The 57,671-nt window shown below is 34.2% G+C and carries 54 protein-coding genes and 3 tRNA genes (1 of these 57 running past the window's edge); 36 read left to right on the top strand and 21 right to left on the bottom strand.

The window, feature by feature from the left end; all coding sequences use genetic code 11:
- Window positions 1-993 precede the first annotated feature (993 nt).
- Entirely contained in the window at window positions 994-2,499 is a 1,506-nt protein-coding gene (gene glpD, locus M4Z11_RS05435) for a glycerol-3-phosphate dehydrogenase (RefSeq protein WP_249677320.1), read from the bottom strand.
- A 269-nt stretch (window positions 2,500-2,768) separates the two neighbouring features.
- Here glpD and M4Z11_RS05440 point away from each other — a divergent pair, with 269 nt between their 5' ends.
- From M4Z11_RS05440 to cobT, 6 genes are all read left to right on the top strand, one after another.
- Window positions 2,769-3,638 carry a DsbA family protein gene (locus M4Z11_RS05440; protein ID WP_249677322.1) on the top strand — a complete coding sequence of 290 codons (870 nt, stop codon included), beginning with the start codon at window positions 2,769-2,771 and terminating at the stop codon, window positions 3,636-3,638.
- A gap of 218 nt (window positions 3,639-3,856) precedes the next feature.
- Window positions 3,857-4,339, top strand: coding sequence for an acetyl-CoA carboxylase biotin carboxyl carrier protein (gene accB, locus M4Z11_RS05445; RefSeq protein ID WP_249677324.1), 483 nt, complete (start codon window positions 3,857-3,859; stop codon window positions 4,337-4,339).
- Window positions 4,340-4,354: 15 nt separating this feature from the next.
- A complete protein-coding gene (gene accC / locus M4Z11_RS05450) occupies window positions 4,355-5,713 on the top strand; it encodes an acetyl-CoA carboxylase biotin carboxylase subunit (protein WP_249677326.1) in 1,359 nt (452 codons plus the stop codon).
- A 163-nt stretch (window positions 5,714-5,876) separates the two neighbouring features.
- Window positions 5,877-5,949, top strand: a tRNA-Thr gene (locus tag M4Z11_RS05455).
- Between the two features lie 1,559 nt (window positions 5,950-7,508).
- Window positions 7,509-8,489: a tRNA dihydrouridine(20/20a) synthase DusA gene (dusA, locus tag M4Z11_RS05460; RefSeq protein ID WP_249677446.1), complete on the top strand. Its 981-nt coding sequence runs from the start codon at window positions 7,509-7,511 to the stop codon at window positions 8,487-8,489.
- A gap of 352 nt (window positions 8,490-8,841) precedes the next feature.
- Window positions 8,842-9,831, top strand: a complete 990-nt coding sequence (gene cobT, locus M4Z11_RS05465; RefSeq protein WP_249677328.1) for a nicotinate-nucleotide--dimethylbenzimidazole phosphoribosyltransferase — start codon at window positions 8,842-8,844, stop codon at window positions 9,829-9,831.
- A gap of 651 nt (window positions 9,832-10,482) precedes the next feature.
- Here the strand turns inward: cobT and M4Z11_RS05470 are convergent.
- The 4 genes from M4Z11_RS05470 to M4Z11_RS07455 form a co-directional block, all read right to left on the bottom strand.
- Window positions 10,483-11,118 (bottom strand): uracil-DNA glycosylase family protein, encoded by a 636-nt coding sequence (locus tag M4Z11_RS05470; RefSeq protein ID WP_249677329.1) that lies wholly within the window; start codon window positions 11,116-11,118, stop codon window positions 10,483-10,485.
- A 48-nt stretch (window positions 11,119-11,166) separates the two neighbouring features.
- A complete protein-coding gene (locus tag M4Z11_RS05475; RefSeq protein ID WP_249677332.1) occupies window positions 11,167-11,733 on the bottom strand; it encodes a thermonuclease family protein in 567 nt (188 codons plus the stop codon).
- Window positions 11,734-12,093: 360 nt separating this feature from the next.
- Window positions 12,094-12,186, bottom strand: a complete 93-nt coding sequence (locus tag M4Z11_RS07450; RefSeq protein ID WP_409337885.1) for a fumarate hydratase C-terminal domain-containing protein — start codon at window positions 12,184-12,186, stop codon at window positions 12,094-12,096.
- Window positions 12,187-12,278: 92 nt separating this feature from the next.
- Complete coding sequence (locus M4Z11_RS07455) at window positions 12,279-12,383, bottom strand: fumarate hydratase C-terminal domain-containing protein (RefSeq protein ID WP_409337884.1); 105 nt, start codon at window positions 12,381-12,383, stop codon at window positions 12,279-12,281.
- Window positions 12,384-13,309: 926 nt separating this feature from the next.
- Here M4Z11_RS07455 and M4Z11_RS05480 point away from each other — a divergent pair.
- Window positions 13,310-13,453 carry a hypothetical protein gene (locus M4Z11_RS05480; protein WP_249677333.1) on the top strand — a complete coding sequence of 48 codons (144 nt, stop codon included), beginning with the start codon at window positions 13,310-13,312 and terminating at the stop codon, window positions 13,451-13,453.
- A gap of 254 nt (window positions 13,454-13,707) precedes the next feature.
- On the opposite strand, the gene rpmG is transcribed toward M4Z11_RS05480, so the two are convergent.
- From rpmG to topA, 4 genes are all read right to left on the bottom strand, one after another.
- Entirely contained in the window at window positions 13,708-13,875 is a 168-nt protein-coding gene (gene rpmG / locus M4Z11_RS05485; RefSeq protein ID WP_004864083.1) for a 50S ribosomal protein L33, read from the bottom strand.
- 102 nt (window positions 13,876-13,977) lie between these two features.
- Complete coding sequence (locus tag M4Z11_RS05490; RefSeq protein WP_249677336.1) at window positions 13,978-15,150, bottom strand: MFS transporter; 1,173 nt, start codon at window positions 15,148-15,150, stop codon at window positions 13,978-13,980.
- A gap of 544 nt (window positions 15,151-15,694) precedes the next feature.
- On the bottom strand, window positions 15,695-17,965 hold the full coding sequence (rnr, locus tag M4Z11_RS05495; protein WP_249677337.1) for a ribonuclease R: 2,271 nt from the start codon (window positions 17,963-17,965) through the stop codon (window positions 15,695-15,697).
- A 3-nt stretch (window positions 17,966-17,968) separates the two neighbouring features.
- Window positions 17,969-20,524 (bottom strand): type I DNA topoisomerase, encoded by a 2,556-nt coding sequence (gene topA / locus M4Z11_RS05500; RefSeq protein ID WP_249677339.1) that lies wholly within the window; start codon window positions 20,522-20,524, stop codon window positions 17,969-17,971.
- A gap of 245 nt (window positions 20,525-20,769) precedes the next feature.
- On the opposite strand from topA, the gene M4Z11_RS05505 reads away from it, so the two are divergent.
- The gene (locus M4Z11_RS05505; RefSeq protein WP_249677341.1) at window positions 20,770-20,976 is read left to right on the top strand and encodes a hypothetical protein; all 207 of its coding nucleotides are present in this window, start codon (window positions 20,770-20,772) and stop codon (window positions 20,974-20,976) included.
- On the opposite strand, the gene dprA is transcribed toward M4Z11_RS05505, so the two are convergent.
- Genes dprA through M4Z11_RS05525 form a run of 4 tightly spaced genes read right to left on the bottom strand, consistent with a single transcriptional unit; the run spans window position 20,936 to window position 24,996 of the window.
- Window positions 20,936-22,120, bottom strand: coding sequence for a DNA-processing protein DprA (gene dprA, locus M4Z11_RS05510; RefSeq protein ID WP_249677343.1), 1,185 nt, complete (start codon window positions 22,118-22,120; stop codon window positions 20,936-20,938). The two genes, M4Z11_RS05505 and dprA, sit on opposite strands and share 41 nt — an antisense overlap.
- Window positions 22,095-22,721 (bottom strand): glycerol-3-phosphate 1-O-acyltransferase PlsY, encoded by a 627-nt coding sequence (gene plsY / locus M4Z11_RS05515; RefSeq protein WP_249677345.1) that lies wholly within the window; start codon window positions 22,719-22,721, stop codon window positions 22,095-22,097. The genes dprA and plsY overlap by 26 nt, the downstream gene beginning before the upstream one ends.
- Complete coding sequence (locus M4Z11_RS05520) at window positions 22,721-24,034, bottom strand: dihydroorotase (RefSeq protein ID WP_249677347.1); 1,314 nt, start codon at window positions 24,032-24,034, stop codon at window positions 22,721-22,723. Before M4Z11_RS05520 ends, plsY begins: the two co-directional genes overlap by 1 nt.
- Complete coding sequence (locus tag M4Z11_RS05525) at window positions 24,031-24,996, bottom strand: aspartate carbamoyltransferase catalytic subunit (RefSeq protein WP_249677349.1); 966 nt, start codon at window positions 24,994-24,996, stop codon at window positions 24,031-24,033. The genes M4Z11_RS05520 and M4Z11_RS05525 overlap by 4 nt, the downstream gene beginning before the upstream one ends.
- Window positions 24,997-25,122: 126 nt before the next feature.
- Between M4Z11_RS05525 and M4Z11_RS05530 the strand changes: the two genes are divergently transcribed.
- Complete coding sequence (locus M4Z11_RS05530; protein WP_249677351.1) at window positions 25,123-26,751, top strand: acyl-CoA dehydrogenase family protein; 1,629 nt, start codon at window positions 25,123-25,125, stop codon at window positions 26,749-26,751.
- Here M4Z11_RS05530 and ruvX read toward each other — a convergent pair.
- Window positions 26,725-27,216 carry a Holliday junction resolvase RuvX gene (gene ruvX, locus M4Z11_RS05535; RefSeq protein ID WP_249677354.1) on the bottom strand — a complete coding sequence of 164 codons (492 nt, stop codon included), beginning with the start codon at window positions 27,214-27,216 and terminating at the stop codon, window positions 26,725-26,727. The two genes, M4Z11_RS05530 and ruvX, sit on opposite strands and share 27 nt — an antisense overlap.
- Window positions 27,217-27,368: 152 nt before the next feature.
- On the opposite strand from ruvX, the gene gatC reads away from it, so the two are divergent.
- Both gatC and gatA read left to right on the top strand, forming a co-directional pair.
- Window positions 27,369-27,656, top strand: coding sequence for an Asp-tRNA(Asn)/Glu-tRNA(Gln) amidotransferase subunit GatC (gene gatC, locus M4Z11_RS05540; protein ID WP_249677357.1), 288 nt, complete (start codon window positions 27,369-27,371; stop codon window positions 27,654-27,656).
- 30 nt (window positions 27,657-27,686) lie between these two features.
- Entirely contained in the window at window positions 27,687-29,171 is a 1,485-nt protein-coding gene (gene gatA / locus M4Z11_RS05545) for an Asp-tRNA(Asn)/Glu-tRNA(Gln) amidotransferase subunit GatA (RefSeq protein ID WP_249677360.1), read from the top strand.
- Window positions 29,172-29,303: 132 nt separating this feature from the next.
- On the opposite strand, the gene M4Z11_RS05550 is transcribed toward gatA, so the two are convergent.
- The 5 genes from M4Z11_RS05550 to M4Z11_RS05570 all read right to left on the bottom strand — a co-directional run bounded on the left by M4Z11_RS05550 (window position 29,304) and on the right by M4Z11_RS05570 (window position 34,145).
- A complete protein-coding gene (locus tag M4Z11_RS05550) occupies window positions 29,304-30,014 on the bottom strand; it encodes an ABC transporter ATP-binding protein (protein WP_249677362.1) in 711 nt (236 codons plus the stop codon).
- Window positions 30,001-30,783 carry an ABC transporter ATP-binding protein gene (locus M4Z11_RS05555; RefSeq protein WP_249677364.1) on the bottom strand — a complete coding sequence of 261 codons (783 nt, stop codon included), beginning with the start codon at window positions 30,781-30,783 and terminating at the stop codon, window positions 30,001-30,003. The genes M4Z11_RS05550 and M4Z11_RS05555 overlap by 14 nt, the downstream gene beginning before the upstream one ends.
- Complete coding sequence (locus M4Z11_RS05560) at window positions 30,776-31,816, bottom strand: branched-chain amino acid ABC transporter permease (protein WP_249677366.1); 1,041 nt, start codon at window positions 31,814-31,816, stop codon at window positions 30,776-30,778. Before M4Z11_RS05560 ends, M4Z11_RS05555 begins: the two co-directional genes overlap by 8 nt.
- On the bottom strand, window positions 31,816-32,892 hold the full coding sequence (locus tag M4Z11_RS05565; protein WP_249677369.1) for a branched-chain amino acid ABC transporter permease: 1,077 nt from the start codon (window positions 32,890-32,892) through the stop codon (window positions 31,816-31,818). The genes M4Z11_RS05560 and M4Z11_RS05565 overlap by 1 nt, the downstream gene beginning before the upstream one ends.
- Window positions 32,893-32,975: 83 nt before the next feature.
- Entirely contained in the window at window positions 32,976-34,145 is a 1,170-nt protein-coding gene (locus M4Z11_RS05570) for an ABC transporter substrate-binding protein (RefSeq protein ID WP_249677371.1), read from the bottom strand.
- 328 nt (window positions 34,146-34,473) lie between these two features.
- On the opposite strand from M4Z11_RS05570, the gene M4Z11_RS05575 reads away from it, so the two are divergent.
- The 3 genes from M4Z11_RS05575 to M4Z11_RS05585 all read left to right on the top strand — a co-directional run bounded on the left by M4Z11_RS05575 (window position 34,474) and on the right by M4Z11_RS05585 (window position 36,430).
- Window positions 34,474-35,049 (top strand): cold-shock protein, encoded by a 576-nt coding sequence (locus M4Z11_RS05575; protein WP_249677372.1) that lies wholly within the window; start codon window positions 34,474-34,476, stop codon window positions 35,047-35,049.
- Between the two features lie 89 nt (window positions 35,050-35,138).
- Window positions 35,139-35,660: a DUF192 domain-containing protein gene (locus M4Z11_RS05580; protein ID WP_249677448.1), complete on the top strand. Its 522-nt coding sequence runs from the start codon at window positions 35,139-35,141 to the stop codon at window positions 35,658-35,660.
- Window positions 35,657-36,430, top strand: a complete 774-nt coding sequence (locus M4Z11_RS05585) for an alpha/beta fold hydrolase (protein ID WP_249677375.1) — start codon at window positions 35,657-35,659, stop codon at window positions 36,428-36,430. Before M4Z11_RS05580 ends, M4Z11_RS05585 begins: the two co-directional genes overlap by 4 nt.
- A gap of 204 nt (window positions 36,431-36,634) precedes the next feature.
- Here the strand turns inward: M4Z11_RS05585 and M4Z11_RS05590 are convergent, their stop codons facing one another.
- Window positions 36,635-37,321 carry an alpha/beta hydrolase gene (locus M4Z11_RS05590; protein ID WP_249677377.1) on the bottom strand — a complete coding sequence of 229 codons (687 nt, stop codon included), beginning with the start codon at window positions 37,319-37,321 and terminating at the stop codon, window positions 36,635-36,637.
- 168 nt (window positions 37,322-37,489) lie between these two features.
- Here M4Z11_RS05590 and M4Z11_RS05595 point away from each other — a divergent pair, with 168 nt between their 5' ends.
- The 8 genes from M4Z11_RS05595 (at window position 37,490) to M4Z11_RS05635 (ending at window position 45,026) form a co-directional block, all read left to right on the top strand.
- Entirely contained in the window at window positions 37,490-38,644 is a 1,155-nt protein-coding gene (locus M4Z11_RS05595) for a cysteine desulfurase family protein (protein ID WP_249677379.1), read from the top strand.
- A 149-nt stretch (window positions 38,645-38,793) separates the two neighbouring features.
- Window positions 38,794-40,305, top strand: coding sequence for a Fe-S cluster assembly protein SufB (gene sufB, locus M4Z11_RS05600; protein ID WP_249677380.1), 1,512 nt, complete (start codon window positions 38,794-38,796; stop codon window positions 40,303-40,305).
- Between the two features lie 40 nt (window positions 40,306-40,345).
- A complete protein-coding gene (sufC, locus tag M4Z11_RS05605; RefSeq protein ID WP_249677382.1) occupies window positions 40,346-41,101 on the top strand; it encodes a Fe-S cluster assembly ATPase SufC in 756 nt (251 codons plus the stop codon).
- An 11-nt stretch (window positions 41,102-41,112) separates the two neighbouring features.
- Window positions 41,113-42,381, top strand: coding sequence for a Fe-S cluster assembly protein SufD (gene sufD / locus M4Z11_RS05610; protein WP_249677385.1), 1,269 nt, complete (start codon window positions 41,113-41,115; stop codon window positions 42,379-42,381).
- A 9-nt stretch (window positions 42,382-42,390) separates the two neighbouring features.
- On the top strand, window positions 42,391-43,635 hold the full coding sequence (locus M4Z11_RS05615) for a cysteine desulfurase (RefSeq protein ID WP_249677387.1): 1,245 nt from the start codon (window positions 42,391-42,393) through the stop codon (window positions 43,633-43,635).
- Complete coding sequence (locus M4Z11_RS05620) at window positions 43,628-44,029, top strand: SUF system Fe-S cluster assembly protein (RefSeq protein WP_249677388.1); 402 nt, start codon at window positions 43,628-43,630, stop codon at window positions 44,027-44,029. The genes M4Z11_RS05615 and M4Z11_RS05620 overlap by 8 nt, the downstream gene beginning before the upstream one ends.
- A gap of 355 nt (window positions 44,030-44,384) precedes the next feature.
- A complete protein-coding gene (locus tag M4Z11_RS05630; RefSeq protein ID WP_249677390.1) occupies window positions 44,385-44,747 on the top strand; it encodes a hypothetical protein in 363 nt (120 codons plus the stop codon).
- A gap of 75 nt (window positions 44,748-44,822) precedes the next feature.
- On the top strand, window positions 44,823-45,026 hold the full coding sequence (locus tag M4Z11_RS05635; protein WP_249677392.1) for a glycoside hydrolase family protein: 204 nt from the start codon (window positions 44,823-44,825) through the stop codon (window positions 45,024-45,026).
- 100 nt (window positions 45,027-45,126) lie between these two features.
- Here the strand turns inward: M4Z11_RS05635 and M4Z11_RS05640 are convergent.
- Window positions 45,127-45,202 (bottom strand) — tRNA-Val (locus M4Z11_RS05640).
- Window positions 45,203-45,417: 215 nt separating this feature from the next.
- Here M4Z11_RS05640 and M4Z11_RS05645 point away from each other — a divergent pair.
- The 14 genes from M4Z11_RS05645 to M4Z11_RS05710 all read left to right on the top strand — a co-directional run.
- Window positions 45,418-45,494: transfer RNA gene (locus M4Z11_RS05645), tRNA-Asp, on the top strand.
- Between the two features lie 294 nt (window positions 45,495-45,788).
- Window positions 45,789-46,154, top strand: a complete 366-nt coding sequence (locus M4Z11_RS05650; protein ID WP_249677393.1) for an NADH-quinone oxidoreductase subunit A — start codon at window positions 45,789-45,791, stop codon at window positions 46,152-46,154.
- Window positions 46,145-46,726: a NuoB/complex I 20 kDa subunit family protein gene (locus tag M4Z11_RS05655; RefSeq protein WP_249677395.1), complete on the top strand. Its 582-nt coding sequence runs from the start codon at window positions 46,145-46,147 to the stop codon at window positions 46,724-46,726. Before M4Z11_RS05650 ends, M4Z11_RS05655 begins: the two co-directional genes overlap by 10 nt.
- A 13-nt stretch (window positions 46,727-46,739) precedes the next feature.
- A complete protein-coding gene (locus M4Z11_RS05660; protein ID WP_249677397.1) occupies window positions 46,740-47,348 on the top strand; it encodes an NADH-quinone oxidoreductase subunit C in 609 nt (202 codons plus the stop codon).
- 164 nt (window positions 47,349-47,512) lie between these two features.
- A complete protein-coding gene (locus tag M4Z11_RS05665; RefSeq protein WP_249677399.1) occupies window positions 47,513-48,703 on the top strand; it encodes an NADH-quinone oxidoreductase subunit D in 1,191 nt (396 codons plus the stop codon).
- On the top strand, window positions 48,703-49,380 hold the full coding sequence (gene nuoE / locus M4Z11_RS05670) for an NADH-quinone oxidoreductase subunit NuoE (protein WP_249677400.1): 678 nt from the start codon (window positions 48,703-48,705) through the stop codon (window positions 49,378-49,380). The genes M4Z11_RS05665 and nuoE overlap by 1 nt, the downstream gene beginning before the upstream one ends.
- A gap of 119 nt (window positions 49,381-49,499) precedes the next feature.
- On the top strand, window positions 49,500-50,807 hold the full coding sequence (nuoF, locus tag M4Z11_RS05675) for an NADH-quinone oxidoreductase subunit NuoF (RefSeq protein ID WP_249677403.1): 1,308 nt from the start codon (window positions 49,500-49,502) through the stop codon (window positions 50,805-50,807).
- 64 nt (window positions 50,808-50,871) lie between these two features.
- The gene (gene nuoG / locus M4Z11_RS05680; protein WP_249677405.1) at window positions 50,872-52,941 is read left to right on the top strand and encodes an NADH-quinone oxidoreductase subunit NuoG; all 2,070 of its coding nucleotides are present in this window, start codon (window positions 50,872-50,874) and stop codon (window positions 52,939-52,941) included.
- A gap of 25 nt (window positions 52,942-52,966) precedes the next feature.
- Complete coding sequence (gene nuoH / locus M4Z11_RS05685) at window positions 52,967-54,013, top strand: NADH-quinone oxidoreductase subunit NuoH (protein ID WP_249677409.1); 1,047 nt, start codon at window positions 52,967-52,969, stop codon at window positions 54,011-54,013.
- A 13-nt stretch (window positions 54,014-54,026) separates the two neighbouring features.
- Window positions 54,027-54,518, top strand: coding sequence for an NADH-quinone oxidoreductase subunit NuoI (gene nuoI, locus M4Z11_RS05690; RefSeq protein ID WP_249677412.1), 492 nt, complete (start codon window positions 54,027-54,029; stop codon window positions 54,516-54,518).
- 97 nt (window positions 54,519-54,615) lie between these two features.
- Window positions 54,616-55,236, top strand: a complete 621-nt coding sequence (locus M4Z11_RS05695) for an NADH-quinone oxidoreductase subunit J (protein WP_249677416.1) — start codon at window positions 54,616-54,618, stop codon at window positions 55,234-55,236.
- Window positions 55,237-55,249: 13 nt separating this feature from the next.
- Entirely contained in the window at window positions 55,250-55,558 is a 309-nt protein-coding gene (nuoK, locus tag M4Z11_RS05700; protein ID WP_249677419.1) for an NADH-quinone oxidoreductase subunit NuoK, read from the top strand.
- Window positions 55,559-55,564: 6 nt separating this feature from the next.
- Window positions 55,565-57,529: an NADH-quinone oxidoreductase subunit L gene (nuoL, locus tag M4Z11_RS05705; RefSeq protein WP_249677422.1), complete on the top strand. Its 1,965-nt coding sequence runs from the start codon at window positions 55,565-55,567 to the stop codon at window positions 57,527-57,529.
- Window positions 57,529-57,671, top strand: partial view of an NADH-quinone oxidoreductase subunit M gene (locus tag M4Z11_RS05710; RefSeq protein ID WP_249677450.1) — the 5' portion only. The gene runs 1,327 nt beyond the window's last position; only the first 143 of its 1,470 coding nucleotides appear in the window; the start codon lies at window positions 57,529-57,531; its stop codon lies beyond the right edge, outside the window. The genes nuoL and M4Z11_RS05710 overlap by 1 nt, the downstream gene beginning before the upstream one ends.

Here is a 57,671-nt window from a genome sequence, read left to right on the forward strand (position 1 = left end):
CTAAGAAATATTCTATAATTAATAGAAAAAAGCAATTTAATAATTATATTTAAAATTCTGTTTAGAATTATCATTATTCAGTATAGCTTTATGAAGATAAATCTATTTTTATTACTTTCTGGCTATTATATACATTAAAAATTCATATGATGATGTAGTTTATATTCATGTTAAGATTTAGCAATTTTAGTTATTCTCTTGAGATTATATATTTTTAATTAGAAAGAAATCAAAAATTGAAGATAATTATGGCACTGATATAATTTATATTTGATTTGAGAATTATTCTGTAAAACTCAATAGGTTGCCCATTTTTAAGATGTTTACTGATTAGAGATATTTGATGTAACAGTAGAAATAGACTTAGGCGCTCAGACCTATTTGTTAACTAATATAAGACTTTATAGTGATTAATATATAAGTATAAGCTGACTTATTTAGATTAAATATTTTTTATAAATTGCTTTATAATATCTAATTTATATAAAGTAATTAAAAATATAAAAGTATTTTTTGGCATATATTCATTTATCTGTAATAATTTTTATTAAAAATCCTTTTTTTTCTAAGGTTTTTTATATTGCAGATAAATTACATAAGGTGATTTTTGCTATTTTATTAAGAAAAATATATTGTTTATTATCAATTATAATTTATATTGATTGATAAAATAAGATTTTATATCATATTTAATTGAATATAAAGTCAAATGATACAATAATCACTTCTTTTACTAACTTAGTTATAAATATTCTTATCATAAAATTACAAGGTATATATAACATTTTATTTTTTAATTTATCAGCAGTTATCTTTATACATGAGCGTTTATAATTATCGTAATGAGTATTACTATCGACATGATCAATGAGAGTTGAAATTAGGATAAATTGAATGATACAAGTTACTATAGAGATGGTTAATATAAAAGTTTTTTATAAGCTAATCAAAATTCAGGTATCAAATTTTGTATAATTTAAAGGGAGATATTCTTTATCCATTTTCTTTTTCGTTTTTTATATAGTTAGCAAGAGCATCAGTTTCTTGTTTAGTAAAAAAAAGGCCAAGTTTTGAACGGCGCCATAATATATCTTCACATGTTTTTGCCCATTCTTTTTCCATTAACCATTTTACTTCTATTTCATAAAGCCCATGTCCAAAATATTTTCCTTTATCCATATTCCCATTCGCAAATATTATAAATGTCTCTAAGCCATAGGAACGAGCGAGTCTACGGCAAGTAAAAGCATCTAAATCTGGAAGTAAAACAGAAATTCTCTTTTCAATCAGATCTAATCTATTATATGGAAAATCACCTCCAGGGAGCACAGAATTCATTGTCCATGGTCCTTTCTTAGGACCAAGCGCTTTTTCAATAAATTTCATTACATCTTCAGCCAATATGCGATAAGTTGTTATTTTTCCACCATACAGATTAAGAATTTTGGGTGTATTTTCTATACCTATTTCTTTTAGGACATAATCACGGGTTATTTCTTGAGCTATTGAAGTACCATCATCATAAAGAGGACGAACACCCGAATAAGTCCATATAATGCTATCACGCAATATCGGTTGTGTGAAATATTCATTTGCTACTGCGCAAATATAATCGATTTCTTCATCACTAATAGATACATCAGTAGGATTACCTTGATAATCACAATCTGTTGTTCCGATTAATGTAAATTCTTCCTGATATGGAATAGCGAAAATAATACGATTATCATTATTTTGTAAAATATAAGCGCGGTTATGTATATCAAGTTTTGGAACCAAAATATGTGATCCTTTAACAAGCCGTGTAGATGGAAGTTCTGTAGAATTTAAAACATTTTCTAAAACATGATTAATCCAAGGACCAACCATATTTGCAATATAAGAAGCTGTAACGCAATATTTTTTATCACTTAATTTATCATGAAGAGTAATAAGCCATTTGTTCTCTTTTATTGTTAAGGATAGAACTTCTGTTCGTACTTTTATATCAGCTCCCCATTTTTCTGCATCTCGTGCATTAGCAATGACCAAGCGAGCATCATCTACTATTGCATCAGAATATTCAAAACCCTTATGATATTTTGTTTTAAGAGGAGTACAAAAATTTTTTGAAAAATCAATCATTTTGGTACGCTGAAATATTTGATTCCAACCACCAAGATAATCATAAATAAAAAGTCCTAAACGTAATATCCAAGAAGACCGTAATTTTTTATGATAAGGTAGGATAAAGCGTAAAGGATGTACAATGTGCGGAGCCATACGCCAAATAATTTCGCGTTCTTTCAATGCTTTACGAACTAATCTGAATTCATAGTGTTCAAGATAACGAAGACCACCATGAATAAGCTTTGTTGATGCACTCGATGTACCCGATGCGAGATCATTCATTTCAGCTAATCCAACACTAAACCCACGACCAGCTGCATCTCTGGCTACTCCGCATCCATTTATTCCACCGCCAATAATAAATAGATCATAATGCGTAGTGGCTTTCATTGTTTTTTCTTTCATATTTTAAGTTGGCTTTACAGGAGTTAATGGTGTCAATATTTGAGCGGTTAAGATAAGTGTTTTATATCAAATATTGGCATATTTCTTTTAATAAAAAAATATGCATGAAAATATTCTATATATTAGATAATAGAAAACAGGCTATCTTCATAATTTGCTAAATTATAATATATAATTTAAATGGTTTGTTGCATAAATATGATACTTGATCATATAAGTTTATAAACACTTAAGCTAAATACAAAGACAGATAAATGATCGATCGAGCTCAATATTTTAAATTACCATTCATGAAATTTTTTTTAATAGCCATCATATTGAGTGTTTTTACGTATTCATTTTTATCATATGCGCAAACAAAAAAACAAATGTCAAATCATCTGACTATAGAAAATCTTAAAATACAACTTCTGGAAGATCCTGCTTTTTTATCGAAGCTTAGCGAGAAAAACACAAAAAACATCAATGATGATTATATTCGACAGATTATAAGAGACTATCTACTTAATAATCCGGAGATTATGATTGAAATGCAACTTATCCTTCAAGAAAAATTTGAGCAGCATCGTCAACAGGAAGCGCAAAAACAAGCTAAAATTATTAAGTTATTAGAAAAGGAAATTTTTCAATCTCCTTATGATGCCGTTTTAGGAAATCCAAATGGCAAAATAGTGCTTGTTGAATTTTTTGATTACAATTGTAGGCATTGTAAACGTTCTTATTCAGATTTAATAAGCCTAACACAAGAATACTCAGATCTACGAATAGTTATCAAAGATTTACCAATTTTAGGGCCTGATTCCATAGAGACACATATTATTGCTTATGTTTTTAGAAAGCTCTTTCCAGAGAAGTATTTTCAGTTTCATAAACAACTCTTAATGAGTCAAGGTCGTGCAAATGAAGCTAAGGCTATAAAAATAGCAGTTTCTTTAGGAGCAAATGAAAAAGAATTACGTAATGCAATGCAAAACTTAAACTTACGGAAATTCTTTCAAGAGAATATTCAAATTGCTTCTGACTTGAATATCACTGGTGCTCCCGCTTATATTATTGGAGATAAAATATTTATTGGAGCTGTGGAAAAAAATATTTTGCAAGCAGCGATAGAAAATGCACAATAAACTTTTCTTTACTCGATTAGATTGTTGAAAAATACATCAATGTATTGATTCTTTGATTTTTTTGTTAACAGATTTATAAATGTGGATTTGTATCACAGATTAATTTAATTACAATGTGCACATAATAATTAGGGGAAGTTTCATTAAAATTTAAAAAATATTTAGTCATAAGGATAGTAAGTACTAGCAATTTTATCGGTCAAGGAGTTAGGAATAAAATGGCAACAAAAAAAACAGATATTAACCAATATACTGGGATTGATACAGCAATTATCCGCGACCTTGCTGAAATTTTGAATGATACAAATTTGACCAATATTGAAATTGAACAAGGTGGGTTTCGAATTTGTGTAGCGCGCCAAAAGACTTCTTCTTCTGAGCAAACAGTTTATGTACCTATTTCTGACTCTACAGTAGTTCCTTCTTCACTTGCAACAACTGAAGATTCTACAAAAAAAGAGAAATCAAAAAATGAGATAGTATCTCCAATGGTTGGTACAGCATATCTTGCTCCTGCACCAGGTACGCAACCTTTTGTAAAAGTAGGGCAAAATGTTTCTAAAGGTCAAACCTTACTGATTATTGAAGCGATGAAAACTATGAATCAAATTTCATCACCGCGTGCAGGTACTGTGACTGCTATTTTAGTTAAAGATGGTCAACCAGTTGAATTTGATGAACCACTTATTATAGTTGAATAAAGCGGAGGGATAGCTATGATTCAAAAAATCCTCATTGCTAATCGAGGAGAAATTGCTCTTCGCATTCTGCGAGCGTGTAAAGAACTTGGAATTAAAACCGTAGCTATTCATTCCACTGCTGATGCTGATGCTATGCATGTTCGACTTGCTGATGAAAGTGTATGTATTGGTCCTCCACAATCTCGCGATTCTTATTTAAATATTTATCAAATTATTTCGGCCTGTGAAATTACAGGAGCGGATGCTGTTCATCCAGGTTATGGATTTCTCTCTGAAAATGCAAAGTTTGCAGATGTATTGGAAGCTCATAATATTACATTTATCGGTCCAACAGCAGCGCATATTCGTATTATGGGTGATAAAATAGAAGCTAAAAAAACTGCTAAGAACCTTGGTATCCCAGTCGTACCAGGCTCTAATGAGGCTATAGTTGAAGAAAAAGAGGCTTTACGCATTGCTAATGAAATTGGCTATCCAGTTATTATTAAAGCTTCTGCAGGTGGTGGTGGACGCGGTATGAAAGTTGTTCATTCTGAACAAAAACTTTTAACAGCTCTCAAAACAGCACGTTCAGAAGCTAATGCTGCTTTTAATGATGATTCAGTTTATATTGAAAAATATCTAGAAAAACCACGTCATATTGAAATTCAGGTCATAGGTGATGGAGCTGGTAATGCTATACACTTAGGAGAGCGTGATTGTTCACTTCAACGGCGCCACCAAAAAGTATGGGAAGAAGCGAATTCACCTGTACTTAATGAAATTGAGCGGAAAAAAATTGGTAATATTGTTGCAAATGCCTGTGCGAAACTTCGATATCGTGGGGCGGGTACCATTGAATTTCTTTACGAAAATGGTGAATTCTATTTTATTGAGATGAATACTCGTTTACAAGTTGAACATCCTGTAACTGAAGCAATTACAGGTATAGATTTGGTTCATGAACAAATTCATATTGCATCTGGTTTAGGGCTTTCAGTTACCCAAAAAGATATCCATTTTTCTGGTCATGCCATTGAATGCCGTATTAATGCTGAAGACCCAATTAATTTTATACCATCTCCAGGACTTATTACCCATTTTCATACACCTGGGGGATTAGGAGTTCGTGTTGATTCAGGTGCTTATTCAGGTTACCGTATTCCTCCCTATTACGATAGCTTAATCGGAAAACTGATTGTTCATGGTCGTACACGTTTGGAATGTATGATGCGTTTACGGCGTGCTTTAAGTGAGTTTGTGGTTGATGGTATCAAAACTACATTACCTTTATTTTGTGATCTTATTGACAATCAAGATATTGCTAATGGTAACTATGATATACATTGGTTAGAAAAATATCTTTCAAATAAGTTAGTTTCTTCCGATTTATAAATAGTAAGTTTATATGTAATACTTGTTTATCAATACAAATATATTAATCAATAAAACATCCAACTAATTTGACTGAGGTATATATATATCTTATAATATATAAATGACGTGCATCATTTTTTATTTGCCTTTTTGTGAGTTTATGCTATTTCCAATATAGTATGCCCTTATAGCTCAGTTGGTAGAGCACCTGATTTGTAATCAGGGGGTCGGGAGTTCGAGTCTCTCTGGGGGCACCGTTTTGTGCATTTAATATGTTAAAATATATAGATTTTCTTTAAATTTCTGTTTTTAAGACCATCTTTTAGGCTATCTTTTGCGATTTATACGGTTTTACTTAGTTTGTTCTTATTTGTTCTATATTTTTCTTTGGGTTGAATGCTAGGGTTTCTTTTTTCATTTCATTATTCTATTTAACCTATATGGTTCTGGAAATACCCTTTGAAGCACCTAATTATGAAGTATTGTTTTGAATACATTAAAAGGTCGTGCGTACTCATGTGTCGTTATATATCTACCATTTATCGTCAAATATTATTTCATTACTCGTTCTATTTATAGATTATGTAAATGGAGCGAGGCTTAGGAAACATCTGCATAATGTGAAGAGAATTTGATTAAATTTTTTTCATATTTTGTCTATTTTTTCTAAAAATACTTCGATATTTTTATTTATATGTTCAATTTATTTATCATAATGTTAAATGAGATAAATTTTGATACCTAAAGCGATAATTAATAAGTGAAGTGTAAGCTTAAAGATCAAAAATTATATTATTTTCATACTGTAAGTATCATTTAAAGAGTGAATTTGAAAAGTATATTTAGATTTAGTTTTGCTATTTATAAAGGAGTATAGATGAACTATTAGCTTTGGTATTTGATTTCTATTAATTTATGACTTTTAATAAGATTACCTGGAGATGTTGTGAAATGAAGAAGGATATCAAAAAAATAAAATGTGTGAATTGATTGTTCAAGAGATTTTTCAAATGGCTGAAAATTGATATTCCATGGAAAAGTATTTAAGCTTTAGAATTCCTGGTTTTCTTGTTCAAAAGGTGTATGGTAAGGTTGCATTGAATTAATTTTGCAGCTTTAGCAGTAATTTTAATATCCCTGTAAGCTTTAATTTTTTATGTCAGTATTAACAGTAGTTTACTTTGGTAGCTAATTAGCCTGAATTCTTATTCAGAGTAATTTTCCTGTTACATTATTAGAGATATTTAAAGTATTTCAGCCTTTTAATCATCATAATGACGGTTTTAATTTTTGTATTTTAGGGTTTTTCCTATCGTGTTAGTAAAGCACATGCACAAGTGATATTGGTATGGTCGTGTTCTTTATACAAAGACAATTATATCATGTTATTAGATATATCAATTTATAGATGTTTTTAAAAAAGTTAGATTAATTATATTAAAATAGTATTCTCAATTTTTACTTACAAAATCTTATAAATTAAGAAGTATTTTTAAATATTAAATATTTTATAAAATAATATTGAATTTTACTATTTAAGATATATTAGTTGATTAATTAGAAAAACTAGAAATGCTAATGTATACAGATTCAAAAATTATTTTAGAAAGAAAGGCAGATAATCAAATAAGCAGTTGTATCTCTTTGTTAATTATTAGAAAGAATTTAAACAATTAAAAGGTTTATAAATATAGAATGCATTTTTATTTTCTTAAAAATGAGAGAGAATAAAATATCTATATGAGGAGATAGAACGAGGAGGTTATTTGTTTACTTAATAGGATAATAATAGAGATATATGAATAGTACTCCTATAACATTTTATCATTCTCCACCATTGGTAAAATTTGCTGTAGCGCCAATGTTGGGTTGGACAGATCGGCATTGCAGATTTTTTTATCGTCTTTTGACGAAAAAGGCATTACTTTATACTGAAATGTTCGTAGCTGATACTGTGATTCATGGCATCCGTAAAAAATTATTGGCTTTCAGTGATGAAGAACATCCAATTGCATTACAATTAGGAGGATCAGATCCAAAAAAATTAGCAGAAGCTGCACGTATTGCCGAAGACTTTGGTTATGACGAAATTAACTTAAATGTTGGTTGTCCATCAGATCGTGTTCAGGCAGGTGTATTTGGTGCTTGTTTAATGTTACATCCTGATGTTGTAGCGCAGGCTGTAGAAGCGATGAAACGAACTGTTACTATAGCTGTGACTGTTAAATGTCGTATTGGTGTAGATGATCAGGATGAAGAATTGGCTTTAGACTTTTTAGCTGATCGTGTGTGGAATGCAGGCTGTGATGCGCTATGGGTACATGCGCGTAAAGCGTGGTTAAAAGGATTAAGTCCAAAAGAAAACCGTGATATTCCACCACTTAATTATAAAAGGGTTTATAATTTAAAACGTAAATATGAAAATAATTTTATTGGATTAAATGGTGGGATAAAATCAATTAGTGAAATAAAAGAGCACTTAAGATTATGTGATGCTGCTATGGTTGGACGACAAGTTTATCATAATCCCATTTGGCTGTGCCTTATTGATTCTGAAATATATGGTGAACCGCAGAATAATCTTAGTGATCATGATCTTATTAATGCTATGTGTGAGTATACTGCCAAACATATAGCTTCAGGAGGGCGTCTTTCTCACATTACACGTCATATGCTTGGTTTATTTCAAGGGCGTGATGGTGCACGACGATGGCGACAAATATTATCACATAATGCAACAAAGATAGATGCCAATGTACATATTTTAAAAGAAGCTTTTGCCGCTATCAGTTAAGATAATTTGATAAAAATTTTAATATTATATAATAAATTGTAATTTATGGGTAATTATTAAAAAATTGTGGTGTTTCGAGGAAGAGATAAATAAAGATCTTAATTGATTAGAGTTACGCTCTGTTAAAAGTTTAAAAAGATATGAAAGTTTACTGCAATAATTATATACAGCAAGATATTAGTTTAATATGTTACCTTTAAAGAGATTTTCAATATTTTCTCTCTTATTATTCTAAATACTTATTAAGTAGTGCATCTTATATTTGTAGCATGAAAAAAAACAATAAATTATTTATATCCTATCTATAAAAGAAAGTTCTAATTATATATTGTAGATTCGAAAAGGTATTTTTATGATTGCTAGGCCATTTGATGACTTTCGTGCTTTATTAATAAATTTACCTGTTGCTGATGAATTTACAATGACTTTAGCAAAAAAACGGCATGCACAATTAGTGAAAACAAAAGGTGCATTAGGAAAATTAGAAGATATTGCAGTTTGGTATGCGGGATGGAGGAGCGAAGAAAAACCAATTATAATGAAACCTCTAGTTGCTGTTTTTTCTGGTAATCATGGGGTTACTGATGAGGGTGTTACGCCATTTCCACGATCTATGACACAACAGATGGTACAAAATTTTACAACAGGTTGTGCTGCTATCAATCAGATTTGTGTAGCTTATGATCTTGGATTGAAAATATATGATTTAGCATTAGAATATCCAACAATGAATATTACAAAAGACGCTGCAATGGATGAGCGTAGTGCAGCTGCAACAATGGCATTTGGAATGGAAGCAATTGCCGGAGGAACAGATCTCTTGTGTATTGGGGAAATGGGAATTGGCAATACGACTATAGCTTCAGCTTTATGTCTTGCTTTATTTGGTGGAGAAGCTGAGGAATGGGTAGGATCTGGCATGGGAGCTGTAGGAGAATTTTATCAGCGCAAGGTCATGGCTGTAAAAACAGCAATCTCTTTACATAAGAATTATTTTAATGATCCTTTTGAAATTATGCGCCGCTTAGGAGGGCGTGAGATTGCTGCTATGGTAGGGGCTATTTTAGCTGCAAGAATGGAAAAAATTCCAGTTATTTTAGATGGATTTGTAGCAACAGCGGCAGCAGCAGTGCTGTATAAAATGAATCCAACTTCTCTTGATCATACACTCGTTGGCCATGTTTCTTCTGAAGCAGCTCATCGTAAACTTTTAGAAAAAATTGGGAAAAAACCACTTTTGGATTTAGAGATGTGTCTTGGTGAAGGAACAGGTGCAGCTATAGCAGCTGGTGTTGTTAAGGCAGCCGTCTTAGTTCATGCGCAAATGGGAATGTCTGAGTAGAAAAATTTAATATTAAAAAGTGAAAATATAATCATAAATATTTAAAAACTTTAAAAATATAATTTTCTAGAAAATAAAAAACTTTATCAAATTATAAAATTTAAGCTTCCTAAAATCATTCATTTTTTCGCATAAAGAGGTATTTGGGTTTTGTAATTTTAAAAAATCGGTATCCTATATTATTTTTCAGTTGAAAAAAAGCATATCATGAATGAATTACAAATTTTCATAATATCTAAATTTAGAACGCGTAAGTTGGAGTCTTTAGTGATTACTAATCATTTCAATATATTCTAGATATATTGGCTTTACTAGTGGCTTCTAATGTAACCAGATATTATCTTATAGGTTGTAAATTTAAAATCTTCTTTTAGTGAATTCATATTTAAAATTAGATGTTATTTCAATTAATTATAATAATAGCATTTTAACTAAGTAGAGTTTTTATTAACAATTTCAGTGAGATATTGAGTGCTACAACATATCAGATAAAGAATCCTGCTGTTTATGCATAGTGGTTCGATCTTATAGTAAAAGCTATCGTGATTAATCCATTATATTTGACATTGATAATCTCTTATATTGTTCACGTGGAGCTATAAACTTTATTAAAGTTAGCTAGTTTGATAAAAAATTGATATAATATCAAATTCATAAGAATTTACGTACTAAATAGCGGAGATATACAATAAGCTCATCATTAAACCATGGGTGTTTTTTTAACCAAAAAGTATTTCGCCATGATGGATGGGGTAAAGGCATAACATTATATCCCCGGGGTTGACGTATGGATAAGATATTTTTCCAATCACTGACGGTTTCCGAGACAGTTTTATGTTGTAGGTTTGTGATATGCCATTTGTGTGCATAACTTCCGATAGCAAGAACAAGTTTTATTTGTGGCATAGCTTGAAATACTTTTTCATGCCATATTTCTTTACATTCACTTCTTGGTGGCAAATCGGATTTATTTTGGTCATAGCCAGGAAAACAAAATCCCATAGGAACAATAGCAAATAGGGATCTATTGTAAAATTCATCACTGGTTACGCCCAACCAATTACGTAATCTTACGCCAGAACGATCATTAAAAGGGATAAAACTTTCATGCACACGCAATCCTGGTGCTTGGCCTGCAATTGCAATAGAAGCAATATTCGATAAATAGACAACAGGTCTTGGTTCATGCGGAAGAGGAGGAAGATAATGTGGATGTTTGATACAAACACGACAAGAATGAATATCTTTTTCTAATTTGATAATATGATCACATTGTTGTTTGTTCATGATAAATAAGAAATTAGAAAGATATTTTTATGGAGTAAAGAAATTACTTTATTTTTTTATACGAGGATGAGCTTTACGCCATTCTTGCGGTTTTTGAAAACTTGACTGCCATATTCCTTTTTTTTGTTTTTTGGCTTTTTGTTCTTCTTTACGGTAGTTATAAAAACTGATAGCCCAACCATTACGCACCATCGCTGCATTAATATTATTAATTTTTTGGGTTCTACATATAGCAATAATACGATGATATTTGTCTTTTTTAGACCAATAACATATAACAGATTGATGAGCTATAAGTTCTTCTAATTCTTTTTTGGCTTGGAAGCCACATGCATAGCGTTTTTTTTGTATGCCGCAAAATTGATTAAGCTCAGGAGCATCGATTCCTGCAAGTCGAATTATGACATCAGAAATTTTAATTGAATCACCATCAATGACCAATGCGTTACCTTTTATAGATTTTGGTGAAATAGAAATTATGTTAGGGGGAGATGCCGCAGTATATTTCGAATAAATTGTTCCGTTGATAAGAATAATGATTATTATAATGATACTGAAGATAATAAGTTTTTTGCTAAAACTATTCGAATTAGAAGAAGAATTATTTATTTTCATGAGCTAGAAATTATAATAATACGTTTTATCAGCTTAAATTATATTGAGAGCATTTGGAAGTACGTGACATTTTATAGAATTTTTTATTAAAAATAATTCATTGTTTTTAATAAAAAATATTATAATTAAAATGTCTTTAATTTTAATAAATTAATAGTAAATATATACATCATTTATAGTAATATATGATATTTTTATGTTAACAATATAAATATATTATAAAAAATTTTTCTCTAGATATACAAAGGACTTATTTTCTTATTCAAGAAAATATTAAAAGAACATCAAGTTTAAAATTATAAAAATTTTACTTCTTTTTTAAAAAGCTAGCAATGAATATATTACTGACTTTTAACTAGCTTAAATTGAATTCTTGAAAAAATCTTTGCCTTTATTATCAATAACAATAAAAGCAGGAAAGTTTTTAATTTTAATGCGCCATATGGCTTTTATGCTTGTGTCTGGGCTATTTTACAATATCAACTTTAAATGCAGTGTTGTGCTAAATTAGTTGCTGAGATACCAATTGAACTAAGATAAAACTACTATTGTTTTGAGCAAGAATCGCGAATTATTGGTGAACGGTTACCTTTTGCTAACATTATCATGGATCCTTTCGGTAATTGAAACTGCTCAACAAAAGAATCCATTCTTCAAGCTATTGTAGAGGCAAATGAGCCAGATGCATAGCCTCTGGCATTTTTATAGGACCGGCCTAATAAATAGGGATGATTTTTTTTAAATAATCCAGTACAGATTTATCTCACTCTAAATGCTCACGAATTTTGACGTTTGCCATATCGCGAGTAACAATAATTGGATCAATAAGAGAAATTCTTGTTTTAATAAGGTAGGTATTTTGCTAATTCCTTTAAAAATTCGTCTATAGGTTGGTTTAAGTCAATTTTAATATAACGTGCTCTGTCAATTTTTTTGATCAATATCAGACATATATTGCACTGGATCTCTTTCAAGTTTTTCAAAAAGATACTGTCTTTAGTGATTTTCCGGAATGCTTGGCGATCTGAGAAACAAGATACTCTTAAACCAATTGAGAGCGAAGCACTATGGAGTGGAAGACGAATAACATGATCATCATGAAAAAATATTTTTCACAAAATTGTGCTCCTATTCCCTTTTTTTATTAGTTTATGAATTATTTTTTCTATCTCAAGATCATGGAAAGCATGCCCTTTTTGTGATCATTTATTAGGAAGTCCATCAAGATAATGCGCAGAAGAAAGCTAATTGTTTTTTAACTCATTTCGGCAGAGGTTTCACCTATGACAATAGCATAAAAGATGGTAGGGGCAGGCCGTTGTTCATAGTGTATGAATTTTATTCTTGTAGGAAATTAATTAAACGATCATGATAGTAAAAATGAAGTACCTTGATAGAGAAAAGTTTTATTTGCAGATCCTTACTTCTTTTAGCCATAAATAAAAACTTATATAAGTCTTTTCCTTGGGCATAAATATCAATTTGAGCAGGTAGATTGTTTTGTGTATTTTTTCATCGAGCATAGAAAATAGAAAGAGGAACAATTTGCGAGTAATGCAAATTTTTGCGTGTATAGGTGCTTAAAGCTTCCCCTGATAAAGGATCACAATATCACTTCCATCGGGCTCATATACCACGTCCTTTTTTACCTATGATGATTGCTGTTCCAGTATCTTGGTATATGGGAAAAAAGCCACTTGAGGATATATTTGTATTTTAAAAAAGGTCATAAGCAATAAATTTATCAGTATGAGCAATAAAGTTACTTTGCAAAAAATAAATGTCAAAATTTCAGCTAGAAAAACTAGATATTCATCTTAAAAGCATAGAACTACACTTCCTCTCCCTTTTTACTAAGGGTTAACAATAAAAGAGCTTTTGTGAAAAAACTTTAAGTTATAAAAATATTACAACATACTCTGTGTTTCTATTTATAGAGCATTCTCAATCTAAATAATTTAAACACAAGACTAACTATTTAATTTTTGTTTCTTTAAACTCAACATGCTTTTTAACAACTGGATCATATTTACGTTTACTCATTTTATCTGTCATTGTGCGGCTATTTTTCTTTGTTACATAGAAAAAGCCAGTATCTGCAGTTGATAAAAGCTTAATCTTAATGGTTGCTGCCTTAGCCATAACAAGAGTCCTATTATAGTAAAATAACACTATTCCGCTATCAAAATTTATTTTTGATGCAATTACATTTTACATATGACACTACGGATGTTCTACAAAAAGTCAAGAGTTGTTTGATTTTCTCATTAATTGGATAAGCACTAAAATAATATATAAGCTAAAAAAACAGGCAATTGCCAAAGAAAAACCAAATGGTTTTAAAATATCCATTGTTTGACCAATAATAGCTGGTCCAATCAATATACCAATTCCGTAGCAAAAAATAAAAGCAGAATTAGCTGCAGCAAGCTCTTGTCCTTTAAGGCATTCACCAAGTTGTGCAAGTCCAATTGTATAAAGACCTGCAGGTATACCACCAAGAAAGAAAAGATCAATCATCAAAATCAGTTTATGTTCTGCTATCTGTGGTATAATAAGAGTTCCAATCAATCCTAAAATAGCACAGCCCATAAGGGAATAGCGTTTATCTTTTAGATAATCACTTATAAGGCTGATAGGAATTAAAAGTAGGATATTACCAAGAGCAAGAATTTCCATAAAATGTATGGTTTCATTTTTATTATATCCAATTGATAAGCTAAAAGGCGTTATAAGTGTTAGTGTTCCCATTTGTATAGCGCCATAAATAAGTGCTGCCATTGTTGAGGTGGGGACACGTAAAATATGTGAAAAAAATGCTATATTTTCCTTACTTTGAAATTTGGGGCTTAATTTCCAGGCAGAAAGAAGGGGTATGATAGCAATTATAATAAGAAGGCAGCCGGTACCAAAGGGTGTAAAATCTTGTGTTCCTATTTTTTCCAGCAGCATTGGGCCTAAAATAAATCCCAGACCTAAAGTAATAGCATAGATAGAAATTACTAAGCTGCGTCTATGAGGTGGAGACGCATTATTAATCCAAAACTCTGATAGAATAAATATAATTGTCATGGCAAAATGCAGTGTAAATCGCAAAATAAACCACATCCATATCGATTCAAAGAAATAGAATCCTAAAAAACTTAGAGAACCAATAACCATCATAAGTAGTATTGATTCGACAACACCGAAATATAAGGCGATTCGAGCAGTTAGAGCAGCTGCAATAATTGTCGCAATTCCACCGACTCCTCCACTATAACCAATGATACTATTTGAAAATCCTTTTTCAGTCATTAGCAACGAAATAAGTTGTGTTCCCATTCCTAATGCTACACCGACAGCACCAATGGTGGTAATCGAGGCGATAATTGCACGCAAAGAGCTATTTGGAAAGTTGAAAGTTTTGTTTATCATGAAGGAAGTTTAATTATAAATTATATTTAAATCATATGATTAGTAATAAATTTAGTTGAAAATAGAAAAAGAAAATTGCAATTAAAAAATAGCATTTACAGCATAGCACATAGTTTGTGCGATAATTGTGTAGATTTTTAGATGACAAAAGGTAGATAAATCTATATGTTACATATTCTTTAATATATTCGATATAGAAATCTTTTTGACCTTTTCTCAATTAAAAAAGAATCACAGCAAGCTATTATACATAACTAAAAAACAGTATGCATCAAATAATAATACAATGACAAGAGGTTTTTAAATAATCTCTTACTCTTAAAATATTAGCTATATAGCATTTCTTACATTTTAAAAAAGATGTTGAAATAAAGATTTTTCTTAAATCACTGTTCGTGTAGTAATGAGCTTAAAATGCCTTTATACTGATGTTGTCAACAATCAATTAGGTTGTTAAAATTAAATATTGTTATGGGTTTATTATAGCTTTCAATCTTTGCATATAGAGATATAATTTTAATTTTTGAATTCTTTATTTTGATTGTTATTTTCTTTTATCAAAAATATAATTGCGCTTTTTCGCTATAGATTTCTTTTTGTGGTAAGAGATAGGTGAGAAAGTTATCAGGCGAGGTTTTGTTAACATTTCAAAACATAAAGCACCAGTAAAAGGTTGTACTTCTAGAATCTTTACTTCGACTGCATCCCCGAGCTGATAACATTTATGGCTACGTTTTCCTATAAGGGCATGCTGTACTTCGTCAAAATAGTAATAATCACTTTTAAGTGTAGAAAGAGGCACAAAACCATCTGCGTTTAATTTATCAAGTGCGATAAAAAGACCTGCTTTTGTAACTCCTGAAATACGGGCTGCAAATGAATTTCCTATTTTATTAGCTAAATAATGGGCAACAAGTCGATCAACAGTTTCTCGTTCTGCTATCATTGCACGACGTTCGTATAAAGAAATCTGATTGGCGATTTTTGCAAGATTTTGCTCTTGTTCATCTGTGAGTGCATCATTACCTAATTGCAGGGCTTTTATAAGTGCTCGATGAATAATTAAATCAGCGTAACGGCGAATTGGTGAGGTAAAATGTGTATAGTTAGGCAAATTTAAACCAAAGTGGCCTATATTTTCAGGATTATATTCGGCTTGAGATTGCGAGCGTAAAATAACCTGATTTACTAATTCCTGTTGTTGCGTATTCATAACTTTTATAAGGATATTATTAAGCTGTGCTGATGTAAATTCAGCTCCCCGAGCAAGTGATATTCCGAGACTTTGAAGAAAGTTCTGGAGCATTTCCTGTTTTGCAAGAGATGGCTTATCATGAATACGATATATGAGAGGTTGGTGATATTCTTTTAATGTTTCAGCAGCTGAAACATTAGCTTGTATCATGAATTCTTCAATTAAGTGATGTGTCTCTAGGTGAGATAAAACCACAACATCTTTAATATATCCATTTTGATCAAGAATAATCTTTTTTTCTGGTATTTCTAATTCTAATGGTTGTCGACGATTGCGTGCAATTTTAAGGCAGGAATACGCATCCCATAATGGTTGTAAAATGTTTTCAAGCAAGGGAGCTGTTTTTTTATTTGTATTTCCTTCAATTGCACATTGTACTTCTTGATAGGATAATTTGGCTGCTGTGCGCATTACAATACGATGGAAACTGTGTTTACGTTTGTTTCCATTCGCATCAAAAATCATACGAACAGCTAGTGCAGGTCTATCTTTTCCTTCACGTAATGAACACCGATCATTAGAAATACGTTCTGGGAGCATTGGTACAACACGATCAGGAAAATAAACAGAGTTTCCTCGTTTTAAAGCTTCTTGATCTAGAATACTTCCTGCTTTTATGTAGCAAGAAACATCTGCAATTGCGACAATAATAATCCAGCCTCCGCTATTGGTAGGGCTTTCATCTTTTATTGCATAAACTGCGTCATCATGGTCTTTTGCATCTGGAGGATCAATTGTAATAAATGATAATTGTCGCCAATCTTCGCGATTAATTGTATTGTCAGGTTCTACATTTTCGGCTTGCTCAAGGACATCTGAAGGAAAAATATAAGGAATTTCTTTCGATATAAGGGCAATCATTGAAAGATCTTTTTCGTTATCAATGTGTCCTAAAATATTTCTTACTTTTGCTTGTTTGAAGCTGTAGTTAGTACTGTCTTTAATTTCAACTTCGATCAGATCACCAGCTTTTATATCTATGTTCGTAGCCATATCAATAATAAGTTCGTTATTTTTACGTTCTATGGGATCAAGCCACCATTCGCCATTTTCTAATTTTCTTACTATACCAAGCATGTTTCTTTTTTTCTTATCAACTTTGCGGATGATTCGTCCTGTATAGGGGGAGTTTTGCAAAACTGTTTTTCGAAAAATTTTTATAAGAACGTGATCTCCAATACCAATGCTTACTTTTTTTATGCGATGAGAAGAAGAGAGTCGAATATTAGGCTTTGGATCATTGGACCATTCAAGAGGCTCTGCAATAAAATTACCGTCTTTATCAAGAGCACTAACTTTGACCAAAGTAATCGATGGTAATGCCTTTTTAATGATTAAGTTTTTACGTTTTTGTGGTATTGAATAATTATCTTTTAAATCACGCAATATATCTTTTAACCATATATGAGAAGCACTGCTCAAGTTAAAAGCTTTAGCAACTTTTTGTTTACTCGATTGGCTAGGATTATTAGTGATAAAGGTTAGAATTTCTGATTTACTAGGTAGCTGCTTAATATTAGATGATTGAAAATATTTTATTTTTTTCTCACTTTTAGCCAAAATTTATGCCTTCTTTTTTGAAGTAGTTTTTTGTGCTGTTTTTTTAATTGATGTTTTAGTTGATATAAGTTCTAATGCTTCTGCAAGTGTGATTGTAGCTGGATCTTTATCTTTTGGTAAGGTAGCATTAATTTTATTCCAGTTAATATATGGACCGTAACGCCCATCACGTATAGTAATTGTTCCACCGTTTGGATGATCTCCTAGTGTTGCTAGCGCAGCAGGCGTTATTCTACGTTGATTGGTTGTACTGTCTTTTTTTTCAGCAAGTATTGTAACGGCACGATTAATGCCAATATCAAAGACTTCATCTGTACTAAAAAGATTTGTGTATTGTCCATCATGAGCAAGATAAGGACCATATCGTCCAATTGCGGCTGTAATTATTTTTCCTGTTTCAGGATGAGTTCCAACTTCACGAGGTAGAGATAGTAAAGCTAAGGCTTTATCAAAATCAATATTTTCTATTTCCCATCCTTTAGGCAAACTTGCACGCTTAATTTCTTTACCTTCGCCAAGTTGAATATACGGACCAAAGCGGCCATTACGAAGAGAAATATCTTTCCCTGTTTCAGGATCAATACCAAGCATAACAGGTTTATCATTGTGCATGGTTTTACTTTGTTCTTCTGTATCTGAACCCAATTGGCATGTATATTTACACTCAGGATAATTAGAACAACCAACAAATGCACCATAACGCCCTAATTTTAATGACAATTGACCATTTGTACAAAGGGGGCAAGAGCGGCAATCGCTTCCATCTTCACGTGCAGGGAAAACAAGAGGGGCTAACGCTATGTTTAAAACATCAAGAACATTCATTATACGCAGTTCTTGGATACTCGTAATAGATGCATTAAATTCATCCCAAAAATCGCGTAAAACATCTTTCCAGGAAAGTTTTCCATCCGATATAAGGTCTAATTTTTCTTCAAGAGCTGCTGTAAAACCACATTCTACATAGCGATTAAAAAAATTTTCAAGAAAGGCTGTAACTATACGTCCTTTAACATCAGGAATAAGTTTGCGTTTATCAGTTATGATATACCCACGATCGCAAAGTGTGCTTAATATAGATGCATAAGTTGAAGGTCTGCCAATTCCTAATTCTTCAAGCTTTTTAATTAATGCCGATTCGGAATAACGAGGAGGCGGTTCTGTTGTATGTTGTATCGATTCAACTTTTTCTTTTCTAAGTGATTCTCCAATATTAATCTGCGGAAGACGTCCTGATTCATCCTCTTCACTATTTTCTTCGTCTTTTGGATCTGTATAAGCAGAAATGAAGCCATCAAAACGAATAACAGAACCTGTCGCACGTAAATGAGCATGATTTTCTTCTTGAAATGCTTCAATTTCGACAGTTGTACGTTCAATTTCAGCAGAACACATTTGGCTGGCAATAGCGCGTTTCCATATTAATTCATAGAGCTTTGCTTGATCACTATCGAGAACATTGCACACTTGATTAGGATGACGTGTAAAATCTGTAGGACGAATAGCTTCATGTGCTTCTTGTGCATTCTTAGCTTTTGTTGAATAAAAACGCGTTTTTTCAGGAAGATAGTGCTTTCCAAAAGAATCAATAATCGCTTTTCTTGCTGCATCAATAGCTTCTGGAACCATTTGTACTCCATCAGTACGCATATAAGTGATAAGTCCTGCTGTTTCGCCATTGATTTCAACACCTTCATAAAGCTTTTGAGCAACTTGCATTGTGCGAGAAGCTGAAAAACCTAATTTTGAAGAAGCAGCTTGTTGTAATGTAGATGTTGTAAATGGTGGAGAAGGATTCCTTTTTATAGGCTTGGCTTCAATACTTAATGTGCGATAATTTGCTTTTTCTAACATAGAGAGGATTTGATCAGCTTGTTCTTGCGATTGAATATCAAGCTTACCAAGTTTTTTATGATTAAATTCTGTTAACCGTGCATGAAAAATGTTATTTTGGAGTGTTTTCAAGTACGTTGTAATTGACCAGTAGTCTTCTTTAATGAATTGCTCTATCTCTGATTCGCGATTGCAAATGATACGTAGTGCAACTGATTGAACACGACCAGCAGAACGAGCGCCAGGTAATTTGCGCCATAAAACAGGAGAGAGAGTAAACCCAACCAAGTAATCGAGAGCTCGACGTGCAAGGTAGGCGTCTACAAGTGATATATCAATATCACGTGGATTCTTCATGGCATCAAGAACGGATTTTTTTGTAATTGCATTAAAAACAACTCGCTTAACAAGTTGATCATTTAAAACTTTTTTTTGTTTTAGAACATCAAGGATGTGCCATGAAATAGCTTCTCCTTCACGATCAGGGTCGGTTGCTAAGATAAGGCTATCAGCATCTTTGACTGCTTTTGCTATTTCATTCAAACGTTTTGCGGAAGCAGTATTAATATCCCATTTCATGGCAAAATCTTTATCAGGAAGAACAGAGCCATCTTTTGCAGATAAATCACGTACATGCCCAAATGATGCTATGACTTTGTATTGAGATCCAAGATACTTATTGATTGTTTTTGCTTTTGCTGGAGATTCAACGATAACAATATCCATAATTTTATCCGAATGTTGAAACAAAATTCTCTTTATAAACTTCTTTCAAATGAATAGCTAATGACAATTGGTCAAGAGCACATAAAAAAAACTATATTATACAACTTTTGATTGTTATTATTAAAAATACACCCTATAAAAGAAATCGTATAACTTATTTTCCACAGCTAATATAAAAAGTATACGGCAAAATACTAAGATAACGTCTATTGAGAGGTGGGGAGAATGCTCAAGGATAAAAGATTATGTTTATAAATCACTTAAAGATTATCCATTATATTACAGATATGTCAAAACAAATGAGCCAGATGGCACGTCAAGCTCATAGTCCACTTTTAGCATTGCTTTTGGATATGGTAGCTGAAGAGGGGCAAAGTATTATTAATAGTGCTGAGACCCTTGGAGAAGATCCTAACTCGACAATGATACATAACCACCAGAGTGCCGAATAAGCTTTCCAGCAAGATCGAGTTCAATTAGCAAGAGGTAGAGTTTTTGTAACGAAACACCTGAATAAATGCTGAGTGTATCTAAATCAATTGGAGTGCTTGATAGAGCTGAAAGGACAGCTGCACGTTCTATATCATCTCCAATTAAAGGAGTCTCATTAGTTATTTTCTTAGGTGAATGAGCATTTTCTTGTGGAAATTGAATTGAATATGTTTCTTCAAAAAAGCTGAGTTGTAGATCGGTCGTCTTTGAGGTTAACGGTGTGAGTGTTTCTATAATATCAGAGGGATGTGTAACCAGCAAAGCACCTTCTTTGATAAGATTATTTGTACCAATTGCTCTTGGATCAAGTGGAGAACCGGGAACAGCAAAAATCAATCGTCCCATATCAACAGCTTGGCGTGCTGTAATTAAGGAGCCTGATCGCATGGATGCTTCTACTACTAAAAGACCAAGCGATAGAGCTGCAATAATACGATTTCTTCTTGAGAAATCGTTAGCACGTGCTTTCCAACCAATGGGCATCTCACTAATAATTGCTCCACCATTATTAAGAATATCATCATAGAGTTTCTTATTTTCAGGAGGATAAATGTAATCAATACCACCAGCCATGACTGCAACTGTTCCTGTTAGCAAACTTGCTTGATGAGCAGTGCTATCAATTCCACGTGCAAGTCCAGAAATAATTGTAAAACCAGCATTACCAATAAAATGAGCAAACTGGCTAGTTAATTTTTTGCCAACTGCAGAGGCATTGCGAGAACCAACAATCCCAACAGAGGGTTTTTGAAAAATCGAGCAATCGCCTTTTATAGCAATAAGTGGAGGCGATGCTTCTATTACTTTGAGGAATGGTGGATAATCTGGTTCACCTATACCGATAAAACGAATACCTTGTTTTTCAGCTTGTTGCATCTCTTTTTCAGCGTCATCTAATGTCGCGATTCGAATAGATTTAGCAAGCCCTCCCTTTTTACTAAGTTGAGGAAGCATAGCAAGAGCATTTTCTGCCGTTTTATAATGGTCAATCAAATTACGAAAAGTAACTGCTCCAATATTTTCACTGCGTAATAATCGCAACCAATTTAACCGTTGCTGATCAGTAAGCAAAATTCCTTTATTTGTTCCTATTTGTGGTATCAACTTTATTTTCTTTCCCTGCTAATAATCTGCAAATATTAGTTTGATGTTTTATAACAACGAGTATGCTCATTGTTATTATTATGTAAGCAACATAGAGAGAAGAGGAGTAACAGTAAATAAAAATTGGAGTAATAATTACAGCTACAAGTGCAGAAAATGAAGAATAGCGAGTCAATACAAATACTCCTATCCAGGCAATAATAAAAATAAGAGCTGCTAACCAATAAAAACCTAAGCATATACCTAGATAAGTTGCAACACCTTTACCTCCTTTGAATTTAAGCCATATGGGATAAAGATGCCCTAAGAAGGCTAAAAATCCAGTTAGAAGAGCAATTTCTACAGTATGAAATAAGAATTTTGTCATCCAAATAACAAAAGTTCCTTTTAATATATCGCATAAAAGGGTAAGAGCTGCGATTTTTTTATTTCCTGTTCGTAAAACATTTGTTGCTCCAATATTTCCAGAACCAATTGCTCTTATATCGCCAAATTCAAAAAATTTTGTAAAAAGTAGTCCAAATGGTACAGAACCAATGAGATAAGATATCAGGAAAATAAGCCATGTATTGAATTGCAAAAGTATTTCTACTTCACTCATTAAGAATCTCGTTTGCTTTGTTGATTAATTTTAAATACTGATTGTCCTTTTACAAAAGTTTGGAGAACACGTCCCTGAAAACGAGCATTTTCGAAAGGAGTATTTTTTGAACGTGAAAGCAGCATCTCTAAGGATAAAATCCATGGTTCATCTAAATCAACTAAAATAAGGTCTGCAGGAGCATCTTTCATAAGTGTTCCAGCATTGAGACCAAAAAGTTTTGCAGGTGCTGTCGATAAAAGTTCAACTAATCGTAAAAGAGGTACGGTTTTATTGTGATAAAGGCGTAAGGCTGCACTTAACAAAGTTTCCATGCCAATAGCGCCTGTTGCAGCTTCTTGAAATGGCAAACGTTTTGCATCAACTCCTTGAGGATTGTGGGAAGAAGCAATGATATCTATGGTCCCATCTTTTATTGCGTTCATCATTGCTATACGATCTTCTTCTGCACGTAATGGGGGCATTAAGCGGAAAGAGGTACGATATTCACCAATATCATTTTCATTCAAAGATAAGTGATTAATGGATACACCAACTGAAATTTTTTCACTATGCTGTTTTGCTAAACGAACAGCATCAGCAGACATAGCTGTCGATATTTGTGCTGCATGGTAACGTGTTTGTGTTAGAACAGCTAGCCGTAAGTCTCTTTCTAGTGGAATGACTTCTGCTTCACGCGGAATTCCAGAAAAACCAAGCCAACTCGCTAATAAGCCTTCATTCATAACGCCTTGATCAGAAAGATCGTAGTCTTGTGTTTCGTGGATCAATGTGATATCAAAATCACGTGCATAAATCATTGCGCGTCGCATAATAGCTGAATTTTGAAGCGTCTTTTTCCCTTCACTAAAGGCAATTGCTCCTGCATTTTTCAATAAACCAAATTCAGTAATTTCTTGTCCTTTCAGACCTTGCGTGATAGCAGCAACTGGATAAATATTAACTAATGACGTTTCATGCGCTGTGCATGTAATAAATTTAATAAGGGCTACATTATCAATTATCGTCTGTGTATCAGGCATCATAAAAAATGAGGTAATACCACCGGCCGCTGCAGATTGGCTTGCTGAAGCAATCGTTTCAGGATGTTCAGCTCCTGGTTCTCCGATAAAGACTTGAGCATCAATGAGTCCAGGGAGAATTGCTTTATCTTGTGCATCAATGATTTCTGCTCCTTCTGGTACTCCTTGATTCAAAGCTTCTTTTCCTGCGGTTACAATCAGTCCATTTTCAATGATAACTGTACCGATTTCATCAATTGCGCGTGAAGGATCAACAATGCGGGCGTTTTGAAAAACTATTGGTCTTGTCATTTCTTTTTTTTACTCCAATTTTGGCGCAAATCTAATAAAGCTTCCATGACAGCCATGCGCACAGCAATACCCATTTCTACTTGTGTATGAATCATACTTTGTGTACTATCTGCTATATCAGAAGCAATTTCTACACCGCGGTTTATTGGGCCAGGGTGCATAATAATACAATCATTTTTAGCATACGCTAAGTTTTCTTTATGCAAACCAAAATAATGGAAATATTCACGAATAGAAGGGATAAAAGTACCTATCATACGCTCGCGTTGTAAGCGTAGCATCATGATAACGTCAGCATCTTTTAGACCTTCTTTCATTGTATTAAATACTTCAACGCTCATATTTGAGATTCCAGTAGGTAAAAGTGTTGATGGTGCAACAACGCGAACGCGAGCTCCTAAAGCATTGAGACTGATAATATTAGAACGTGCAACGCGTGAATGTAAAATATCGCCACAAATTGCGACAGTTAATCCCTCAATATGACCTTTTTTTCTTCTAATGGTTAGAGCGTCTAATAAAGCCTGTGTTGGGTGTTCATGTGCACCATCACCTGCATTAACTACGCAACAATCAACTTTTTGTGCTAAAAGGGCTGCAGTTCCAGCACAGCTATGGCGAATAACTAGTATATCAGGCTTCATTGCATTAAGAGTTGTTGCTGTATCAATTAATGTTTCCCCTTTTTTTATAGACGAATTGCTAATAGCCATATTCATCACGTTTGCTCCTAATCGTTTGCCAGCTAGTTCAAACGAAGATTGAGTTCTTGTGGAGGCTTCAAAGAAGAGATTAATTTGAGTATACCCACGCAGTATAGATTGTTTTTTATCAATGTTCTTGGAAAAAAGTACATTCTCATCTGCGCGATCAAGTAATATATTAAGGTCTTGTACATTAAGGTGCTTAATTCCTAAAAGGTGCCGGTGAGGAAAAATTGGAAAAATAGTATTATAAGTCATAGTATTCTTTTCTATAGATCTCTAAAGAGCTTAAAAGAGCATTTGTTTAAATATAATAAATGTTTTTAGCTGTAAAAAGGCAAATAGTCTATGATATGAGTGATTCTAATAATAGGAATGTACTATATGAATGTTGTATCCCAGCAGAATTCCCAGCGAAAAAATGCATTTCTTAGTGATACGCTTATGTTTCGTATCGCATCTACTTTACCCACTTCTTTATTGGCAAGCTTTGAGGAAATAGGAGCTTTCGTCGCTAGTGATGAAGCGTGGGATCTTGCACGTTTAGCAAACAGCCACCGACCCACATTGCGCTATAACAACCGATGGAGACAATCAAAAGAAGAATTAGATATTCACCCTTCTTATCATACTCTTCAACGATATTCTAGACAAGCAGGTTTAATTTCTTCGCTTTGGGAAAATACGACTTCAGAAAATAGAGTACGTTATCAGGCGCGTGCTATTCGCTTGGCTTTATTGGCTGGTTTGGAAACAGGACATTTGAATGAGATCACTGTAGCAAGTGCTGCTATTGCAGTGTTAATTGGTGATATTGAATTATTTAAAAAATGGCAAGATGCGCTTTTATCACGCGAATATGATTTGTCTTCTAGGCCTATTGATAATAAAAAGGGAGCTTCACTGACTTGTGCTTTTGATAATATTGAGGAAAATGAAAAATATACTTTTAACTTTCCAGCTGTTCAAAGGATTTCTTTTGATGAAAAAATGGGGCGTGATCTATATCGTTTAAACATTATAAAAACTAATGTTGTTAATCCGATGGCCGACGGATATATTGTAAGCGCAGAAATAGATGGCCTTTTAAGCTGCTTTTTAATTCCACGTATGCAAGAAAATGGCTTATTAAATGGTGTTATATTAATTCGTTATTTAATTCAGCGGTCTGGAGAATATTCAGCTCCAGAAGGAGTTATTGAATTCCGAGGTTGTTATGGTTGGCTTGTTGGTAACATGGGAGAAGGGGCTAAAGTGATTAAGGATATCGAAACCATGATGCGTTTCGATCAGGCTATAATATCAGCAGGTGTTTTGCGTTCTGCACTTCAATTTAGTATAGATTTTCTTCGGAAGCAAATTCCAAATCAACCTTTTCCACTATTAACAGAGCGTATTTTTGCAGATATTGCACTTGATATAGCTGCTTCGCAAGCATTGGTTATGCGCTTAGCACGAGCGTTTGATAATGCTGCAGATAATCGTTCTGAGGCAGCTTTTGCAAGAATTATGACACCTATTGTTGCTTGTCATGTCAGTCAATTAGTTATTCCAATTATTGGTGAAATTATTGCACAGGTTGGTATAGCGAGTTTCACGGATAGTAATCCTTTGTTGCAAATATTGCGTGATAGTCCTGCAAGAATAGTTAAAAATAGTGGTGTTAATCAATTGGTAAGGGATGCAATTCTTATAGGTGATAAAGCACCTGGATTATTTCAGCAATTATTAGAAAAAATTGCAGCTGATATTGGACAAGCTGGTCCACGAGCGATTGAGATTATTAAATCCGCTGTGAATATGGCTTCTATAAATGAAGGAGCTGGTAGGTTTTTTGTTGAACAGATGGCATATGCATCTGCCAGTGCAGCGTTACGTTATACAGAAGTTGAACATGTTGTAAATGCTTATATGGAAAGTCGTCTTGGAGGACAATGGAGATCATCTTATGGTATGTTGATCGCACGATATAATCCAACACAATTATTAGACGTTCTCTATCCTGCTGTTTGATGACAGAGTCTTAATTCTATCGAGAGCGCCTTGCAAAATGAAAGCAGCAGCAGCTGAGTCAATGCGTGATTTTCTTTTAGAGCGCGACATATCCATTTCTAAAAGACGACGTTCTGCAGCAATTGTCGATAGCCGTTCATCCCAAAAAATAAAAGGAATTTTTGTATATGTTGCCATATTACTAACAAAAGTTTTGGTTGCTTGAACACGTGGACCGTTGCTTCCATTCATATTAATGGGTAAGCCAATGATAATAGCTCCTACATTTTCATTATTAAAAATCTGTATAAGTGTCAGAGCATCTAATGTGAATTTTTTTCGATAAATAACAGGTCGCGGATTTGAAAATGTTAAACTAATATCAGAAATAGCAATTCCAATTGTTTTGGCACCCAAATCTAAGCTCGCTATTGTTTGCCCAAATAAAAGATGTGTCGTAACTTCATTTATGCTGATAATGGCCATGTTGTATGCTTAGAGTATCATAATATTTTGGTTGGTTACAATAAAAATTGGGGTGTATATACCAATATTCTTGCGCTTATAGACGTAGACTTGTATAGCCAAAAAACGAATAGGTTAATAATATTAGAGTAAATCAAGTAGAAAGGTGCAATATGTCTGTTGATAGTAAAACAGTCAAGCGGGTGGCAAAATTAGCACGTATTGCTATCCATAATGATGAAGTTGAGCGTATAACAGAGGAGTTTAATACCATTTTAGATTTTGTAAAACAACTTGATGAAATTGATGTTAATGGAGTTGAACCACTAACATCAGTAATTCCGATGGCTTTACGAAGACGTGAGGATGAGATTACGGATGGTAATAAGGCCGCGGATATTATAGCAAATGCACCTTTAGCAGAAGAAAATTTTTTTCTTGTTCCAAAAGTAGTCGAATAATTTTTTACATTTCAAAATTCGAGAATCAACATGACCGATTTAATAACCTTAACAATTGCACAAGCTCGTGATGCTTTTAAAAAGGGAGATCTGAAAGCAATTGAATTAACAGAAGCTTATTTGAAAGCAATTGAATTAGCTAATCCAATTTTGAATGCTTATGTAGCAGTGACTGCAGAACAAGCAACAAAAATGGCAGCTGAATCTGACACCCGTTTGGCAAAAGGAAAGGCTGGAATTTTAGAAGGTATTCCATTGGGCATTAAGGATCTCTTTGCAACACAGGATATACACACTCAGGCTTGTTCATATATTCTTGATGGTTTTAAACCGAAATATGAATCAACTGTAACTGCTAATTTATGGAAAGATGGAGCAGTTATGTTAGGTAAGCTGAATATGGATGAGTTTGCTATGGGATCATCCAATAAAACATCATGCTATGGCCCAACTATTAATCCATGGCGAAAAAAAGAATCAGATGAAAAGCTTGTTCCTGGTGGTTCTTCAGGAGGCTCTGCTGCTGCTGTTGCAGCTTGTCTTTGTGCGGGAGCAACAGCAACTGATACTGGTGGATCAATACGTCAGCCAGCAGCTTTTACTGGTACTGTAGGGATAAAGCCAACTTATGGACGGTGTTCGCGTTGGGGAATGATAGCTTATGCTTCATCACTTGATCAGGCGGGACCTATTGGAAGAGATGTGCGTGATTGTGCAATTATGTTAAAATCAATGGCTTCCTTTGATGATAAAGATTCAACTTCAGTTAATTTACCAGTACCTGATTATGAAAGCTATCTTGGTCAATCGATCAAAGGAATGAAAATTGGTATCCCAAAAGAATATTATATTGAAGGGATGTCTGATGAAATTGTTAATCTTTGGCAAAAAGGAATTAAATGGCTAAAAGATGCAGGGGCAGAGATTATTGATATTTCATTACCTCATACAAAGTATGCTTTGCCTGCTTACTATATTGTAGCTCCTGCAGAAGCATCTTCTAATTTGGCACGCTATGATGGTGTTCGTTTTGGACTTCGTATACCAGGAAAAGACGTTATTGAAATGTATGAAAATACCCGTTCATCTGGTTTTGGTGATGAAGTTAAGCGGCGTATTCTGATTGGAACTTATGTTCTTTCAGCGGGTTACTATAATGCTTATTATCTTAAAGCTCAAAAAGTACGAACGTTAATTAAGCGTGATTTTGATCAGTGTTTTGAACTTGGTATTGACGCTATTCTAACTCCTGCAACACCGACATCCGCTTTTAGTATTACAAATGAAAAAATAAAAAATGATACAATAGCCATGTATCTCAATGATATTTTTACTGTGCCAGTTAATATGGCTGGTTTACCAGGAATTTCTGTTCCTGCAGGTTTATCATTAGATGGTTTGCCTCTGGGATTACAATTGATAGGTAGATCTTTTTCTGAGGAAGTAATTTTTCAAATAGCATATATTATAGAACAAGCAGCAGGAAAACTAAATGCTGAAAGATGGTGGACATAAAATATAGTTTATAATTTTAATGCTAGTTTATTTTGAATAACATATTTCTAATGATTTATGGACAAGAAGAGGTTTTTCATTAATTGTATAATCATTAGAGTTAAACAATGGGGATGTAAGTACTGTAATTTTTTAATTTCCAAGATATGCGTCTTTGACACGTGGATCAGAAAGCAAAGCTTTGCCTTCATCGTGAAATAATATTTTTCCTACTTCTAAAATATAAGCATAATTAGCAATGGAAAGTGCTGCAGACGCATTTTGTTCAATAAGAAGAATAGTTTTTCCCATATTATTAATTTTTTTAATAATCGAAAAGATTTCACGTACAAGAAGAGGTGCTAAACCAAGAGATGGCTCATCTAATATAACTATATCAGGATTACTCATAAGGGTGCGACCTACAGCTAACATTTGCTGCTCACCACCTGACATTGTACCGCTCAACTGCTGAGATCTTTCACGCAATCGTGGAAATAAATCAAATATCCATTCGATATTGCGAGCAGTAATAGTTTTATCATTACAGATATAAGCTCCTAGTTGAAGATTCTCTAAGACAGTAAAGTGAGGTATAATACGTCTTCCTTCAGGAGTTAATGCAATACCTAATCGCAAAATTTCTTCTGGCTGTTTTTCAATGATGGATTTACCTTTATATATAATTTCACCGTGAATCGATTGATTGAGACCTACAATAGAGTGTATAGTGCTACTTTTTCCTGCTCCATTCGCTCCAATTAGAGTAACTATGCTTCCTTTTTTTATAGACATGGAAAGGTTTTGAACAGCTTTAATCGCACCATAATGCACATGAAGATTTTTTATTTCAAGAATATTCATGTATATCTCCACCGAGATAAGCTTTAATAACTTTAGGATTATTGCGCACTTCATTAGGTGTGCCATTAGCGATACAACGGCCATATTCTAATACAGAAATATATTGACAAAGTTTCATCACAACTTTCATGTCATGTTCAATCAGAAGGATTGTAAGATCAAATTCTTTTTTGATTTTTTCTATAAATTGTCTTAATTCATCACTTTCTTGTGGATTCATACCTGCTGCAGGTTCGTCAAGAAGAAGCAGTTTTGGTTTTGTTGCTAAAGCTCGAGCAATTTCTAAACGTCGTTGTGCTCCGTAGGGTAGGGTGGTTGCTTTTTGATCAGCGAGATGATCAAGCTGAACTCTCTTAAGAAGTTCCATTGCATTTTTATGAATTTGTCTTTGCTCTTTAAGTGCGCTTGGTAATAATAACGCTGCAGTAAACCATGGTTGTTTTTGTCGAATATGAGCGCCTACCATGATGTTTTGTAAGACTGTTAATCCTGAAAAAAGACGAATGTTTTGAAACGTTCGTGCAATGTGGAGTTTGCAGATAGTATAAGGTGGAAGGCCACAAATTTTTTTACTATCTAAAAGAATTGTTCCACTTGTTGGTGCGTAAAAACCAGAAATTATATTAAAAATAGTTGTTTTTCCAGCACCATTTGGACCAATTAATCCAGTAATTGTTCCTCGTTTAATAGCCATATTAACGTTGTTTACAGCAATTAGTCCACCGAAATGCATTGTAAGATTATTGAGCGAAAGGATCGTATCATTCATGATTTTTTCTCATTAAAAGATTGTAAATCCAATTCCATGAAAATTCACGTTGGCCTAATAATCCTTTTTGCCAGTATAAGATAATTGCTAGCAATATAAGTGAAAAAATAACCATTCGTAGACCTGGTACTCCCGGAATATATATAAAGCCTAGATTTAATGGATTTTCAACAATGCGAAGCCACTCAAGCATTATTGTAATAATAATGCTGCTTATAACACTGCCTGTAATAGAACCAAGACCACCAGCCACGACAATCATTAAAATATTAAAAGTTAAGATAAAATTGAACATTTTGGGGTCGATGGTTGAAATAAGAGCGGCGGTTAATGCACCACCGACGCCTGCAAAAAATGCACCAACCGTAAAGGAAAAACAGCGATAGAAAAAAGTATTTACTCCCATTATTTTCGCAGCAATTTCATCATCGCGAATAGCGCGTAACACATTACCTGTATTGCTTTGTAATAAAAGAGTAATAAAAATTATTGTAAATGCTAACCAACCAAAATTCCACCATAATGTAGCATATTGAGGTATTCCTTTGATTCCTAATGAACCATTCGTTAAAGGTATAGCATTGATAATGAGAACACGAATAATTTCTGCAAAGCCCAATGTTGCAATTCCAAGATAATCACCACCAAGGCGTAAAACAGGAAAAGCAATTAGCAAACCTATAATTGCAGCAGATAGACCACTTATAATAACAGCAACGAAAAACGATAATTGCAAATTTTTTAATGGTTCAGCTATCGGTTCTAAAATCCACATCATCTCTTTCTGTTCAGGAGAGAGAAGAAAAATTGCGCATATATAAGCACCAATAGCCATAAAACCAGCATGTCCCAAAGAAAACATGCCCGTAAACCCGTAAATCAAATTAAGTGAAATTGCTAATATTGCATTGATGGCGATAAGATTCATAATGCGTAATGTGTAGTCATTAAAATGGTTATCAGCATAAAATAAAAAACTAATAAAAATTATAATGCTAACAAATGATAGAAAAATGTTTAATGATTTTGCCATTAAATTTTCTCCTGATTTTTCTTACCCATTAAACCAGTTGGCATTATTAATAAAATAAGAATCAATAGGATAAAAGCAAAAGCATCTCTATATCCAGATAAAGTTGGAGAGAAGGCAACGACCATAATTTCAATAAATCCCAATAGTAGGCCTCCAAGCATTGCTCCTGAAATTGAACCTATACCTCCAATAACGGCTGCGATGAAAGCTTTTAATCCAGGAAGCAAACCCATATAAGGATGAATTTGAGGGTAACGTAAAGACCACATAATGCCTGCTATGGCACCTAATGCAGAGCCTATACAAAATGTAAATGCAATAATTTTATTAACGGAAACACCCATTAAACGAGTTGTTTCAATATCATATGATATTGCACGCATAGCAAGACCAGGCTTTGTTTTATTGATGGTCCATAATAAAATAATAACAAGAATAAATGAAATAATAGGAACGATGAGAAACATGGGAGCAATTCGAATGATACTCTTTGCATCTTGTCCGAAAGACCATAAGATCGGTGTTACAAGAAAATCTGGTTGTTTTACAGCCTTTGGAATGCTGCTAAAAAACATGATTGCAAGGCTTTCAATAAGAAAGGAAATGCCAATCGCGCTGATAAGCACCGAAATACGCGGAGCATTACGCAAAGGCTTATAGGCTAACTGGTCAATAAAAATTCCCACTGCGCCCGTAATAAAAATGGAAAAAAAAATGGCTAGAATCCAAATGGGTTTAAAATCTTGTGGAGAAATTTGTGAGTAATAAATAAGCCCTGAAACAAGAATAAAAAAAACAGAAATCCAATAAATTTTTTGTTGTTTTTGAAATCCAATAAAGATCGAATAATAAATGAAAACTGCGAATAATATAAGTAAAATAGCAGTCCATGTAGGCATAAAACTAATTGTGGAAAAGGAAAAAAAATATGCTCCCAACATCAAGAGGTCACCATGAGCAAAATTAATTAACCTTAAAACACCATAAACCATGGTATAACCAATTGCAATAAGCCCGTAAAGTGATCCTAATGCTAGCGCATTAAAGAAATATTGAATGAACATTTCAGTGCTCATCTCTTGTTCCTTTTATGTATTAATATGAAATATGATTGTTCTAAATGGTCTAGTCTCGAAATACATTAACTAATTTTGCACTTTTAATTGAGCAACTTATTATTTTGAATTGTTTTTTTTAAGTCAGTAGACTGTATTTCATTTAAATAAATACGTTTTCCATTTTTTATTTCAATTACACCAATAGAAACTTGAGGATTATGATTTTCATCTATGGATATAATTCCAAAAGGGGTTTGAAAATCTTTTAATTTGCTCAGTTCAGCTGTAATTTGATCACGATCAGCACTGCCAGCATTTTCAATAGCTTGCATGAACATCATATATGCGGTGTACCCCAAAGCTGAATTGATATTTGGTTGTTTATTGGGATGAACGGCTTTCCATTTACTTGTAAATTCTTGTGCAGCTTTTGACATGTTTGGTATAGCTTCATTGTAAGGAAGTGTTGTATGCAAAAATCCTTCTGCAGCTCGTCCTGCAATTGCAATAGTTTCTGGATTGTCCATAGCATCTCCACCCATAATGCGAAATTTTGCTCCTAATTCACGTGCTTGCTTTATAATTATAGCGCCTTCAGAAAAATAAGATGGGATGAATAAGATATCAGGTTTTTGTGCTATGATTTGTATAAGAGCAGCTGAGAAATCTTGGTCTCCAGAATTATAATTTAAATTTGAAATAACTTCACCACCTAACTTTTTGAATGAACTGATGAAATAACGTGCAAGACCAATTGCATAGTCATTAGATATATCTTTTAAGATAGCTGCCTTTTTGGCATGTAAAGTTTTGATTGCATAAGTTGCAGCACCTATACCTTGATAAGAATCAGTGAAACATGCACGAAAATAATATTTTTTTCCTTGTGTGACCAATGGATTTGTTGATGAGGTTGCAATAGTAGGTGTTTTTGCTTTTTCAGATACTTCTCCACCCGCTAGTGATAGTGAAGAACCATAGGTTCCAATGATTCCATTAACTTTGTCATTAGCGGTTAAACGTGCTACAGCATTGACTGCTTCTACTTTATCAGATTTATTATCAACAACAATCAGTTCAACTTTGCGTCCTAGTATTTCTGGAGTTTTTTTATGTGCTAATTGTATACCCTCAAGTTCGAGTTTTCCTCCAAACGCATTTTGTCCAGTTAATGGAAGATAAACACCAATCTTAATAGGATCTTTTGCAGAGGCGCTTGTTAGAAATGTGATTATTATAAAGGCTACTGTAAGGATTTTTCTCAATTGCATTGAACACTTTTCCTTATTTTCAGTTATAATTTTTTTATAAATTCCGCACATTATCTTGAACTTTATTATCATGCAAGTTATACCTCTTAATAAAGTTGATCAGTGTGTATGGAGTTTATACAGAAAGTCTTTAAAATTATTATTTATTATACATGATGTGTATAAACTTTCTTGGATGAAATTTATGATTTATGAGCTGACATTACGAGGTAGATACGACAACATGGGGAAATCTTATCTTAGGTCTTGCTTGTTGGTGTAACTACGATGTCTACTTACGCAGAAGAATCAATTTGTAGAATTCAAACCTACAGGATCGCGTTTGGTTATGACAAGTAAGGATACATTAAAAGATTATTCTTTATCTGAAGATGATCTCGGTATTTGTGGTGAAATTATTGAAATTAGTGGTGTCATTAAATGGTTTGATGGCAGCAAGGGGTATGGGTTTATTATTCCTGATTTTCCAGGTCTTCCTGATATATTATTGCATGTGGCAGTGATGCGGCGAGATGGTTTTCAAACAGCTTTAGAAGGAGCCAAAGTTATTTGTGTTGTACAACAAACGGAGAGAGGACTAAAATGTATCCAAGTTAAGTCTATTGATTGCTCATCAGCTACTCATCCCTCAGAAATTCCAGTACGTACACATGTTGTAGTAACTCCTGAAAGTGGTTTAGAACGTGCAATTGTTAAGTGGTTCAATCGCGAAAAAGGATTTGGTTTCCTTAGCCGAGGGCAGGGAACAGAAGATATTTTCATTCATATGGAAACATTACGTCGTTTTGGTTTAGCAGAACTTCGTTCTGGTCAGGTTGTCATTGTGCGTTTTGGCAAGGGAAAAAAGGGTTTGATGACAGCAGAAATTTATCCTGATATAGCGCTTCCATTTATTACAAATTAAATTTCTAATATTACTAAGGCAAAAAGTGTCGTCTCTGTTTTTTTAAGTTGCGTGATTTATCTTAAAAAAAATAATAATGCAGGATAAGAATTTTGAAATTTTTAAAGAAAAAACAAATTATTCAGTTTATTCTGTTTTTGGGGGGCAATATTTCAAGTATGGTTATAGCAGGAAAGCCTATAGAGATTCCTGTTGATCCAGCTTTTTTAATAATTAATACAAAACAGAATGCGATTTTTTATGAGGTAGAGATTGCATTTTCGGAAACTCAAGCAAGCGCTGGTTTGATGTATCGTACTCATTTTCCTCGTAACCGTGCTATGTTATTTAAGAATTTTCTTGGTAGTATACCAGAAGATAAACAAAAAATGTTTATGTGGATGGCTCATACATCTTTACCCTTAGATATAATTTTTTTAAATTCTAAGGGGGTTATTGTTTCAATTATTGAAAATACACTTCCATTTTCAAAAAATATAATTTCGTCAAAAGTACCTGCAGCTTTTGCTATTGAGCTTAATGCCGGTGAGGTTATTGATAAAAAGATACAGCAAGGACAATGTGTGATACATCCTATTATTTATGAGAAATGTGAAAGTAATAAATCATGACAGCAGAAGAAATTCGTTTTTTTGAACACGATGGTTTGCGTTTTGCTTACCGTGAAGAAGGACGGGGGTCTCCTATTTTATTGATTCATGGTTTTGGATCTTCTGCGTATATGAATTGGTATGCAACAGGTTGGTTTCGTACCCTTATTGAGGCAGGCTATCGTGTTATTGCTTTTGATAATCGCGGTCATGGTGATTCGGATAAGATTTATAATCCTTTATTTTATACGCCTCAAGCTATGGCCAGTGATGCGGTTAAATTGCTTCAACATTTAGGGTTGTCCAAGACTCATGTTATGGGATATTCTATGGGAGCTAGAATTAGCGCATTTATGGCTCTTTTATATCCAACATATGTACATAGTGTTATTTTTGGTGGTTTAGGAATTGGTATGGTAACGGGGGCAGGTGATTGGGAGCCTGTTGCTCAGGCTCTTTTAGAAAAAGATATTTCAGCAATTACCAATCAGCGCGGTTTAATGTTTCGTAAATTTGCAGAACAAACTAAGAGCAATAGACGTGCTCTTGCTGCTTGTATCATGACGTCGAAACAGGAATTAACAGAGGATGAAGTTTATAAAATTAAGCAGCCTGCGCTCGTTGCAGTTGGTTCATTGGATGAAATTAGTGGTGAAGCTGAGCCATTAGCAGCTTTGTTGCCACACGGTGAGGTATTACAAATTCCTGGTCGTGATCATATGCTTGCTGTTGGAGATAAAGTTTATAAAAAAGGTGTTATTGATTTTCTTGCTCGTCACCCTATTACTTAACTATTATTTAAAAGGCGTTCGAGATATGAAAGAAATAATCTATTTGTTATGAATACCTTCAACATATTAAAAATATCAAGGATAGGATTACTAATGCCCGAATTTATTATTTCTTTTAAAAATTCCGCTTTCAATTATTTAGACAATAAGTGCTCTTTCTATTTATTTTAGGTAATGCTTTAAAATTAAAGCAACTTTATTTTATTATTTTAAAAGTGCAGGTTTTTTACGTGAAGGAAGAATTGATAAGTCGTTTGCAATATGCCTATCTAAATATTGTGCACATCGTTCAATAAGCTCCTTATTATATCCGCTGAAAAAGTGGTTAGCTCCTTTTAGTATTTCTTGTGTAATAGTAATACCTTTTTGCATTTTTAGTTTATCGACAAGATTTTGAACATCTTTCGAAGGTGCAACTTTATCAATATCCCCATGAATTATTAAGCCAGATGAAGGGCAAGGAGCAAGAAATGAGAAATCGTAAATATTCGGTTGTGGAGCAACAGATATAAAGCTTTCAATTTCGGGTCTACGCATGAGAAGTTGCATTCCAATCCAAGCACCAAACGAATAACCAGCTACCCAACAATTTTTAGAATTAGGATGCTGTGTTTGCACCCAATCAAGGGCAGCGGCAGTATCTGAAAGTTCTCCTATACCATAATCAAATTCCCCTTGACTTCGACCAATACCACGAAAATTGAAACGCAGTGTAGTAAAACCACGTTGTTGAAACATATAAAATAAATCGTAAACAATTTTATTATTCATTGTTCCGCCGAATTGAGGGTGAGGATGCAGAACAATTGCAATTGGCGCATTTTTTTGTTGAGAAGGTTGATAACGTCCTTCAAGACGACCTGCGGGACCATTAAAAATGATTTCTGGCATTAAATGCTCCTTAAAAGCTATGAATGTTTTCATTGACCTTGGCCAAATTTTACAATAGAATCTATTAATTTCTTTAATTAATCACTAGATATCCTTTTTTGAAGGCGTTTTTCAAGAAAATTGCATTATTTTTTTAATCAATTTGTGGGATAGATATTAGGATTTAAAATGGCTGTAAAACGCCGATATTTTGATCATAATGCAACGACACCACTCACAAAAATGGCGCGAATGGCATTATTAGAATCCTTAGAGATATTCGGTAATCCATCATCTGTTCATACAGAAGGGCGTGCTGCTAAAGCACTTTTACAGAAATCCCGTAAACAAATTGCTGATAGACTTAAGGCAAATCCGGATAATGTTGTATTTACATCTGGTGCCAGCGAAGCAGCAATGACTCTGTTAACACCTTTTTATCATATGGGGCGTTCTGAAGTGCAATTTTCTCACCTTTATATTGGTGCAAGTGAGCATCCGTCTATTGCAGAAGGGGGGCGTTTTTCTAAAGAATTGATTAGTATAATTGATATTGATCAGCATGGTTTGATCCAGCAGGACAAGTTAAAATCTTTATTAATGGCACATGATAATGCAAAAGGTTTACCCCTTATCGCTATTCAAGCTGCAAATGGTGAAACTGGTGTTATTCAAAATATTCAAGAAATAGCTGCTATAGTTCGAGAAGCTAGAGGTACTCTCATTGTTGACTTAGTCCAGTATGTAGATAAACATCTCATTGATATTAATCATTTCGGGGGCGATTTCTTTATATTATCAGCCCATAAAATTGGAGGACCTAAAGGAATTGGTGCGTTTGTTTCATGTAGCAATCTTCTTACTCCTCATCCTCTTATTATTGCTGGTGGACAAGAAAAAGGATTACGTGGAGGAACAGAAGCTTTACCACTTATTGCTTCTTTTGGAGCTGCAATGGCTGATTGTTTTACTGAAGAAGAAATAAAACAATTAATTTATTTACGTAATAGATTAGAAGATGGTTTACAAAAAATTAGTCATGATGTTACAATTTTTGGCAAAGGTGTTCAACGTTTGCCAAATACTACTTATTTTACTGTGCAAGATATAAAAGCTGAAACGATGCAAATTAGTTTTGATTTAGCGGGATTTTCTGTATCAGCGGGTTCTGCTTGCTCTTCAGGAAAAGTGAAACAAAGCGGAGTTTTGAAAGCAATGGGATATCATATATTGAATGGTGCAATCCGTGTTTCAACAGGACGTTGTACCACTTCTAAAGATATTGATGATTTTTTATTGATTTTTTCTCAAATTATAGGTAACAAAAATAAAGTTAATCATTAAAAAATTGAGCGCTATTCTTAAAAGTTAAGATTAAGCTTGATAGAGTTTTCCCATTTTACATATAAAACCGCGTGTTTTAATTTTGTGAAGAAAATAAGTCTTTATCTTTGATCACCGGTTCTTGATGCCGGCAAAAATGGAGAAAGTCGATGCCGGCAGTGCAAGAAACAATACACCAAGTACGTGAAATAGACGTTGATCAATATAAATATGGTTTTGAAACAAATATTGAAATGGATAAGGCTCCAAAAGGCTTAAATGAAGATATTATTCGATTCATTTCAGCTAAAAAATGTGAGCCTGAGTGGATGTTGACATGGCGTTTACAAGCTTTTCGTCGATGGTCTAAAATGGAAGAACCACTTTGGGCACGAATTGAATATCCAAAAATCGATTTTCAAGAACTTTATTATTATGCTGCTCCTAAAAATCATACAGGGCCAAAATCTTTAAATGAGGTTGACCCTGAATTATTAGCAACTTATGAAAAGCTTGGTATTCCCTTAAAAGAGCAAGAAATTTTGGCAGGAGTAACAAAGCAAGCGGATTTTTCTACACTCGATGATAATATGTATGCATCAGGAAAAGTGGCTGTTGATGCTGTCTTCGATTCTGTTTCAGTTGTGACAACATTTAAAGAAGAATTAGCACGTGCTGGTGTCATTTTTTGTTCTATTTCAGAAGCTATTATCGAACATCCTGCTTTTATTCAGGAATATTTAGGGGCAGTTGTTCCAGCTGGTGATAATTATTATGCTGCCTTAAATGCAGCTGTTTTCACAGATGGTTCATTTGTTTATATTCCTAAAGGAGTGCGTTGTCCTATGGAACTTTCAACCTATTTCAGGATTAACGAACGCAATACAGGACAATTTGAGCGCACACTAATTATCGCAGATGAAGATTCCTACGTTTCTTATTTGGAAGGGTGTACTGCGCCTCAGCGTGACGAAAATCAATTGCATGCTGCGGTTGTCGAGCTTATTTCTCTAAAAAATGCAGAAATTAAATATTCGACGGTACAAAATTGGTATCCTGGTGATAAGGAGGGAAAGGGAGGGATTTATAATTTTGTAACTAAACGTGGAGATTGTAGAGGAGATAATTCCAAAATTTCATGGACTCAAATTGAGACTGGTTCTGCAATTACTTGGAAATATCCATCTTGTTTATTACGAGGTAATAATTCACGTGGAGAATTTTATTCTATTGCTGTCGCAAATGGTCATCAACAAATTGATTCCGGTACAAAAATGATCCATTTAGGAGAAAATACATCAAGTCGTATTATTTCCAAGGGAATTTCTGCTGGTTTTTCAAGTAATACTTATCGCGGACAAGTGACTGCACATAGAAAAGCCAAGAATGCACGTAATTTTACTCAATGTGATAGTTTGCTGATTGGCAGTGATTGCGGTGCTCACACAGTACCCTATATTGAGGCAAAAAATGCAACAGCTCAGTTTGAACATGAAGCAACAACGTCAAAGATCTCTGATGATCAACTTTTTTATGTTATGCAACGAGGGATTTCTGAAGAAGAGGCAATTGCGTTAATCATTAATGGATTCGTAAAAGAAGTTATTCAAAAATTACCAATGGAATTTGCTGTTGAAGCTCAGAAACTGATCGGTATTAGCCTTGAAGGTAGTGTAGGCTAATACTTAATTTAAGCAAATACAGCAATAACAGGACTGAATTATGTTAGAAATCAAAAATTTGCACGCCCGTATTTCTGAAACTAATACTGAAATCATTTGTGGTTTAAATTTAACCATTCGAGATGGTGAAGTAGCTGCTATTATGGGGCAAAATGGAGCAGGAAAATCTACTTTGTCTTACTTACTTTCTGGGCGCGATGATTATGAAGTAACAGAAGGCGATATCCTTTATAATGGGCAATCCATTTTAAAGATGAGTCCAACAGAGCGTGCAATATGTGGTATTTTTTTAGCATTTCAATATCCAATGGAAATACCTGGTGTTGCAACAATGGAATTTTTAAAAGTTGCAATGAATTCTCAACGCAAAGCTCGAGGTGATAAAGAACTTAAAATTTCTGAATTTATTCAACGTATTAAAGACATTTCTTCTGAACTTGAAATAGATATGGCTATGCTTAAACGTCCATTGAATGTTGGTTTTTCAGGTGGAGAAAAAAAGCGTACTGAAATTCTTCAAATGGCTCTACTTGAACCTAAGCTTTGCATTTTAGATGAAACAGATTCTGGCTTAGATATTGATGCATTAAAAATTGTTGCAGATGGTGTTAATAAACTTCGTAGTCAGAAACGTTCATTTTTGGTTATTACTCATTATCAACGTTTACTTGATTATATTGCTCCTGACACAGTACATGTTCTTCATAAAGGTCGTATTATTAAGAGTGGAGATAAATCTTTAGCACTATATTTGGAACAAAATGGGTATGCTGATATTATAAATAAAACTGCTTGAGGTTATTAAATATGAGAACAAACTCACAATCAGAATTAATAGCAGTTGAAGCAGATATTATTAATAATTTTGATCAACGCATTGATGATTTGCCTGGTAATGAAACAGTGCAAGCTATACGTAAGGAAGCTATTGAGCTATTTCAAAAAACACGTCTTCCTTCACGCAAAATGGAGTATTGGCATTATACTAATTTACGTGTTTTATTAAAATCTGTAAGTAATTTTTCAGAACTTATTGACGAACAGCAGATTAATCCATTACTTCCAGAAAATATTATTTTTTCTATTCAAAATGGTAAAGCGCTTACGTCAAATAAAATAGTAGGTGTTGAAGTAGAGCATCTTGCAACGGCGTTGGATAAAAATAGCACTAAAATAAATTTAACTATTTCTGATGAAAATTTTATTGGGCAAATAAATACAGCCTTCGTTACGAATGGATGGATTTTCCAGATTGCTGACAATATTAGATTGGATATACCAATTGAATTACAAAATATTCAAATGGGAGGACAGTCACATACTTTTTCAAGCATCAAAGTTGGAAAAAATAGTCAAGCTGTCATTATTGAACGTCAAATCGGCAATGATAAAGATACTTTTGTTAGTTCAGTATTTTCATTAAATCTTGCTGCTAATAGCAATGTAACATGGATTCTTATCTGTGATAGGGGATGTAATACTACACAATTTGGCCAATTTCGTGCTGTGCTTGCTGAAAATGCTGAATTAACGCTTTATGTGATTAATATAAGTAGCCAACTTAATCGTCAAGAAATTGATATTGAGTTGTTGGGAAAAAAGTCTAATTTTCAATTGCGAGCAATAAATTTATTGTCTGGAAAAATGCATAATGATCTTACAATGACTGTTCGTCATGTTGAAGAAAAATCGGTTTCGAGAGAAATTGTACGTAATGTTGTTACAGATAAGGCGCATGGTGTTTTTCAAGGAGTAATACGTGTAGCAAAAAAAGCACAAGAAACAGATGCTCGTATGGCTTGCAATAGCCTTATTCTTTCTGATGATGCAGAATTTGATGTAAAACCTGAACTAGAAATTTTTGCTGATAATGTTACTTGCGCTCACGGTGCAACAGTTGCTAAACTTAATCATGATCATCTTTTTTATTTAATGGCGCGTGGTATCTCTTTTAAAACTGCCTGTGAACTTTTGGTAAAAGGATTTATCTCAGAATTAATTGATGACATCAAGCAAGATAATATTCACGCTATTTTGAGTAATATCATTAGTAAATGGTTAGAAAAGAACGTTTAAGGTAGAAAAATGGAAAATAACATAAAAACATTAAATTATAATGTAGAAGAAATTCGGTGTGATTTTCCTATTTTGCAGAGTAATATTTACGGTAAGCGGTTAGCTTATCTTGATAGTGCGGCTTCTGCTCAAAAGCCACTATCAGTTCTTAATGTTATGGATAATTTTTATCGATATCATTATGCTAATGTACATCGAGGAATGCATTATTTATCAAATACAGCAACACAATTTTATGAAGATGCTCGTGAAACAGTTCGTGCTTTTTTAAACGCTCAAATAGTTGAAGAAATTATTTTTACGAAGAGTGCAACAGAAGCTATTAACACTATAGCTTATGGTTGGGGGATGTCTAAATTAAATGAAGGTGATGAAATTATTCTCACTATTATGGAGCATCATTCAAATATTATTCCTTGGCATTTTATTCGTAAACAAAAGGGTGTAAAACTTGTTTTTGTGCCAGTTGATGAGGATGGTGTTTTACATATTAAAGATTTTCAAAACGCTTTAAGCAATAGAACTCGTCTTGTTGCTATTACACATATGTCAAATATATTGGGAAGCGTGTCTCCTATCAGAGAAATAGTTAAATTAGCACATCAAAATGCTATTCCTGTTCTTGTTGATGGTTCTCAAGGAGCTGTACATTTAACAATTGATATGCAAGATCTTGATTGTGATTGGTATGTTTTCACTGGTCATAAGATTTATGGTCCTACAGGCATTGGTGTTCTTTATGGAAAAAAATATCGGCTAGAGGAAATGCGTCCTTTTCAGGGGGGAGGGCAAATGATTGAAGAGGTGACACTTGATAAGGTTTCTTATAATGTTCCTCCATACCGTTTTGAAGCTGGTACTCCTCCTATAGTTGAAGCTATTGGGTTAGCAGCAGCTATCGATTATATACAAGAAAAGGATAGAGATGCAATTTATACGCATGAAATGGCACTTTTAAATTATGCTCATGAAAGACTTGAAGCAGTTCAGTCATTACATATCTATGGACGCGCCTTTAACAAAGGTACTATTATATCTTTTGAACTTGAAGGTATTCATGCACATGATGTTGCTATGTTTGTTGATCGACAGGGAGTTGCTATACGTGCGGGAACACATTGTGCACAGCCTTTATTACAACATCTTGGTTTAACATCTATCTGTCGTGCATCATTAGCAATGTATAGTAATCGCGAAGATATTGATCAATTGGTTGAAGCGTTAGAAAAAGCAAGGATATTTTTTAATGGTTAGGTTAATTGACAAGTGCCATTCGGCTGAGCCTGTTGGTATAGAGAGTGAAAAGGAAGAGTCTTGTTTATTAGCAATCCCAGAATCTGAAATTAATCGTTTGACGAGCGATATTATTGCTGCTCTTAAAACAGTTTACGATCCAGAGATACCTGCTGATATTTATGAATTAGGATTGATTTATCGGATTGATATTGAAGATGATCGTTCGGTAAAAATTGAAATGACACTTACAGCTCCTGGGTGTCCTGTTGCAGGTGAGATGCCAGGTTGGGTAGAAAATGCTGTAAGTGCAGTTGAAGGCGTTTTAAGTGTTGAAGTAACTATGACATTTGATCCTCCGTGGACACCTGAATGTATGTCAGAAGAAGCACAGGTTGCTGTTGGATGGTACTAAAAGAAGTAAAATAATAATATTTTATTACCCTTTTTTCATTCTATACATTATTTTTTTCTTTTTTATCATTTAGATGGCTATAACTTTTTGCGATCAGCGTTCTTTGTATAAAGAGCTGCTGTGATATCATCTGTCCAGCTAAAAATTGCTTTGAGTTGGATACTATCGCATTTGAGATTTCAAATCTTATTGTCGCTAATTTTCTTAAATTATAAGCTGATTTTAATATCAGCAACAATAACAGCAATGGAAGCTGTCATTGTAATGGAAAGAGCAAATCGATTGAAATTTTTATGGCAAAAAGCAGCGATATTCTTTGGCCAGAAGGTGAAACTGATGAGACAGAGCTTGAGGTATGATCTTGGGGTGTGGCAATACTGGGAATGATAGCCTTTATAATGGCATTAGCGGCAAAGGTAGTTTTGGTGGTGGTTTGTGCACACTTAAGAACAAAGAAAAAAGTTTTTTGGAAAGAGTTTGGGTCAGTATTGGAAAAGTTCAAAAAGCTCATGGTGACCTTATAGGCAGCATCACAAAAGTTATTCAATTTATTATGACTAGAGGCTCAAATAAACCTTATCAAAAAGGTGTGTTTAAGGATGATAGTATAAAGAAAACGGTGGTCAAGTCAGTAATAGTGTTCTTAGCATGTGGAGTGGTCATGCTGTTAAAGGCAGTGATAGTATTTATGGCAGCGATTATTTTCCTGGAAAAATGAAACATCTTGATCAAATAGAAATGGTAGGGATGGCGCCGTATTAATCAATGTTTATCTATACAATGGAATTAAACGATGGCACGAAAAATCACTGAAAATTATCTCAATTATTTAAAGAAGTGGGCACGTTTACAGCTTCATGCTAATCAAGATGTTTCTGGCGTTTGGACCATAGGATGTGGTCATACAGAAAAAGCTGGTAAGCCAATGGTTGTTGAAGGCATGGTTATTACGAAAGAAAAGAGAAATTATGCTTTTAACCGATTTGAGTCAATATGAGAAGAGAGTGTAAATCCTATTCTCTAACCTTTATTTTTTTATCCCGCACCTTAAAAAAACATATATAAAATCAATATCTTATGCTAAAAGCAAACATGCCTGGTGGGCGATGAGAGACTCGAACTCCCGACATCCTCGGTGTAAACGAGGCGCTCTACCAGCTGAGCTAATCGCCCAATGTAATAATTTACACTTGGATAATCATCCTATTAAGGAAAAAAAAAATTAAAGGCAAGAATAAAAAATATTATTTGTTAATGTTTTTTAGAGAATTAGGTGAGTTTTTATTGTTTATTTAATTTTTTTAAAAAAACGTTTCATTTTTCTTGACAGAAACGAATGAACATCTTACACGAGCGTTGATACCATATTAATTGGTTCAAAGAAGTGCGCGGGTGTAGCTCAGTTGGTTAGAGTGCTGGCCTGTCACGCCGGAGGTCGCGGGTTCGAGTCCCGTCACTCGCGCCATTTCGATTTCCTGATTTATTTAGCATGTGTTTTTTTCTTTGTAGATTATAATAGTTATAGCACATTCTGTATAATTTTTAGCTAATTAATTTTTTCTTTTTTCATATAGTTTTATGGGAATAAGGGCTTGCGTCTTTTTTTTTCTTTGCAATACCTATAAACAAAGAGATTAGATACTATGCGGCATGCCCTTTAAGCTGTACGAGCGAAATTAGCGTGATAATATTGTAATTTTATCTAGACAACATTCGATGATTAGGCTAATTCAAAAACTCATTAAAGCGGAAAAGGATTATGATTCATTTATTGAGCTCTTATTTACCGGTATTGGTTTTTATTACTATTTCAGTAATTATTACTGGAGTTCTTTTAATCATACCCTATATGGTGGCTTATCGTGCTCCTGATCCTGAGAAATTATCGGCTTATGAATGTGGATTCAACTCATTTGATGATGCTCGAATGAAGTTTGATGTTCGATTTTATCTAGTTTCAATTTTATTCATTATTTTCGATCTTGAGGTTGCTTTTCTTTTTCCTTGGGCTGTTTCATTTGCTTCAATAGGTATATTTGGTTTTTGGTCGATGATTGTGTTCTTAGCGATATTGACGATTGGATTTATATATGAATGGAAAAAGGGGGCTCTTGAATGGAATTAGGATTTAATAATTCAGTGGTTGTTGCTCCAAAATCAAAAGGAATCATTGATCCAAATACAGGTAAGTTGCTAGGTTCTAATGATAAGTTTTTCAGTGATATTAATACTGAATTAGGGGACAAGGGTTTCTTAGTAACTTCAGCAGAGGCTTTAATCACTTGGGCACGCACCGGTTCATTGATGTGGATGAGCTTTGGTCTGGCTTGTTGTGCGGTTGAGATGATGCAATGCTCAATGCCTCATTATGATAATGAACGTTTTGGTTATGCGCCACGCGCTTCACCGCGTCAATCAGATGTGATGGTAGTTGCTGGTACTTTAACAAATAAAATGGCACCTGCTTTACGTAAAGTTTACGATCAGATGCCTGAGCCACGTTATGTGATTTCTATGGGATCCTGTGCGAATGGTGGGGGGTATTATCATTATTCTTATTCGGTTGTGCGTGGATGTGATCGCATTGTTCCAGTGGATATTTATATTCCAGGATGTCCTCCTACAGCAGAGGCACTGTTGTATGGCATCTTATTATTGCAGAAAAAAATCCGTCGGACTGGATCTATAGAGCGATAGGGAATTTATAATAATGAGTGAAACATTAATTGAGCTTTCTAACTATTTGAAAGATAAATTGGGAGATAAGATAGAGGAAAGTATTTTTGCATTTGGTGAATTGACAATTGTATCACGTCTTGATGCAATTATTGATGTTTTAATGTTTGTTCGCGATGATTCTCGTTGTCAATTTATTAGTATTATAGATATTAGCGGTGTAGATTATCCTTCTCGTGAAAAACGTTTTGATGTGTCTTATCAGTTATTATCTCCACGATATAATTTACGTTTACGTATTAAAGTGCGTACTGATGAGAATGTAGCTGTTGCTTCTGCTTGTTCGATTTATCCTGGAGCAGAATGGTATGAGCGTGAAGCTTACGATATGTATGGTATTTTATTTTCAGGACATCCGGATTTGCGACGTATTTTAACAGATTATGGATTTGAAGGGCATCCTTTGCGCAAAGATTTTCCTGTAACAGGATTTGTTGAATGTCGTTATGATAATGAAAGCAAACGAGTTATTTATGAACCTATTATTTTGCGACAAGAAATGCGTAATTTTGACTTTCTTTCACCTTGGGAAGGTAATGAGCGTATTTCATCATGTATTAAAGAATCAAGTATTGAAAAATAATTGAGCATTTTCAGTAGGGGTGGTGTATAGAAAGTGATCATTGCATATAAGTTATTTATACACTTATACACAGTGAGTAGTTATTTTGTGTTGTGCATTATAATAACAGAATATTTATTGGTGTTCAGTTTTTAGGATGTATTGAAAGAAGCAAGGGGTTGATAGTGCCTGAGGTTAATGTCCGAAATTTTAATATTAATTTTGGTCCACAGCATCCTGCTGCGCATGGTGTTTTGCGCATGGTTTTAGAATTGGATGGTGAAGTTGTTGAGCGTGTGGATCCACATATTGGATTATTGCACCGCGGTACAGAAAAGTTAATGGAAACAAAAACTTACCTCCAAGCAGGACCTTATCTTGATCGTTTAGATTATGTTGCTCCTATGAATCAAGAGCATGCTTTTGTGCTTGCTATTGAAAAATTATTGGGTATTGAGGTTCCTAAGCGAGGGCAATTGATTCGCGTTCTATTTTCTGAAATTGGGCGTATTCTTAATCATTTGCTTAATGTAACGACACAGGCAATGGATGTTGGTGCTTTAACACCACCACTTTGGGGGTTTGAACAGCGTGAAAAATTGATGATTTTTTATGAGCGTGCATGTGGTGCACGTCTTCATGCCAATTATTTTCGTCCTGGTGGTGTGCATCAAGATTTACCAGAAAAATTAATTGAAGATATTGGTAATTTTATTGATCCATTTCTTATTGCTCTTGATAAACTTGATAAGCTTATAACACCCAATCGAATTTTTAAACAGCGGAATGTAGATATTGGTGTGGTGAATATTAATGAGGCTTGGGCTCGTGCTTTTTCTGGGGTAATGATTCGTGGGGCTGGTGTATCATGGGATTTGCGTAAAAGCCAACCTTATGAGTGTTATGATGAAATGGAATTTGATATTCCTGTAGGTAAAAATAGTGATTGTTACGATCGCTATCTCATTCGTATGGAAGAAATGAGGCAATCAACAAAAATTATGCGGCAATGTGTAAACCGTTTGCTTTCTTCTGAAAAAAATGGACCAGTTTCAAGCTTAGATCGTAAGGTTGTGCCACCAAAACGCAGTGAGATGAAAAATTCGATGGAAGCACTTATTCATCATTTTAAGCTTTATACAGAAGGTTTTCATACTCCTCCTGGTGAAGTTTATGTCGCTGTAGAAGCACCAAAAGGTGAGTTTGGTGTTTATCTAGTTTCTGATGGAACAAATAAACCTTATCGTGTTAAATTACGTGCTCCTGGTTTTGCTCATCTTCAAGCTATGGACTTTCTGACTCGAGGCCATATGCTAGCAGATGCAACAGCTATTTTGGGCTCGATTGATATTGTTTTTGGGGAGGTTGATCGTTAATGTCTTTACGTCGTCTTGCCGATGATATCCATCAGCCAGTGAAATTTTCTTTCACAAAAGAGAATCAAGTATGGGTGCAAAATACCATAAAGAAATATCCCGTAGGGCGTGAACAATCTGCTGTTATCCCCTTATTGATGCGTGCTCAAGAACAGGAAGGTTGGGTAACGCGTGCTGCAATTGAACATATTGCTGAAATACTTTCTATGGCTTATATTCGCGTTTTAGAGGTCGCGACTTTTTACACTCAATTTCAACTAAAACCAGTTGGAACAAAGGCGCATATTCAGGTTTGTGGTACGACTCCTTGTATGCTACGTGGTTCCGAAGAATTGATCAAAGTTTGTCAAAAAAAAATTCATTATAAGCCTTTCGTTACTAATCAAAATGGCACATTGTCATGGGAAGAAGTTGAGTGTCTTGGTGCTTGTGTTAACGCTCCAATGGTTATGATTTTCAAAGATACTTATGAAGATCTTACAGCTGAACGTCTTGAAGAAATTATCGATGCATTTGAGGCAGGTAAAGGTTCTAATATAACTGTAGGACCACAAAATAATCGTAAATCATCAGAACCTATTAGTGGCTTAACTTCTTTAGTTGATGGGAATAAAAATAAAATGAAATCATTTAAATCTTCAAAGAAAAAGAGAAATGAAGGCATAGAAGTTGGATAAATATTTCTTTGAATTGAATAAAATATCTTTAATATAAAATAGAATTTTTGGAAAAATATTGAAAAATTGAATTAGGAAAATGCTAAAAATGCATTCAGTTGTAGAAAAAAAGGTGGGGTATGCTGGCTGATAAGGATCGCATTTTCACCAATATTTATGGTTTTAAAGATAAATCATTGAAGGCCGCGGTATTGCGTGGACATTGGGATGGTACCAAAGCGATTATTGAAAAAGGCCGTGATTGGATTATTGATGAAATGAAAGCTTCAGGCTTACGTGGTCGTGGTGGTGCTGGTTTTCCTACTGGTATGAAATGGTCATTTATGCCAAAACAAAGTGATGGTCGGCCTCATTATTTGGTCGTGAATGCAGATGAGTCGGAGCCAGGAACATGTAAAGACCGTGATATTTTAAGACACGATCCCCATACTTTAATTGAAGGATGTGTTATTGCTACTTTTGCAATGGGGGCAAATGTTGCTTTTATTTATGTCCGTGGTGAATATATTCGTGAGCGTGAAGCGCTTCAGGCTGCAATTGATGAGTGTTATGAAGCGGGGTTACTTGGCAAAAAGACTAAGTGTGGTCATGTTTGTGATATTATTGTTCATCATGGTGCTGGAGCTTACATTTGCGGTGAAGAGACAGCTCTTCTTGAAAGCCTTGAGGGGAAAAAAGGCCAACCTCGATTAAAACCTCCATTTCCTGCAAATATGGGAATTTATGGTTGTCCAACAACCGTTAACAACGTGGAATCTATAGCAGTTGTTCCTACAATTTTACGTCGAGGTGCTTCGTGGTTTTCATCGATTGGTCGGGCAAACAATGTTGGAACGAAATTGTTTATGATTTCTGGACATGTTAATGCGCCTTGTACATTCGAAGAAGCTCTAGGTGTTTCTTTTCGTGAATTGATTGAAAAACACACAGGTGGTATTCGCGGTGGATGGAATAATCTTTTAGCAGTTATTCCAGGGGGTGCTTCTTGTCCGATTGTGCGTGGAGAAGATATGATAAATGCCATTATGGATTTCGATGGGATGCGAGATGTTGGCTCTTCTTTTGGGACAGGTGGTGCGATTGTTATGGACAAATCAACTGATATTATTAAGGCAATTTGGCGTATAGCAGCTTTTTTTAAACATGAAAGCTGTGGTCAATGTACACCATGTCGTGAAGGAACTGGGTGGATGATGCGTCTTTTGGGGCGTATGGTTGAGGGAAGAGCGCAAAAACGCGAAATTGATCTTCTATTTGAAGTTTCTAAACAGGTTGAAGGGCATACTATTTGTGCACTTGGAGATGCTGCAGCATGGCCTATACAAGGGTTAATCCGTAATTTTCGTTCAGAGATTGAACAAAGAATTGATGATTACACGCGAAGTGCAGTTCAAAGCAAAAATATTACTTTGGAAACAATAAAATAAAGAGTTTTGTTTTTTAAAATGATGAAATACAAATTAAGTAGGTTATTCGCGGGCTGGATTGGTGATGATAAGTATTAAAGTTGATGGTAAAGAAATTGAAGTTCCCGACCACTACACATTGCTTCAAGCTGCTGAGGCTGCGGGTGCTGAGGTGCCACGTTTTTGTTTTCACGAAGCTCTATCAATTGCTGGGAATTGTCGTATGTGTTTGGTTGAGGTCAAAGGTGGACCTCCAAAACCACAGGCTTCTTGTGCTATGGGAGTTCGTGATTTACGATTAGGACCAAACGGTGAGATGCCTGAAATATTTATTAATACGGAAATGGTCAAAAAAGCCCGTGAAGGCGTTATGGAATTCCTCCTCATTAACCATCCATTAGATTGTCCTGTATGTGATCAAGGTGGTGAATGTGATCTTCAAGATCAAGCAATTTTTTATGGGCGTGATCATTCTCGTTATACAGAAGATAAACGTGCTGTTGAAGATAAGTATATTGGACCTCTTGTAAAAACTGTTATGACACGATGTATTCATTGTACACGTTGTGTTCGTTTTACAACAGAGGTTGCAGGTGTTTCAGATCTTGGTTTAATTGGCCGTGGTGAAGATGCTGAAATCACGACATATCTTGAAAGAGCTATGACATCTGAATTGCAGGGCAATGTTATTGATCTTTGTCCAGTAGGTGCTTTAACTTCAAAGCCTTATGCGTTTTGTGCTCGTCCATGGGAATTGATTAAAACAGAGTCGATTGATGTGATGGATGCTCTTGGTAGTGCTATTCGCATTGATAGCCGAGGGCGTGAAGTTATGCGAATTGTGCCACGCATTAATAAAGATATAAATGAGGAATGGATTTCTGATAAGACACGTTTTATTTGGGATGGATTGCGCACTCAAAGACTTGATAAACCGTATGTTCGAAAAGATGGCAAACTTCAGCCTGTAAGTTGGTCAGAGGCTTTTGAAAAAATTAAAATGGTTATATCTGAAACTTCAGCAAAAAAAATTGGAGCAATTGCTGGAGATCTTGTATCTATTGAAGAAATGTATGCACTTAAATTATTATTGCTTTCATTGGGCTCAAAGGCCTTTGACTGTCGTCAAAGGGGTATGGTTTTATCACCTGAATTAGGGCGTTCGAGTTATATTTTTAATCCTACTATCGCAGGCATTGAGCGTGCAGATGCATTGTTAATTGTAGGATCTAATCCACGTGTTGAGGCTGCTGTTTTAAATGCGCGTATTTTAAAACGTCAACGAGTAGGCAGAATCCCAATTGCGTTAGTTGGAGAGCAGGTCGATTTGCGTTATCCATATTCTTACCTTGGTGCTGGTACTGATGCATTAGATGCGCTTATTAGTGGAGAGAATGTATTTTTTGATGTACTAAAAAAGGCTGAGAGGCCGCTTATTCTTATTGGGGAGGGTGCCATTTCAGGTAAAGAAGGTTTATCTGTTTTAAAGAATCTTGCAAAACTAGCGGATATTGTTGGAGCTCTTAGTGAAGAATGGAATGGATTTGGCATTCTTCATAATGCTGCATCGACTGTTGGAGGACTAGATATTGGTTTTACCTATAAATTAGGAGTTAAAAATATTGTTAAAACCTGTGAAGTTCTATTTTTGCTTAGCGCTGATGAAATAGAATTAACCAATAGCAAAGCCTTTATAATTTATATTGGTAGCCACGGTGATAATGGTGCGCATGCTGCTGATGTGATTTTACCGGCATCTGCTTATACTGAGAAATCAGGGCTTTATGTTAATACAGAAGGTCGTGTTCAGATGACAAATCGAGCTGGTTTTGCTCCAGGTGATGCAAAGGAGGATTGGGCTATTTTACGTGCTTTATCTGATGTTTTAAATAAAAAGCTCCCTTTTGATTCATTATCTCAATTGAGACAAAATTTATTTAATGATTTTCCACATCTTTGTGCCATTGATAATATAGCGCCTTCATGTATAAATGATCTTAAAGCTTTGAGTTCACAAATAATTGTTCTGAAACCACAAAAATTTACTTCTATGATTAAAGACTTTTATTTAACAAATCCAATAGCGCGTGCTTCTGCAGTTATGGCAGAATGTTCGTCTCTTACGAAAAGTCACATTACAGAAGCTATGAAGTAAGGACAAAGGGGGAAAAGGAACAGTTATGTACGATTTCTTTATGGCCTGGCTATTGCCATTATCGATTATAGTGGGTAAAACCCTTATCCTTTTAGTTGTTCTTTTGATTTTGATTGCTTATTTGCTTTATGCAGATAGGAAAATTTGGGCAGCTGTACAATTACGACGTGGACCGAATGTTGTTGGTCCATGGGGGTTGTTGCAGTCTTTTGCAGACTTGATAAAATTTGCTGTTAAAGAACCAATTATTCCTGCTGGTGCTAATAAAGGCGTTTTTCTTCTTGCTCCTTTTGTTTCAGCAGTACTTGCGTTATCAACATGGGCAGTTGTTCCGGTTAATAAAGATTGGGAAATTGCAAGTATTAATGTTGGTTTATTATATATACTGGCTATTTCTTCTCTTGAAGTTTATGGTGTTATCATGGGAGGATGGGCATCAAATTCGAAATATCCTTTTTTAGGAGCTCTTCGTTCAGCAGCACAAATGATTTCTTATGAAGTTTCAATTGGTCTTGTTCTTGTTACAGTTGTTTTAGTAAGTGGTTCATTAGATCTTACAATAATTGTTCTTGAACAGAATAATGGTTTTGGAAAGAATATTGGTTTGCCATTCGGTAGTTTTCTTGATTGGAATTGGTTAGTTCTTTTTCCAATGTTTATTATATTTTTCATTTCTGCGCTTGCAGAGACAAATCGACCTCCTTTTGATTTGGTTGAGGCAGAATCTGAGCTTGTTGCCGGACACATGGTTGAATATTCTTCAACTCCTTATATGCTTTTTTTTCTTGGTGAATACGTTGCAATTGTTTTAATGTGTGCATTGACAACTATTTTGTTTTTAGGTGGCTGGTTACCTCCTTTTGATGTGTGGTGGCTTAATTGGGTCCCTGGTGTCATTTGGTTTGTTCTGAAAGTTTGTTTTGTGTTTTTTTGGTTTGCTATGGTTAAAGCGTTTGTACCCCGCTATCGTTATGATCAGTTAATGCGTCTTGGTTGGAAGGTATTCCTTCCTATTTCATTGGCAATGGTTGTAATGACTGCTGCTGTTTTGCAATATACTGGTTCAGCTTAAGAGGAAATCTTATATGTCAAGTCTTATTCAAGCAGCAAAATCACTTCTTTTATTAGAATTCATAAGTGCCTTTTTTTTAGCAATGCGTCAGTTTTTTTCTCAAAAACCTACAATTAACTATCCTTATGAAAAAGGTTTTGTTTCTGCACGTTTTCGTGGTGAGCATGCTTTGCGTCGCTATCCAAATGGGGAAGAACGGTGTATCGCATGTAAATTATGTGAAGCAATTTGTCCCGCGCAGGCTATTACAATTGAAGCAGGTCCTCGACGTAATGACGGCACACGTAGAACTATTCGTTATGATATTGATATGGTCAAGTGTATCTATTGTGGTTTTTGTCAGGAGGCTTGTCCAGTTGATGCTATTGTAGAAGGTCCGAATTTTGAGTTTGCAACAGAAATGCGTGAAGAACTTTATTATGATAAAGAAAAGCTTTTAAATAATGGAGATCGTTGGGAGCGAGAAATTGCTCGCAATATATTAATAGATTCACCTTATCGTTAGGTGTATTGTTAAATGGAGTAGTCGGATAATGTATCCGATAAGAATAGTCAGGTATGAATTTTCATACCTATTTGTTTGATTGATTGAGGGGAAGTCCATGCTAACAGGTCTAGCGGTGGCATTTTTCTATATTTTTGCTTTCATTATGCTTATAAGCGCGGTCATTGTTGTTACTGCGCGTAATCCTGTTCATTCAGTTCTATTTTTAATATTAGTATTTTTTAATGCTGCAGTTTTATTTTTGCTTTCAGGAGCAGAATTTTTAGGGCTTATCTTATTAGTTGTATATGTTGGTGCTGTAGCAGTTTTATTTTTATTTGTAGTTATGATGCTTGATGTTGACTTTGCTGAATTGAAAAGTGGCGCACTCAAATATGCTCCTATTGGTGCTTTTATTGGTATTATTATCGCTATAGAGCTTATTTTTGTTTTTATTAGTAACGGTTTTTCTCTAGTTTCAGGAGTTCATATTACACAACCAATGCCAGATTTAGCACAACGAACAAATACCCAAGCACTAGGAGATATTCTCTATACAGATTATGCTTTTTACTTTCAAATTTCAGGAATAATTTTATTAGTTGCAATGATTGGTGCTATTGTTCTGACACTTCGTCACAGATCAGGAATTAAACGACAATCAATTGCAGTTCAAGTTGCGAGAACAGCGGAAAATGCAATTGAAATCAAAAAAGTTGAATCAGGTAAAGGTATTTAACGGAAAAATTATTATGTACATTGATATTATTCATTATCTCATTGTTTCTGCATTGATATTTACAATTGGTATTCTTGGTATTTTTTTAAATAGAAAGAATGTGATTGTTATTCTTATGTCAATTGAGCTTATATTGCTTTCAGTCAATCTTAATTTTGTTGCGTTTTCAGCTTTTCTTCATGATTTAGTTGGGCAAGTATTTTCTTTATTTATCTTGACAGTAGCAGCTGCTGAAGCAGCAATTGGTTTAGCAATTCTTGTTGTCTTTTTTCGTAATCGTGGTTCCATTGCGGTTGAAGATGTTAATGTGATGAAGGGTTGATAAGTGATGTATTATATGATCGTTTTTCTTCCGCTTTTAGGTTTTTTAATTGCTGCAATAGGTGGAAAGACTATAGCTCCTCGTGCCAGTGAGCTGGTAACATCTAGCTTTATGGTGATTGTTGCTGGATTATCATGGATCTCTTTTTTGAATGTAACTTTTGGCAATACTTCAACGGTTGATATACCGCTATTGGGATGGATAGGTATTGGTAAATTAGCATTTGATTGGTCTTTGCATGTTGATACGTTAACAGCTGTTATGCTTGTTGTAGTGAATAGTGTTTCAGCATTAGTTCATATTTATTCAATTGGTTATATGCATCATGATCCTTCAAGACCTCGTTTTTTTGCTTATCTTTCTTTATTTACATTTATGATGTTGATGTTGGTGACGGCTAATAATCTAATTCAAATGTTTTTTGGATGGGAAGGTGTTGGCCTTGTGTCTTATTTGCTGATTGGTTTTTGGTTTCAGCGGGATTCAGCTAATAAAGCAGCAATGAAAGCTTTTGTAGTTAATCGTGTCGGAGATTTTGGTTTTCTATTAGGAATCTTCAATATTTTTGTTTTATTTCAGTCAGTTAATTTTGTAGATATTTTTACAAAAGCTGCAGACAATAATTTTATAAAAGGTATGACGTTTTTAGGTGGTCATTTTGCTGGACAAACAGTGATTACTATTACATGTCTTCTTTTATTTGTTGGTGCTATGGGGAAATCGGCACAATTTCTTTTACACACATGGCTTCCTGATGCGATGGAGGGACCAACTCCAGTATCTGCGCTCATTCATGCAGCTACAATGGTAACAGCTGGTGTTTTTATGATAGCGCGTATGTCACCGATTTTTGAACTTTCTCCAAATGCTTTAACGGTAATCATTGTTATCGGGGCAACCACAGCATTTTTTGCCGCAACTATAGGAGTAGTACAAAATGATATCAAGCGTGTTATTGCTTATTCTACTTGTTCACAGCTTGGTTATATGTTTGTTGGGCTAGGAGTTGGGGCTTATGGAGCAGCTATTTTTCATCTTTTTACGCATGCTTTTTTTAAAGCCTTATTATTTCTCGGTGCAGGTTCTGTAATTCATGCTGTTTCTGATGAGCAAGATATGCGAAAAATGGGTGGGTTATATAAATATATAAAAACAACTTATTGGATGATGTTTATAGGGACTATTGCATTAACCGGTTTTGGGATTCCTGGAACTCTTTTTGGCACTGCAGGATTTTTTTCAAAAGATGCTATTATAGAATCTACCTTTGCATCGCATAATATTGTATCAGAATATGCTTTTTGGCTTCTTATTTTATCTGCTTTATTAACGAGTTTTTATTCTTGGCGACTTGTATTTATGACATTTCATGGTAAGACGCGTGCAACTGTTGATGTTATGCATCATGTGCATGAATCAGCTCCAGTTATGTTAATTCCATTATTTGTTTTATCTATTGGAGCACTATTTGCGGGCGTAATTTTTCAACCTTATTTTTGGGGTGACTTTTATGATTCTTTCTGGAAGGGCGCATTATTTACAGGAAATCATAATCATATTCTTCATGAAGCGCACAATGTACCCAACTGGGTGAAATGGTCGCCATTTACAGCAATGATTCTTGGGGTCATTTTAGCTTATTTATTTTATATTTTAGTTCCTTCAATTCCTAAAAGAATTGCTGAATTTTTACCTATGTTATACCGATTTCTTTATAATAAATGGTATTTTGATGAAATTTATAATATTTTATTTGTTCGTTCTGCTTTGGGAATTGGCCACTTTTTTTGGAAAATAGGTGACAATAAGGTTATTGATGGTTTAGGTCCAAATGGCATTGCGGCGCGTATTATTAATATCACAAATAAAGTTGTTCGCATGCAAACAGGTTATCTTTATCATTATGCATATGCAATGCTGATTGGTGTGGCAATACTGATTACATGGATGATGATCAGGAGCTTAAATTGATGACCGACTGGCCTATTCTTTCTACTGTTACCTTTTTACCGCTTATTGGTGTGTTTCTGATTTTATTAATTAAGGATGATAGTGAAGCAGCAAAACGCAATATACGTAATGTTGCATTTTTTACAACTGTGTTTGTTTTTAT

Origin of the sequence: Bartonella bilalgolemi (assembly GCF_023500045.1) — a bacterium.
Lineage (GTDB): Bacteria > Pseudomonadota > Alphaproteobacteria > Rhizobiales > Rhizobiaceae > Bartonella > Bartonella bilalgolemii.

Bases quoted from the DNA above. Each gene is read 5' to 3' on its own strand.
- glpD (WP_249677320.1), bottom strand. From the start codon at position 2,499: ATGAAAGCCACTACGCATTATGATCTATTTATTATTGGCGGTGGAATA.
- M4Z11_RS05440 (WP_249677322.1), top strand. From the start codon at position 2,769: ATGATCGATCGAGCTCAATATTTTAAATTACCATTCATGAAATTTTTT.
- accB (WP_249677324.1), top strand. From the start codon at position 3,857: ATGGCAACAAAAAAAACAGATATTAACCAATATACTGGGATTGATACA.
- accC (WP_249677326.1), top strand. From the start codon at position 4,355: ATGATTCAAAAAATCCTCATTGCTAATCGAGGAGAAATTGCTCTTCGC.
- cobT (WP_249677328.1), top strand. From the start codon at position 8,842: ATGATTGCTAGGCCATTTGATGACTTTCGTGCTTTATTAATAAATTTA.
- M4Z11_RS05470 (WP_249677329.1), bottom strand. From the start codon at position 11,118: ATGAACAAACAACAATGTGATCATATTATCAAATTAGAAAAAGATATT.
- M4Z11_RS05475 (WP_249677332.1), bottom strand. From the start codon at position 11,733: ATGAAAATAAATAATTCTTCTTCTAATTCGAATAGTTTTAGCAAAAAA.
- M4Z11_RS07455 (WP_409337884.1), bottom strand. From the start codon at position 12,383: ATGGATTCTTTTGTTGAGCAGTTTCAATTACCGAAAGGATCCATGATA.
- rpmG (WP_004864083.1), bottom strand. From the start codon at position 13,875: ATGGCTAAGGCAGCAACCATTAAGATTAAGCTTTTATCAACTGCAGAT.
- M4Z11_RS05490 (WP_249677336.1), bottom strand. From the start codon at position 15,150: ATGATAAACAAAACTTTCAACTTTCCAAATAGCTCTTTGCGTGCAATT.
- topA (WP_249677339.1), bottom strand. From the start codon at position 20,524: ATGGATATTGTTATCGTTGAATCTCCAGCAAAAGCAAAAACAATCAAT.
- M4Z11_RS05505 (WP_249677341.1), top strand. From the start codon at position 20,770: ATGTTTATAAATCACTTAAAGATTATCCATTATATTACAGATATGTCA.
- plsY (WP_249677345.1), bottom strand. From the start codon at position 22,721: ATGAGTGAAGTAGAAATACTTTTGCAATTCAATACATGGCTTATTTTC.
- M4Z11_RS05520 (WP_249677347.1), bottom strand. From the start codon at position 24,034: ATGACAAGACCAATAGTTTTTCAAAACGCCCGCATTGTTGATCCTTCA.
- M4Z11_RS05525 (WP_249677349.1), bottom strand. From the start codon at position 24,996: ATGACTTATAATACTATTTTTCCAATTTTTCCTCACCGGCACCTTTTA.
- M4Z11_RS05530 (WP_249677351.1), top strand. From the start codon at position 25,123: ATGAATGTTGTATCCCAGCAGAATTCCCAGCGAAAAAATGCATTTCTT.
- ruvX (WP_249677354.1), bottom strand. From the start codon at position 27,216: ATGGCCATTATCAGCATAAATGAAGTTACGACACATCTTTTATTTGGG.
- gatC (WP_249677357.1), top strand. From the start codon at position 27,369: ATGTCTGTTGATAGTAAAACAGTCAAGCGGGTGGCAAAATTAGCACGT.
- gatA (WP_249677360.1), top strand. From the start codon at position 27,687: ATGACCGATTTAATAACCTTAACAATTGCACAAGCTCGTGATGCTTTT.
- M4Z11_RS05550 (WP_249677362.1), bottom strand. From the start codon at position 30,014: ATGAATATTCTTGAAATAAAAAATCTTCATGTGCATTATGGTGCGATT.
- M4Z11_RS05555 (WP_249677364.1), bottom strand. From the start codon at position 30,783: ATGAATGATACGATCCTTTCGCTCAATAATCTTACAATGCATTTCGGT.
- M4Z11_RS05560 (WP_249677366.1), bottom strand. From the start codon at position 31,816: ATGGCAAAATCATTAAACATTTTTCTATCATTTGTTAGCATTATAATT.
- M4Z11_RS05565 (WP_249677369.1), bottom strand. From the start codon at position 32,892: ATGAGCACTGAAATGTTCATTCAATATTTCTTTAATGCGCTAGCATTA.
- M4Z11_RS05570 (WP_249677371.1), bottom strand. From the start codon at position 34,145: ATGCAATTGAGAAAAATCCTTACAGTAGCCTTTATAATAATCACATTT.
- M4Z11_RS05575 (WP_249677372.1), top strand. From the start codon at position 34,474: ATGACAAGTAAGGATACATTAAAAGATTATTCTTTATCTGAAGATGAT.
- M4Z11_RS05585 (WP_249677375.1), top strand. From the start codon at position 35,657: ATGACAGCAGAAGAAATTCGTTTTTTTGAACACGATGGTTTGCGTTTT.
- M4Z11_RS05590 (WP_249677377.1), bottom strand. From the start codon at position 37,321: ATGCCAGAAATCATTTTTAATGGTCCCGCAGGTCGTCTTGAAGGACGT.
- M4Z11_RS05595 (WP_249677379.1), top strand. From the start codon at position 37,490: ATGGCTGTAAAACGCCGATATTTTGATCATAATGCAACGACACCACTC.
- sufB (WP_249677380.1), top strand. From the start codon at position 38,794: ATGCCGGCAGTGCAAGAAACAATACACCAAGTACGTGAAATAGACGTT.
- sufC (WP_249677382.1), top strand. From the start codon at position 40,346: ATGTTAGAAATCAAAAATTTGCACGCCCGTATTTCTGAAACTAATACT.
- sufD (WP_249677385.1), top strand. From the start codon at position 41,113: ATGAGAACAAACTCACAATCAGAATTAATAGCAGTTGAAGCAGATATT.
- M4Z11_RS05615 (WP_249677387.1), top strand. From the start codon at position 42,391: ATGGAAAATAACATAAAAACATTAAATTATAATGTAGAAGAAATTCGG.
- M4Z11_RS05620 (WP_249677388.1), top strand. From the start codon at position 43,628: ATGGTTAGGTTAATTGACAAGTGCCATTCGGCTGAGCCTGTTGGTATA.
- M4Z11_RS05630 (WP_249677390.1), top strand. From the start codon at position 44,385: ATGATCTTGGGGTGTGGCAATACTGGGAATGATAGCCTTTATAATGGC.
- M4Z11_RS05635 (WP_249677392.1), top strand. From the start codon at position 44,823: ATGGCACGAAAAATCACTGAAAATTATCTCAATTATTTAAAGAAGTGG.
- M4Z11_RS05650 (WP_249677393.1), top strand. From the start codon at position 45,789: ATGATTCATTTATTGAGCTCTTATTTACCGGTATTGGTTTTTATTACT.
- M4Z11_RS05655 (WP_249677395.1), top strand. From the start codon at position 46,145: ATGGAATTAGGATTTAATAATTCAGTGGTTGTTGCTCCAAAATCAAAA.
- M4Z11_RS05660 (WP_249677397.1), top strand. From the start codon at position 46,740: ATGAGTGAAACATTAATTGAGCTTTCTAACTATTTGAAAGATAAATTG.
- nuoE (WP_249677400.1), top strand. From the start codon at position 48,703: ATGTCTTTACGTCGTCTTGCCGATGATATCCATCAGCCAGTGAAATTT.
- nuoF (WP_249677403.1), top strand. From the start codon at position 49,500: ATGCTGGCTGATAAGGATCGCATTTTCACCAATATTTATGGTTTTAAA.
- nuoG (WP_249677405.1), top strand. From the start codon at position 50,872: ATGATAAGTATTAAAGTTGATGGTAAAGAAATTGAAGTTCCCGACCAC.
- nuoH (WP_249677409.1), top strand. From the start codon at position 52,967: ATGTACGATTTCTTTATGGCCTGGCTATTGCCATTATCGATTATAGTG.
- nuoI (WP_249677412.1), top strand. From the start codon at position 54,027: ATGTCAAGTCTTATTCAAGCAGCAAAATCACTTCTTTTATTAGAATTC.
- M4Z11_RS05695 (WP_249677416.1), top strand. From the start codon at position 54,616: ATGCTAACAGGTCTAGCGGTGGCATTTTTCTATATTTTTGCTTTCATT.
- nuoK (WP_249677419.1), top strand. From the start codon at position 55,250: ATGTACATTGATATTATTCATTATCTCATTGTTTCTGCATTGATATTT.
- nuoL (WP_249677422.1), top strand. From the start codon at position 55,565: ATGTATTATATGATCGTTTTTCTTCCGCTTTTAGGTTTTTTAATTGCT.